Annotated in this window: 45 protein-coding genes and 1 riboswitch (1 of these 46 running past the window's edge); of the genes, 13 read left to right on the top strand and 32 right to left on the bottom strand. The window is 60.0% G+C overall.

Going from position 1 to position 57,671, the window contains the following annotated elements:
• A protein-coding gene (locus tag AAEZ10_RS18325) for an ABC transporter permease (RefSeq protein ID WP_350570387.1) crosses the window boundary here: on the top strand, window positions 1-264 show its 3' end. Its footprint begins 1,302 nt before the window's first position; only the last 264 of its 1,566 coding nucleotides appear in the window; its start codon lies off the left edge, out of view; its stop codon occupies window positions 262-264.
• A gap of 90 nt (window positions 265-354) precedes the next feature.
• Here the strand turns inward: AAEZ10_RS18325 and AAEZ10_RS18320 are convergent, their stop codons facing one another.
• From AAEZ10_RS18320 to AAEZ10_RS18310, 3 genes are all read right to left on the bottom strand, one after another.
• A complete protein-coding gene (locus AAEZ10_RS18320; RefSeq protein ID WP_350570385.1) occupies window positions 355-2,289 on the bottom strand; it encodes a methyl-accepting chemotaxis protein in 1,935 nt (644 codons plus the stop codon).
• Window positions 2,290-2,428: 139 nt separating this feature from the next.
• On the bottom strand, window positions 2,429-3,718 hold the full coding sequence (locus AAEZ10_RS18315) for an adenylosuccinate synthase (RefSeq protein ID WP_016771943.1): 1,290 nt from the start codon (window positions 3,716-3,718) through the stop codon (window positions 2,429-2,431).
• Window positions 3,719-3,772: 54 nt separating this feature from the next.
• Window positions 3,773-4,960, bottom strand: coding sequence for an ATP phosphoribosyltransferase regulatory subunit (locus tag AAEZ10_RS18310; protein ID WP_016771944.1), 1,188 nt, complete (start codon window positions 4,958-4,960; stop codon window positions 3,773-3,775).
• A gap of 88 nt (window positions 4,961-5,048) precedes the next feature.
• On the opposite strand from AAEZ10_RS18310, the gene AAEZ10_RS18305 reads away from it, so the two are divergent.
• Window positions 5,049-5,255 carry a hypothetical protein gene (locus tag AAEZ10_RS18305; protein WP_150638270.1) on the top strand — a complete coding sequence of 69 codons (207 nt, stop codon included), beginning with the start codon at window positions 5,049-5,051 and terminating at the stop codon, window positions 5,253-5,255.
• A 17-nt stretch (window positions 5,256-5,272) separates the two neighbouring features.
• On the opposite strand, the gene hflC is transcribed toward AAEZ10_RS18305, so the two are convergent.
• The 9 genes from hflC to AAEZ10_RS18260 all read right to left on the bottom strand — a co-directional run bounded on the left by hflC (window position 5,273) and on the right by AAEZ10_RS18260 (window position 15,344).
• A complete protein-coding gene (gene hflC, locus AAEZ10_RS18300) occupies window positions 5,273-6,142 on the bottom strand; it encodes a protease modulator HflC (protein WP_016771945.1) in 870 nt (289 codons plus the stop codon).
• Window positions 6,142-7,308 carry an FtsH protease activity modulator HflK gene (hflK, locus tag AAEZ10_RS18295; RefSeq protein WP_024011368.1) on the bottom strand — a complete coding sequence of 389 codons (1,167 nt, stop codon included), beginning with the start codon at window positions 7,306-7,308 and terminating at the stop codon, window positions 6,142-6,144. The genes hflC and hflK overlap by 1 nt, the downstream gene beginning before the upstream one ends.
• A 96-nt stretch (window positions 7,309-7,404) precedes the next feature.
• Window positions 7,405-8,706 carry a ribosome rescue GTPase HflX gene (gene hflX / locus AAEZ10_RS18290; RefSeq protein ID WP_041480728.1) on the bottom strand — a complete coding sequence of 434 codons (1,302 nt, stop codon included), beginning with the start codon at window positions 8,704-8,706 and terminating at the stop codon, window positions 7,405-7,407.
• A gap of 12 nt (window positions 8,707-8,718) precedes the next feature.
• Window positions 8,719-8,985, bottom strand: coding sequence for an RNA chaperone Hfq (hfq, locus tag AAEZ10_RS18285; RefSeq protein WP_016771947.1), 267 nt, complete (start codon window positions 8,983-8,985; stop codon window positions 8,719-8,721).
• 95 nt (window positions 8,986-9,080) lie between these two features.
• The gene (miaA, locus tag AAEZ10_RS18280; RefSeq protein ID WP_071174239.1) at window positions 9,081-10,052 is read right to left on the bottom strand and encodes a tRNA (adenosine(37)-N6)-dimethylallyltransferase MiaA; all 972 of its coding nucleotides are present in this window, start codon (window positions 10,050-10,052) and stop codon (window positions 9,081-9,083) included.
• On the bottom strand, window positions 10,052-11,959 hold the full coding sequence (mutL, locus tag AAEZ10_RS18275) for a DNA mismatch repair endonuclease MutL (protein WP_122881189.1): 1,908 nt from the start codon (window positions 11,957-11,959) through the stop codon (window positions 10,052-10,054). The genes miaA and mutL overlap by 1 nt, the downstream gene beginning before the upstream one ends.
• Window positions 11,956-13,335: an N-acetylmuramoyl-L-alanine amidase gene (locus tag AAEZ10_RS18270; RefSeq protein WP_370593506.1), complete on the bottom strand. Its 1,380-nt coding sequence runs from the start codon at window positions 13,333-13,335 to the stop codon at window positions 11,956-11,958. The genes mutL and AAEZ10_RS18270 overlap by 4 nt, the downstream gene beginning before the upstream one ends.
• A gap of 51 nt (window positions 13,336-13,386) precedes the next feature.
• Window positions 13,387-13,857 (bottom strand): tRNA (adenosine(37)-N6)-threonylcarbamoyltransferase complex ATPase subunit type 1 TsaE, encoded by a 471-nt coding sequence (tsaE, locus tag AAEZ10_RS18265; RefSeq protein ID WP_016771950.1) that lies wholly within the window; start codon window positions 13,855-13,857, stop codon window positions 13,387-13,389.
• The gene (locus tag AAEZ10_RS18260) at window positions 13,845-15,344 is read right to left on the bottom strand and encodes an NAD(P)H-hydrate dehydratase (protein ID WP_273526414.1); all 1,500 of its coding nucleotides are present in this window, start codon (window positions 15,342-15,344) and stop codon (window positions 13,845-13,847) included. The genes tsaE and AAEZ10_RS18260 overlap by 13 nt, the downstream gene beginning before the upstream one ends.
• Window positions 15,345-15,407: 63 nt before the next feature.
• Here AAEZ10_RS18260 and queG point away from each other — a divergent pair, with 63 nt between their 5' ends.
• On the top strand, window positions 15,408-16,508 hold the full coding sequence (gene queG / locus AAEZ10_RS18255; protein ID WP_073471674.1) for a tRNA epoxyqueuosine(34) reductase QueG: 1,101 nt from the start codon (window positions 15,408-15,410) through the stop codon (window positions 16,506-16,508).
• 56 nt (window positions 16,509-16,564) lie between these two features.
• Here the strand turns inward: queG and AAEZ10_RS18250 are convergent, their stop codons facing one another.
• The 6 genes from AAEZ10_RS18250 to orn all read right to left on the bottom strand — a co-directional run bounded on the left by AAEZ10_RS18250 (window position 16,565) and on the right by orn (window position 27,890).
• A complete protein-coding gene (locus AAEZ10_RS18250) occupies window positions 16,565-21,313 on the bottom strand; it encodes an RHS repeat domain-containing protein (protein WP_350570379.1) in 4,749 nt (1,582 codons plus the stop codon).
• 80 nt (window positions 21,314-21,393) lie between these two features.
• Window positions 21,394-22,380, bottom strand: a complete 987-nt coding sequence (locus tag AAEZ10_RS18245) for a hypothetical protein (RefSeq protein ID WP_339100644.1) — start codon at window positions 22,378-22,380, stop codon at window positions 21,394-21,396.
• 340 nt (window positions 22,381-22,720) lie between these two features.
• On the bottom strand, window positions 22,721-25,243 hold the full coding sequence (locus AAEZ10_RS18240) for a hypothetical protein (protein WP_350570377.1): 2,523 nt from the start codon (window positions 25,241-25,243) through the stop codon (window positions 22,721-22,723).
• 177 nt (window positions 25,244-25,420) lie between these two features.
• Entirely contained in the window at window positions 25,421-26,455 is a 1,035-nt protein-coding gene (locus AAEZ10_RS18235) for a hypothetical protein (protein WP_350570375.1), read from the bottom strand.
• A 175-nt stretch (window positions 26,456-26,630) separates the two neighbouring features.
• The gene (locus AAEZ10_RS18230; RefSeq protein ID WP_122707720.1) at window positions 26,631-27,242 is read right to left on the bottom strand and encodes a trimeric intracellular cation channel family protein; all 612 of its coding nucleotides are present in this window, start codon (window positions 27,240-27,242) and stop codon (window positions 26,631-26,633) included.
• 105 nt (window positions 27,243-27,347) lie between these two features.
• A complete protein-coding gene (gene orn / locus AAEZ10_RS18225; RefSeq protein ID WP_016771957.1) occupies window positions 27,348-27,890 on the bottom strand; it encodes an oligoribonuclease in 543 nt (180 codons plus the stop codon).
• A gap of 107 nt (window positions 27,891-27,997) precedes the next feature.
• On the opposite strand from orn, the gene rsgA reads away from it, so the two are divergent.
• The 3 genes from rsgA (at window position 27,998) to AAEZ10_RS18210 (ending at window position 30,785) form a co-directional block, all read left to right on the top strand.
• Complete coding sequence (rsgA, locus tag AAEZ10_RS18220; protein ID WP_024011360.1) at window positions 27,998-29,029, top strand: small ribosomal subunit biogenesis GTPase RsgA; 1,032 nt, start codon at window positions 27,998-28,000, stop codon at window positions 29,027-29,029.
• 311 nt (window positions 29,030-29,340) lie between these two features.
• On the top strand, window positions 29,341-30,300 hold the full coding sequence (locus tag AAEZ10_RS18215; RefSeq protein WP_350570372.1) for a caspase family protein: 960 nt from the start codon (window positions 29,341-29,343) through the stop codon (window positions 30,298-30,300).
• A complete protein-coding gene (locus AAEZ10_RS18210; RefSeq protein WP_041480739.1) occupies window positions 30,300-30,785 on the top strand; it encodes a toll/interleukin-1 receptor domain-containing protein in 486 nt (161 codons plus the stop codon). Before AAEZ10_RS18215 ends, AAEZ10_RS18210 begins: the two co-directional genes overlap by 1 nt.
• A gap of 106 nt (window positions 30,786-30,891) precedes the next feature.
• Here the strand turns inward: AAEZ10_RS18210 and motB are convergent, their stop codons facing one another.
• On the bottom strand, window positions 30,892-31,932 hold the full coding sequence (gene motB, locus AAEZ10_RS18205) for a flagellar motor protein MotB (protein ID WP_350570369.1): 1,041 nt from the start codon (window positions 31,930-31,932) through the stop codon (window positions 30,892-30,894).
• A 3-nt stretch (window positions 31,933-31,935) separates the two neighbouring features.
• The gene (gene motA, locus AAEZ10_RS18200) at window positions 31,936-32,787 is read right to left on the bottom strand and encodes a flagellar motor stator protein MotA (RefSeq protein WP_024011357.1); all 852 of its coding nucleotides are present in this window, start codon (window positions 32,785-32,787) and stop codon (window positions 31,936-31,938) included.
• 166 nt (window positions 32,788-32,953) lie between these two features.
• Here motA and AAEZ10_RS18195 point away from each other — a divergent pair, with 166 nt between their 5' ends.
• The 4 genes from AAEZ10_RS18195 to AAEZ10_RS18180 all read left to right on the top strand — a co-directional run bounded on the left by AAEZ10_RS18195 (window position 32,954) and on the right by AAEZ10_RS18180 (window position 38,044).
• Window positions 32,954-34,492, top strand: a complete 1,539-nt coding sequence (locus AAEZ10_RS18195; RefSeq protein WP_350570367.1) for an HDOD domain-containing protein — start codon at window positions 32,954-32,956, stop codon at window positions 34,490-34,492.
• Window positions 34,493-34,534: 42 nt separating this feature from the next.
• Window positions 34,535-35,350 carry a thiosulfate sulfurtransferase gene (gene rhdA / locus AAEZ10_RS18190; protein WP_273526398.1) on the top strand — a complete coding sequence of 272 codons (816 nt, stop codon included), beginning with the start codon at window positions 34,535-34,537 and terminating at the stop codon, window positions 35,348-35,350.
• An 18-nt stretch (window positions 35,351-35,368) separates the two neighbouring features.
• Window positions 35,369-36,229, top strand: a complete 861-nt coding sequence (asd, locus tag AAEZ10_RS18185; protein ID WP_024011354.1) for an archaetidylserine decarboxylase — start codon at window positions 35,369-35,371, stop codon at window positions 36,227-36,229.
• Window positions 36,230-36,295: 66 nt separating this feature from the next.
• The gene (locus tag AAEZ10_RS18180; RefSeq protein ID WP_350570364.1) at window positions 36,296-38,044 is read left to right on the top strand and encodes a cyclic-di-GMP receptor FimW-related protein; all 1,749 of its coding nucleotides are present in this window, start codon (window positions 36,296-36,298) and stop codon (window positions 38,042-38,044) included.
• A gap of 91 nt (window positions 38,045-38,135) precedes the next feature.
• Here the strand turns inward: AAEZ10_RS18180 and serB are convergent, their stop codons facing one another.
• Window positions 38,136-39,350, bottom strand: coding sequence for a phosphoserine phosphatase SerB (serB, locus tag AAEZ10_RS18175; RefSeq protein ID WP_350570362.1), 1,215 nt, complete (start codon window positions 39,348-39,350; stop codon window positions 38,136-38,138).
• Between the two features lie 134 nt (window positions 39,351-39,484).
• Between serB and AAEZ10_RS18170 the strand changes: the two genes are divergently transcribed.
• The gene (locus tag AAEZ10_RS18170; RefSeq protein ID WP_130928088.1) at window positions 39,485-40,996 is read left to right on the top strand and encodes an AhpA/YtjB family protein; all 1,512 of its coding nucleotides are present in this window, start codon (window positions 39,485-39,487) and stop codon (window positions 40,994-40,996) included.
• Window positions 40,997-41,344: 348 nt separating this feature from the next.
• On the opposite strand, the gene AAEZ10_RS18165 is transcribed toward AAEZ10_RS18170, so the two are convergent.
• The 9 genes from AAEZ10_RS18165 to AAEZ10_RS18125 all read right to left on the bottom strand — a co-directional run bounded on the left by AAEZ10_RS18165 (window position 41,345) and on the right by AAEZ10_RS18125 (window position 50,844).
• Window positions 41,345-42,055: a PqiC family protein gene (locus AAEZ10_RS18165; RefSeq protein ID WP_024011350.1), complete on the bottom strand. Its 711-nt coding sequence runs from the start codon at window positions 42,053-42,055 to the stop codon at window positions 41,345-41,347.
• Between the two features lie 185 nt (window positions 42,056-42,240).
• Complete coding sequence (parC, locus tag AAEZ10_RS18160; protein WP_024011349.1) at window positions 42,241-44,505, bottom strand: DNA topoisomerase IV subunit A; 2,265 nt, start codon at window positions 44,503-44,505, stop codon at window positions 42,241-42,243.
• 7 nt (window positions 44,506-44,512) lie between these two features.
• Window positions 44,513-45,037 (bottom strand): retropepsin-like aspartic protease family protein, encoded by a 525-nt coding sequence (locus AAEZ10_RS18155; protein WP_130888435.1) that lies wholly within the window; start codon window positions 45,035-45,037, stop codon window positions 44,513-44,515.
• Window positions 45,034-46,023 (bottom strand): esterase-like activity of phytase family protein, encoded by a 990-nt coding sequence (locus AAEZ10_RS18150; RefSeq protein ID WP_350570359.1) that lies wholly within the window; start codon window positions 46,021-46,023, stop codon window positions 45,034-45,036. The genes AAEZ10_RS18155 and AAEZ10_RS18150 overlap by 4 nt, the downstream gene beginning before the upstream one ends.
• The gene (gene parE, locus AAEZ10_RS18145) at window positions 46,023-47,930 is read right to left on the bottom strand and encodes a DNA topoisomerase IV subunit B (protein WP_350570357.1); all 1,908 of its coding nucleotides are present in this window, start codon (window positions 47,928-47,930) and stop codon (window positions 46,023-46,025) included. Before parE ends, AAEZ10_RS18150 begins: the two co-directional genes overlap by 1 nt.
• A gap of 41 nt (window positions 47,931-47,971) precedes the next feature.
• Complete coding sequence (locus AAEZ10_RS18140; RefSeq protein WP_073471662.1) at window positions 47,972-48,580, bottom strand: YqiA/YcfP family alpha/beta fold hydrolase; 609 nt, start codon at window positions 48,578-48,580, stop codon at window positions 47,972-47,974.
• 290 nt (window positions 48,581-48,870) lie between these two features.
• Window positions 48,871-49,686, bottom strand: coding sequence for a 3',5'-cyclic-AMP phosphodiesterase (gene cpdA, locus AAEZ10_RS18135; protein WP_350570355.1), 816 nt, complete (start codon window positions 49,684-49,686; stop codon window positions 48,871-48,873).
• Between the two features lie 97 nt (window positions 49,687-49,783).
• Window positions 49,784-50,236: a DUF1249 domain-containing protein gene (locus AAEZ10_RS18130; RefSeq protein ID WP_016771972.1), complete on the bottom strand. Its 453-nt coding sequence runs from the start codon at window positions 50,234-50,236 to the stop codon at window positions 49,784-49,786.
• Window positions 50,227-50,844: an NUDIX domain-containing protein gene (locus tag AAEZ10_RS18125; RefSeq protein WP_024011344.1), complete on the bottom strand. Its 618-nt coding sequence runs from the start codon at window positions 50,842-50,844 to the stop codon at window positions 50,227-50,229. Before AAEZ10_RS18125 ends, AAEZ10_RS18130 begins: the two co-directional genes overlap by 10 nt.
• A gap of 227 nt (window positions 50,845-51,071) precedes the next feature.
• On the opposite strand from AAEZ10_RS18125, the gene AAEZ10_RS18120 reads away from it, so the two are divergent.
• Window positions 51,072-51,818, top strand: a complete 747-nt coding sequence (locus tag AAEZ10_RS18120) for an RsiV family protein (protein WP_016771974.1) — start codon at window positions 51,072-51,074, stop codon at window positions 51,816-51,818.
• Here AAEZ10_RS18120 and cytX read toward each other — a convergent pair.
• Both cytX and thiC read right to left on the bottom strand, forming a co-directional pair.
• The gene (gene cytX / locus AAEZ10_RS18115) at window positions 51,787-53,079 is read right to left on the bottom strand and encodes a putative hydroxymethylpyrimidine transporter CytX (RefSeq protein ID WP_350570352.1); all 1,293 of its coding nucleotides are present in this window, start codon (window positions 53,077-53,079) and stop codon (window positions 51,787-51,789) included. The genes AAEZ10_RS18120 and cytX overlap by 32 nt on opposite strands.
• Before the next feature lie 69 nt (window positions 53,080-53,148).
• Window positions 53,149-55,038 carry a phosphomethylpyrimidine synthase ThiC gene (gene thiC / locus AAEZ10_RS18110; protein ID WP_110644886.1) on the bottom strand — a complete coding sequence of 630 codons (1,890 nt, stop codon included), beginning with the start codon at window positions 55,036-55,038 and terminating at the stop codon, window positions 53,149-53,151.
• A gap of 144 nt (window positions 55,039-55,182) precedes the next feature.
• A riboswitch (TPP riboswitch) is annotated at window positions 55,183-55,288 on the bottom strand.
• 204 nt (window positions 55,289-55,492) lie between these two features.
• On the opposite strand from thiC, the gene AAEZ10_RS18105 reads away from it, so the two are divergent.
• On the top strand, window positions 55,493-56,926 hold the full coding sequence (locus AAEZ10_RS18105) for a TolC family outer membrane protein (protein ID WP_016771977.1): 1,434 nt from the start codon (window positions 55,493-55,495) through the stop codon (window positions 56,924-56,926).
• The last annotated feature ends 745 nt before the right edge of the window (window positions 56,927-57,671 follow it).

The raw sequence follows: 57,671 nt of genomic DNA, 5'->3' as shown, positions 1-57,671 counted from the left end.
TTCACCGCGTTTTGCCGGGTGACCTTGCCGATCATTTTCCCGGCACTGGGCGCGGCGTTTGCGCTGGTGTTTCTTGATGCGATGAAGGAACTGACGGCAACGTTGCTGCTCAGCCCAACCGGACTCAATACATTGGCGACCGAAGTCTGGGCGCACACGGCGAATGTCGAGTTTGCGGCGGCGGCGCCTTATGCGGCGTTGTTGATTGTGGTCTCGGGGTTGCCGGTTTATCTGCTGACGACGCGGATGTATCTGAGCCGCTGATACCGTATTCGCGAGCAGGCTCGCTCTCACAATGGGTTGAGTTTCCCTGTGGGAGCGAGCCTGCTCGCGAAGAGGCCAGCCCGGATAACACTAAGCGCGGAACTGCCCCAGGCTGGCTTTCAATTGCGCAGCCAGACCATCCAGCACCTTGCCACTGGCCGTGGTTTCCACCACTGCCTGCGCCGCTTTCTCGGCCTGCGCATGAATCGTTTCGACGCGCCCACGCACTGCCTGTGCACCCTGCGCCTGATGCGCTGCTGCTTGAGTCGCCAGACCGATCGCCGCGTGCACCTGCTCAACCGAAGCCTGCACCGACTGCTGCAACCGCGCACTGTCGCGCAAGACCAGCAAACCTTCGCTGGCCTGCCGTCCGGCCTGACCAATCGCCTCAACCGCCTCACGTGCGCCCTGCTGCAAAGCGACGATGTGCGCTTGAATATCGCCCGTCGAGCTCTGCGTTTTGCTCGCCAGTGCACGCACTTCATCCGCCACCACGGCAAACCCACGCCCGGTCTCACCGGCCCGCGCCGCCTCGATCGCAGCGTTCAATGCCAGCAGGTTGGTCTGTTCGGCGATGCCGTGAATCACCGTCAGCACCACCTCAATCTGCTCGCTCTGCTGCGCCAGTCGCTCGATGACCTTCGCCCCGGTATCGACCTGCCCGGCCAGCGCTTCGATCAGGCTGCCGACCTTGGCGGAAGTACGAGTGTTCTCATCGGTGGCCTGACGAATATCGACAACCTGCTTCAGCGCCGCCTGCATCGCCTGACTTTCCGACTGCGCCTCGTCTGCCATTTGCGACAGCGCGCGCAGGCTTTCCGCCACTTCATCGCGCTGCATTCCGGCAGCCGCATCGGCGCCAGCGTTGCGCAAAGTCATCGCGCCGATTTCCACGCCAGTGCGCTGAGCGACATCACCCGCCTCGCGTACGATCGGCTGCAGCTTGTCGACGAAGCGATTGACCGCCGAGGCCATGTCGCCGATTTCATCCTTGCTGTTGATCTGCACACGCTTGGTCAGGTCGCCCTCGCCCGCCGCCAGATCGTCCATTGCCGCATTGAGCATTTTCAGGCGATTGACCACGCGATGACCGAGCACCACGGCCAGCAACAGCAGCACGCCGCAACCGACCAGCGCCAGACCGACACCGATGCGCCAGCGCAACGTTGCGGCCGCCTCTTGAACGGTTTGCGCGGTGTTGGCTTTCATTTCGCCAGCGGTGCCCTGCGCCGATTGCAGACGCGCCTGCATTGCCTTGGCGCTGTCCGCCGCTGCGCCTTTGAGGCTGTCGCCGACCAGTTGATCGCTGCTGGCAATCAGCGCGAGGAAGCGCTTGTCGAGCTCGGCCAGATCGGTTTCCACCGAGGCCGTGGACACACCCATCAGCACTTTGCCGATCTCCACGCCATTGGGATTGATCGAGGCTTCGAGGTAATAGACTGAGGGATCGTTCTTCGCCGCATCCAGTACTTTATCCAGCGCGCGCTCGCCCTGACCTTTTTCCAGCAAGGCCTTGTTGATCGGATTTTCACGGTTGAGATAACGGGTCAGATGCTGGCCGGTGGCGTCGTCATACACCACGAACAGCACGTTGGGATTGCGCTGGGCGCGGCGGGCAAACTCCGACAGCGTCGGCACGTCGCTGTCCCACATCGCACGCGGCGCTACGGATGCAAGCAACTGCGCCATGTCGTTGGCCGAATCCTTCAGATCCTTCTCCAGCGTCGCCCGCAGTTGCGCCTGCTCTTCTTTGAGGCGTGCGGACAGGCCAGCCGTGAGGCGCTGACGAGTGCTGGCCGATAACGCATCAAGACTTGAAGTGACTTCACGCCCGGCCTGCTCCAGCTCACCGGAGAGCTTCTGGCTGTCGGCACCCAGGCGCACGGCCAGATCAGCTTCGAGCGCCGTGACCGTGCTCCGCGTCAGGGCAACCGCCACCAACACCTGCACCAAAAGGGCGATACCAAGGGTAACGAACACCGGCCGCAACAAACGGCTTTGTAACAGTGAGAGAACGGCTGACACTTTAAATCCCTCTACTTCTGACGCCATTAATTTGATGGCACTCTTGTAGACAGATTCACAGCAAAGGTCATGCCGTCCAACAGGCATAAACGACAAAGGCCCCGATTAAGGGGCCTTTGTTTTTTACATCAACAACTTATCAAGCGAACGGATGACGCAGAACGATGGTTTCGTTGCGGTCCGGCCCCGTCGAAATAATGTCGATCGGCGCGCCGATCAACTCTTCAACGCGTTTGATGTAAGCACGAGCATTGGCCGGCAGCTCTTCCAGGGTCTTGGCGCCCACGGTCGATTCGCTCCAGCCCGGCACTTCTTCGTACACCGGCTGCAGGCCGACGTAGCTGTCAGCATCGGTCGGCGCAACGGCATTGCCCTGCGCGTCTTTGTAGCCGACGCAGATGTTGATGGTTTCCAGACCGTCGAGTACGTCCAGCTTGGTCAGGCAGATGCCCGAAATGCTGTTCACGTCGATAGCGCGACGCAGGATGACGGCGTCAAACCAGCCGCAACGACGGGCGCGGCCAGTGGTAGCGCCGAACTCGTGACCTTGCTTGGCCAGGTGCGCACCGACTTCGTCGAACAGCTCGGTCGGGAACGGGCCGGAACCGACGCGAGTGGTGTAGGCCTTGGTGATGCCCAGGATGTAGTCGAGGAACATCGGACCAACGCCCGAACCGGTCGCCACGCCACCCGCGGTGGTGTTGGAGCTGGTCACGTACGGGTAGGTGCCGTGGTCGATGTCGAGCAACGAACCTTGCGCGCCTTCGAACATGATGTCCTTGCCGGCACGACGCAGGTCGTGCAGCTCGGCGGTCACGTCGAGCATCAGCGGCTTGAGCAGCTCAGCGTATTCCTTGCACTCGGCCAGGGTCTTTTCGAATTCGATGGCTGGCTCTTTGTAGTAACCGACCAGCATGAAGTTGTGGTAATCCACCAGTTCACGCAGCTTGTCTTCGAAGCGCGGCATGTTCAGCAGATCGCCGACACGCAGGCCACGACGGGCAACCTTGTCTTCGTAAGCCGGGCCGATGCCGCGACCGGTGGTACCGATCTTCAGCTCGCCACGGGCCTTTTCACGGGCCTGGTCCAGCGCGACGTGGAAGGACAGGATCAGCGGGCAGGACGGGCTGATACGCAGGCGCTCGCGCACCGGTACGCCTTTCTCTTCCAGCTTGGTGATCTCGCGCAGCAGGGCGTCAGGTGCAACCACCACGCCGTTGCCGATCAGGCATTGCACGCCTTCGCGCAGCACGCCCGACGGAATCAGGTGCAAGACGGTTTTCTCGCCGTCGATCACCAGCGTGTGACCCGCGTTGTGGCCACCCTGGTAGCGCACTACGGCGGCAGCATGTTCGGTCAGCAGATCAACGATCTTGCCTTTGCCCTCATCACCCCACTGGGTGCCCAGGACTACGACATTCTTACCCATAACACTTGTCCTCATTCGCGCAAACTTGGTGCCGGCGATGGCCGGCAGGAAAACTCAAGAAGCCAGTGGCGATACTTGCCAAAGCCCGTTCTGCTGAATCAATTGCCGGTCGCAGTCCGCATCACGGGCGGCGGCCAAAGGTTGTCCAGGCAAGGCCTGAACGACACGCTGACCCTCACTGCGCAACTGGCAAACCTGCTGCCAGAGTGCCGCATCCGTACTGTCAGGCATCCAGATACCGCCAGACGGTAGCTCGATCTCAGCACGCCCCAGGGTCACCAGGGTTTTCAAATCGGTAGAGAAACCAGTCGCCGGACGGGCGCGACCGAAATCGGCGCCGATGTCATCGTATCGACCGCCCTGAGCGATGGACTGGCCAACGCCCGGCACGAACACCGCGAACACCACACCGGTGTGGTAGTGGTAGCCGCGCAACTCGCCGAGGTCGAAATACAGCGGCAGCTGCGGGAAGCGCACGGAAAGACGCTCGGCGATCGCCAGCAGATCTTCCAGCGCCGCCAGCACCGGCGCCGGCGCGTTGGCCAGACGCTCGCGGGCAGCGCTCAACACTTCCCGGCCGCCACACAGATCAACCAGTGCGCGCAGCATCCCCGACAGATCGGCTGGGAGACCTTCGGTCAGGGTAATCACTTCATCGATGGCCTTGCGCTGCAGGGCATCGAACAACTGCTGCTCGACTTCACCGGAAAGACCAGCGGCACGCGCCAGACCACGGTAGATGCCGACATGGCCGAGGTCCATGTGCACGTCCGGCACATCGGCCAGTTGCAGCATGGCCAGCATCAGGCTGATGACTTCGACATCACTGCTCGGGCTGGCGTCGCCGTACAGCTCGGCGCCCAGCTGGATCGGGCTGCGCGAGGACGACAATGCACGCGGCTGGGCATGCAGGACGCTGCCGGCGTAGCACAGACGGCTAGGGCCTTCGCGACGCAGGGTATGCGCATCGATGCGCGCCACTTGCGGCGTGATGTCGGCGCGGAAACCCATCTGCCGGCCCGATTGCGGGTCGATGACCTTGAAGGTACGCAGATCCAGGTCCTGGCCCGCGCCGGTCAGCAGGGATTCCAGGTACTCGATATGGGGAGTCACGACGAACTCGTAACCCCAGCTCTGGAACAGATCCAACACCTGACGACGCGCAACTTCAATGCGCGCCGCCTCCGGTGGCAGTACTTCTTCGATGCCATCTGGCAGCAGCCAGCGGTCTACCGTTGCCATTACGCCATTCCCCTTTGATCCGGGCGGCCAGCACTAGGCGAGCCTTGAGTGAAGCAGAAAATGACCGGAGCGTTCAAAACGCACGCGCATGAACGACGCAGCGAAAGGCCGGCTGGCGGCTTCGCCCATCACTTTCCTCGAAAAACGCTCGGGCTATTCAAACCCGATGCCTGCAACAAAAACAGCAATCAAACGTGCAGACGCAAAAAAGCCGGGAATTTCCCGGCTGCCGCATCATACACACGTTTTCCGAAAGGATCACCCCGCCCGAGGTTTTAGCCGCCGGGCGGACTGATTCAGGTCAACGTCGTATCAAGGTTTGGCTTTTTCCAGATAACGGAAGAAGTCGCTGCTTGGGTCGAGGACCAGGACGTCGGATTTGTTCGCGAAGCTTTCACGGTAGGCACGCAGGCTACGGTAGAAACCGTAGAACTCCTGGTCCTGGCCGTAGGCCTTGGAGTAGATCGCAGCAGCCTGGGCGTCACCGTCACCGCGAACCTCTTCGGATTCACGATAGGCTTCGGCCAGCAGCACGCGGCGTTGACGATCGGCGTCGGCACGGATGCCTTCGGCCAGCTCGTTACCCTTGGCGCGGTGCTCGCGAGCTTCACGCTCCCGCTCGGTGCTCATACGCTCGAACACGCTGCGGTTCACTTCCTTCGGCAGATCGATGGCCTTGACCCGGACATCGACCACTTCGATACCCAGCTCTTTTTCCGCCATCTTGTTCAGCGACGCAGTGATGTCAGCCATCAGCGCATCACGTTCACCCGACACCACTTCGTGCAGGGTGCGCTTGCCGAACTGGTCACGCAGGCCCGATTCGAGACGACGGGACAAACGCTCGTCGGCGATCTGCTTCAGACCCGAAGTCGCGGTATAGAAGCGCTCGGCATCTTTCACCCGCCACTTGGCGTAGGCATCGACCATCACGGCTTTCTTTTCCAGAGTCAGGAAGCGCTGCGTCGGTGCATCCAGCGTCAGCAGACGCGCATCGAATTTGCGCACCTGGTTGACGTAAGGCACTTTCACATGCAGACCCGGCTGGACATCGGCCTGAACCACACGACCGAATTGCAGCAGCACCGCGCGCTCGGTCTGAGCGACGATGTAGAAGCAATTCCAGCCCACCAGTACCACAACGACGCCAACGATCAGGGCGATCAGCGATTTATTGCTCATCAGCGGGTCTCCCTTGTACGCGTCTGCGGCACGTCAGTGACATGCGGCGTGACGTCCGTGTTATTGCTGGCGGCCGAACCGGTCACCGGTGCATTACCCGAACTGTTCTGGATCATCTTGTCCAACGGCAGGTAGAGCAGATTGCTCTGGCCGTTCTTGTTGCCGGTCACGAGGACCTTGCTGGTGTTGCTGAAGACTTCCTGCATGGTGTCCAGGTACAGACGCTCGCGGGTGACTTCAGGTGCCTTGCGATACTCGGCGACCAGTTTGGTGAAGCGATCGGCCTCACCCTTGGCGCGCGAGATGGTCTCGTCGCGATAACCGTTGGCATCTTCGATGATGCGCTGGGCCTGACCACGGGCTTCCGGCACCACGCCGTTGGCGTAGGTTTCAGCCTGGTTGCGCGAACGCTGCTCGTCTTCACGGGCGCGGATCACGTCATCGAAGGCTTCCTGCACTTCACGCGGTGCCGCTGCGCTCTGTACGTTGACCTGGGTGACGGTGATACCGGTGCGATAGGTATCGAGGAAACGTTGCAGACGCTCCTTGATCTCGCTGGCCATCAATTCACGACCTTCGGTCAGCACCTGGTCCATGGCGGTGGACCCGACCACGTGACGCAGTGCACTTTCGGTCGCGTGCTGCAGACTGATTTCCGGCTGATCGACGTTCAGCACGAAGTCCTGCAGGTTGCTGATCTTGTACTGCACGGTCAGCGGCACTTCGACGATGTTCTCGTCTTCAGTCAGCATCTGGCCCTGCTTGGTGTACGCACGCTCACGCGTCACGTTCTCCATGTACTTCTTGTCGATCGGCGGGAAGTAGATGTTCAGGCCCGGGCCGACAGTCTCGTAGTACTTGCCGAAGCGCAGCACCACGGCTTGCTCCTGCTCGTCCACCACGTAGACCGCGCTGTACAGCCAGACAGCCGCCAGCACGACCAGGCCGATGCCGAGCAGACCGCCGAAGCCGCCACTGCTGCGCCCCGATCCGCCGCCGTCATCACCGCGTTTCTTACCACCACCGAACAACCCGTTCAGGCTTTCCTGCAGCTTTCGGAAGGCCTCGTCGAGATCCGGTGGTCCCTTGCGGTCGCCGTTATTGCGGCGCTTGCCACCCCAGGGATCCTGATTATTCGAGTTGCCACCCGGCTCATTCCAAGCCATAGCGCTCTCCATCTGATAAAGCAAAGACGCACCCACGGCGCGCCGACCAATGCTACAGAATGCCTGCCGTTGCGGCACAACCGCTTTGTCAGGCTTTTATTGCAAAGTGTGTTGCTCGATGAATTCCATCGGCTGCAATCCTTCGCGGCTTACCAATCGATTCAGCTCGATCCGGGGCAAACGAACGGCCAGCAGGCTGACACCTTCATCATCGTATTCTTCTTTCTGCACCGCCCCGAGTTCGAAGAACTGCGCACGCAGCCGAGCGAAGCGTTGCGGCAAGCGCAAGGTACCGACGAACAGATCACTGCCGAGCAACTCGGCGATGGCCTGTTCAAGCAGTTCCAGACCGCTGCCATCCCTCGCCGAGAGCCAGACCCGTTGCGGCTTGCCATCGGCATCGCGCTGGATCTGAGGCTCGACGCCTTCAAGCAAATCGAGTTTGTTATAGACCTCGAGGATCGGCAAGTCCTGGGCACCAATCTCGCCCAGCACCACCATCACCTGCTCGATCTGCAACATGCGATCCGGTTCGGCCGCATCGATCACGTGCAGCAGCAGGTCGGAATTGCTCGACTCTTCGAGCGTAGACCGAAATGCCTCGACCAGCTTGTGTGGCAGGTGACGAATGAAACCCACGGTGTCGGCGAGGACGATCGGACCGAGGTCGTCAAGCTCCAGCCGGCGCAGGGTCGGGTCGAGCGTGGCGAACAGTTGATCGGCCGCGTACACCTCGGACTTCGTCACGTTGTTGAAGAGTGTCGATTTGCCGGCGTTGGTGTAGCCCACCAGCGAAACGGTAGGAATGTCCGCACGGGATCGGCCACGGCGTGACTGCTCGCGCTGACTGCGCACCTTCTCCAGCCGCCCCTTGATCTGACGCAGGCGAACCCGCAGCAGACGGCGGTCGGTTTCCAGCTGGGTTTCACCCGGGCCGCGCATACCGATACCGCCACCCTGACGTTCAAGGTGAGTCCAGCCGCGAACCAGCCGCGTGCTCATGTGGTCAAGCTGGGCCAGTTCGACCTGCAGCTTGCCCTCATGGGTGCGTGCGCGTTGGGCGAAAATATCGAGAATCAGCCCGGTACGGTCGATCACGCGACACTCGAAAACACGTTCGAGGTTGCGTTCCTGACTGGGCGTGAGGATGTGATTGAAAATCACCAGATCGGCTTCTTCAGCCTTGACCAGGTCGCGCAGTTCCTCGACCTTGCCGCTGCCGATCAGATATTTGGCGGTTGGCCGATGACGCGGCACGTTGAAAAACGCGACGGTCTCGGCGCCAGCCGAATTTGCCAACTCCTGAAACTCCTGCGGATCTTCGCGCGCCTCAGGGTCCTGTCCATCCAAGTGAACGAGGATGACTCGTTCACCACCACCGTGGCGCTCAAAGAACAAAGGAGACTCCTATCAGGCGTTACCCGGCGCTGCATCGGCATCGCCCTGTTCGTTTTCGGTTGCGCTAGGCAGACGAATTGGACGAACCGGCACGACGGTCGAGATAGCGTGTTTGTAGACCATCTGGCTTACGGTGTTTTTCAGCAGGATCACGAACTGGTCGAATGACTCGATCGTCCCTTGCAGCTTGATACCGTTGACCAGGTAGATGGAAACCCCGACTTTCTCTTTACGTAAAGTGTTCAGGTAAGGGTCTTGTAGCGAATGCCCTTTTGACATGTGCCGCACTCCTTTAAGGATTCAATAATAAAAACAGGTAAATTCAGATGGCTTCGGCCGTCACACCCCCAAGGATAGACGGCAATTGCAAGGACTCAGCTCAATATGGAGATGGTCCCAAGGTATTTCAAGGCGCGTGGCAGATTGTCGCAATCAAGACTGTCCAGCCAATGCAAATCGTCCCAGCTGCGCAGCCAGGTAAACTGGCGTTTGGCCAATTGGCGCGTGGCGATGATGCCCCGCTCCTGCATCTGGGCCAATGTCAGCTTGCCGTCCAGGTAATCCCAGACTTGGCGGTAGCCTACCGCACGTATAGACGGCAACCCGGAATGCAGGTCACTTCTTTTACGCAGGGCTACGACCTCGTCGATGAATCCCTGTTCCAACATATTTGTGAATCTTTGTTCAATTCGCTGGTGCAGAACCTGACGATTCGCCGGAGCAATGGCCAGGTTCGCGACAGTATAGGGCAATTGTTGGCGTCCCGAAGCGGCTGCTTCAGTACTTTGCGCAGATTGTTGCTCGCGCAGGGCGGTCATGCTCTGCCCGCTGACTCGATACACTTCCAGCGCCCGACTCAAGCGCTGCGGATCATTGGGATGAATGCGCGCCGCCGACACCGGATCGATTTGCGCCAGTTGATCGTGCAGGGCTTGCCAGCCGAGGCGTGCAGCTTCTTCCTCGATCTGCGCACGGACCTCAGGATCGGCCGCCGGCATGTCTGCCAGACCTTCGATCAAAGCCTTGTAATAGAGCATGGTGCCGCCGACCAGCAGCGGGATCTTTCCTCGCCCAGTGATTTCGGCCATGGCCTGCAACGCGTCGCGACGGAAATCGGCGGCTGAATACGCTTCAGCGGGGTCGAGGATGTCGATCAGCCGGTGCGGGTATTCGGCCAACAACTCTTTCGAAGGTTTGGCCGTGCCGATGTCCATGCCGCGGTAGACCAGCGCCGAATCGACACTGATCAACTCGCACGGCAGCACTTTGGTCAGCTCGATGGCCAGATCGGTCTTGCCCGCAGCGGTCGGGCCCATCAGGAAAATCGCTGGAGGAAGCTGGCTCATCAACGACCGCGCAGGAACAGTTTGTCCAGATCGTCCAGGCCCAATTGGGTCCAGGTCGGTCGGCCATGGTTGCATTGACCGCTGCGCTCGGTGTTTTCCATATCGCGCAGCAGGCCGTTCATTTCCGGCAGGGCCAGACGCCGGTTGGCGCGGATCGCGCCGTGGCAGGCCATGGTGCCGAGCAGTTCGTTGAGGTGCGCCTGGATACGGTCGCTGGTGCCGTACTCCATCAAATCCGAAAGCACGTCGCCGACCAGTCGATTGGCTTCGGCCTGCTTGAGCAATGCGGGAATCTGCCGGATCGCCAGGGTTTCCGGACCCAGGCGCTGCAATTCAAAACCAAGGCGCTGGAACCACGCGGCGTGTTCTTCAGCGCAATCGGCCTCGCGCTGACTCACGGCCAGCGACTCCGGCACCAGCAACGGCTGGCCACTGAGACCTTCGCTGGCCATGGCGATTTTCAGGCGCTCGTACATGATCCGCTCGTGGGCGGCATGCATGTCCACCAGCACCAGACCATGGGCGTTCTCGGACAAAATATAGATGCCCTTGAGCTGCGCCAGTGCATAGCCGAGCGGCGGGATATCTTCCTGACCGGTCGGCAGTGCGCTGGCATTGGCTTCAGGCAGCGGCGCGAAAAACTCTTTGTAAGCGGCTTGAGCCTCGGCAGCGGGCAGCGCCGATTGCGGACGCGGCGTGTATTGATACTGATAAGCGCCGCCAGCGCTGGCCCCGGATGATGTATTGAACGCCGGCTGCGCCTGCGGCTGCTCCAGCAGCGCATTGGCGGCCAGACGCATCTCGCCTTGTGGGCCGAATTCGCCCGCCTCGATCCCGCTCGGCCGAACGATCGCCGTGGTGACCGAGCCGGCCAGTTGATCTTCCGGACGCACATCGCCCAGCGCACGGTGCAGCGTGCCATACAGGAAGTCGTGGACCATGCGCCCGTCACGGAAGCGTACTTCGTGCTTGGTCGGGTGCACGTTGACGTCTACTGCTGCCGGATCGACCTCGAAAAACAACGCGAAGGTCGGATGCCGACCGTTGAACAGTACGTCGCGATAAGCTTGGCGTACCGCGTGGGCCACCAGTTTGTCGCGCACCGCCCGCCCGTTCACAAAGAAATACTGCAAGTCAGCCTGGCTACGGTTGAAGGTCGGCAAACCGACCCAGCCCCACAGGTGCAAGCCATTGCGTTCGATCTCGATCGGCAGCGCCTGTTCAAGGAAACCCGAACCGCAGATCGCCGCCACACGCCGTGCGCGGGCCGCATCATCGTGGGCCTCGTGCAGGCTGAGGATGGTTTTGCCGTTGTGGCGCAGATGAAAAGCCACGTCGAAGCGCGCCAGCGCCAGACGCTTGATCACTTCTTGCAGGTGATCGAACTCGGTTTTTTCGGTCTTGAGGAATTTGCGCCGGGCCGGGGTGTTGAAGAACAGGTCGCGGACTTCCACCGAAGTGCCGACCGGATGCGCCGCCGGCTGCACGCGCGGCGCCATGTCCCGGCCTTCAGTCTCGACCTGCCAGGCCTGGTCGGCATCGCGGGTGCGCGAGGTCAGGGTCAGACGCGCCACGGAGCTGATCGACGCCAGCGCCTCGCCACGGAAACCGAGACTCATCACCTGCTCAAGGTCTTCGAGGTTGCGAATTTTGCTGGTGGCGTGACGGGCCAGGGCGAGCGGCAGGTCATCGGCGGAAATACCGCTGCCGTCATCGCGCACGCGCAGCAACTTGACGCCGCCCTGCTCGACATCGACGTCGATACGCTTGGCGCCGGAGTCGAGGCTGTTTTCCAGCAACTCCTTGATCACCGAAGCCGGGCGCTCAACCACCTCACCGGCGGCAATCTGGTTCGCCAGCCGGGGGCTGAGCAGCTCGATGCGCGCGGTGTTCAATACCTGGTTCATTCTTTCGACGCCAGTTCGGTGCCAGGAATGGTCAGGTGCTGACCGACTTTCAGCTCATCGCTTTTCAGATTGTTGGCGGCGCGCAAGGTGGCCGGCGAAACCTGATAGCGCACGCCGATCATCGCCAGGGTTTCCCCCGGGCCGACACGGTGGTCGCGCGGGCCTTGGGCAATCTTGCCGGAATCACGCAGCCAGGCGATGTAGGTGCCCGGTGGCGGATTCTGCTGGAAGAACTGGCGCACGCCGCTGCTGATCGAACGGGCCAGCGCTTGCTGGTGGCTCGATGCGGACAGTTTGTTCGCTTCGTTGGCGTTGGAGATGAAGCCGGTTTCGACCAGGATCGACGGAATGTCCGGCGACTTCAGCACCATGAACCCGGCTTGCTCCACACGCTGTTTGTGCAGCGGCGTAACGCGACCGATGTTGGTCAACACCTTTTGCCCGACGTTGAGGCTGGAAGTCAGCGACGCGGTCATCGATAGATCGAGCAACACACCCGCCAGCATACGATCCTTGTCGTCGAGGCTGACGTTGCCGGCACCGCCGATCAGGTCGGAACGGTTTTCACTGTCGGCCAGCCAACGGGCGGTCTCGGACGTAGCGCCACGATCAGAGAGGGCGAACACCGACGCACCGAACGCGGCTGCGGACGGCGCGGCGTCGGCGTGGATCGAGACGAACAGGTCGGCGCCCTTCTTGCGGGCGATTTCGGTACGCCCGCGCAATGGAATGAAGTAGTCGCCGGTACGGGTCAGCTCGGCGCGGAAGCCTTTCATGCCGTTGACCTGACGCTGCAGCTCGCGAGCGATCTGCAGTACCACGTCTTTTTCACGCTGGCCGCGCGAGCCGGACGCGCCCGGGTCTTCGCCACCGTGGCCGGCGTCGATTACCACGATAATGTCGCGTTTGCCGGCCGGGGCTGGCGGCAGCTTGATCGCCGGTTCGGTCGGGGTCACGGGCACTGCCGGCACGGTCGCCACCGATGGCGTCGGGGCCGGCGGCGGCGCGGCATCGGCCGGGTTGTCGAACAGATCGACCACCAGACGGTTGCCGTATTGCGCGTTCGGCGCCAGCGAGAAGCTTTTCGGGGTGACAGCTTTTTTCAGGTCGATGACCACCCGCAGGTCGGTCGGCGTGCGCTGGGCCGAGCGCATCGCGGTGATCGGCGTGTTCGCGGTCTGCACGTTCAACGGCGCGCCGAGGGTGGCGCCGTTTATGTCGATCACTAGCCGGTCCGGCGCGGTCAGGGTGAAAACGCTGTGCTGCACCGGGCCGCTGAGGTCAAAGACCAGTCGCGTGTTGTCCGGCGCCCGCCACAGGCGCACGCTGTTGACCTTTGAATCGGCCACAGCGTTGACGGTTACTGCCATCAACATCAGTCCAGCGGCAGCCACCAACGCGCGAAAGCGCATACCAAACCCCATCATTTAATTGGATTCCAATGCCAAAGCGGCACACCAGGCCTCGCCACGCGAGCCCTGGGCTAAAATTTTCAGCGAACGCCCGCTGTCTTGCGGGCTAATGGTAATGGTCAGGTCAGGCTTTGGCAAAAAGCCTGCACCTTTATCGGGCCATTCGATCAGGCACAGAGCATCGTCTTCGAAGTAGTCGCGGATGCCGAGAAACTCCAGCTCCTCGGGATCGACCAGGCGATACAGGTCGAAGTGGAAGGCACGAATGTCACCGATCTCGTAGGGCTCGACCAATGTGAAGGTCGGACTTTTTACCGCACCAACATGCCCCAAACCGCGAATGATGCCCCGCGACAGGGTGGTTTTGCCCATACCCAGATTGCCTTCGAGAAAAATCAGGCCATGGCCCTGGGTGACGCGGGCGATCCGTGCGCCAAAGTCGCTCATCGCCTGTTCATCGGCCAGGTACAGGGTTACTTCAGACACGGTGCTTGCTCCTCCAACAACTGACGAATGGCTGGAATCAGATCACTGGCCGCCAGCCCACGGCCGAATTTGCCTTGTTGCATACCCGCGTTGGCGTGCAGCCAGACAGCCAGGCATGCCGCATCGAACGCGTCCATGCCTTGGGCCAGCAATGCGCCGGTCAGACCGGCCAGCACATCACCCAACCCGCCTGTGGCCATCGCCGGATGGCCCTGATGACAGAGGGCCAGACGCCCATCTGGATGGGCGATCAGACTGCCGGCACCTTTCAGAACCACTACCGCTGAATACTTTTTGCTCAACGCCAGAGCAGCGGCCGGGCGATCGGCCTGCACTTCGGCGGTACTGATGCCAAGCAAGCGCGCCGCCTCACCCGGATGCGGGGTGATCACGCAATCCTTGGGCAACTGGACAAAATCGCTGGCCAGCAGGTTCAACGCGTCGGCGTCCCACACTTGCGGCAACGCAGCATTGGCGGCCGCCGACAACAGGGCACGGCCCCAACTGGCCTGACCGAGTCCCGGCCCGACCACCAATACCGAAACCTTTTCCAGCAGACCCATCAGTTGATTGGCTGACGAGGTGCCGAGCGCCATCGCCTCCGGCACCCGAGTCAGCGCCGCCGGCACATGCTCTGGGCGAGTTGCCAGCGAAACCATGCCCGCGCCGCCGCGCAAGGCCATTTCCGTGCTGAGCAGAATCGCCCCGCCGAAACCGTGATCGCCGCCGATCAGCAACACGTGGCCAAAGCGGCCCTTGTGCGAGGTCGGCGCACGCGGCGCAAGTGCTGGAAGATTAGCGGCGCTCAGTCGCTGAGCGCAGACAGGAATGTCACTGAAAATTTCGTCGGTGGCTTGCAGGTCGCTGAAGACCAGCTCACCGATATGATCCGCAGCATCACCGGTCAACAGCCCGACCTTCATAGCAATGAAGGTCACCGTTAGATCGGCGCGGACCGCGACGCCCAGTTCACGCCCGGTATCGGCACATAGCCCGGACGGGATATCGACCGCCGCTACCGGCAAGCCGCAGGCGTTGATCGCCCTGATCGCCGATGCATAGGGCTCACGCACTTCGCCGCTCAGGCCAGTGCCGAGCAACGCATCGAGGACGACACCGCGCAGCTCGCTTTGTGCCTGCCAGCCTTGCACCACAACACCAGCAGCCACCGATTCGGCATGGGCCAGTGCGGCATCGCCCTGCAAACGCTGCGGATCGCCGACGGCGAGAACGCGCACCGTCCAACCGGCCCGCAGCGCCAACCCGGCCACCAAATAACCGTCGCCGGCGTTGTTGCCGTGCCCGGCGAGCACCGTCAGTTCGTTCGCTGCCGGCCACTTGCGCACCAGTGCGCGCCATGTCGCGCGGGCGGCGCGCTGCATCAATTCGAAGCCCGGCGTGCCGGCGGCGATCAGCCGCGCGTCGAGTTCTCGCACCTGCGCGGCGCGGTACAGCGCGTCGGGTAATTCATCTTTCGTCTGCGGCATGCGTCTTCGGGCTCCGATGTCTGGCAGAATTATACGCACCTCAGCTCCGGTTTCTCTCGCCTCATGTCCGCCATCACCACAGACCTGCCCGCCCTCGCCCAATCGATCAAGGATTGGGGCCGCGAGCTGGGCTTCCAGCAAGTCGGCATCAGCGGTCTGGACCTGGCCGAGCACGAGCAGCATCTGCAACGCTGGCTCGACGCCGGCTATCACGGCGAAATGGACTACATGGGCGCCCATGGCAGCAAACGCTCGCACCCCGACGAGCTGGTGCCGGGCACGTTGCGCGTGGTTTCCCTGCGCATGGACTACTTGCCGGGCGATACCGAAATGGCCAAACGCCTGGCTGAACCGGAAAAGGCTTACGTGTCGCGTTATGCCTTGGGCCGCGATTACCACAAATTGATCCGTAAACGTGTTCAACAATTGGCCGACAGGATCCAGGCAGAGATCGGCCCGTTCGGTTTTCGTGCCTTTGTCGACAGTGCGCCAGTGCTGGAAAAAGCCATCGCCGAACAGGCTGGACTGGGCTGGATCGGTAAAAATACCTTGGTGTTGAACCGCAAGGCCGGGAGTTATTTTTTCTTGAGCGAACTGTTCGTCGACCTGCCGCTACCGGTGGACGAACCGCACAGCAGCGAACATTGCGGGCGTTGCACCGCGTGCCTGGATATCTGCCCGACCAACGCCTTCGTCGGCCCCTATGTGCTGGACGCGCGGCGCTGCATTTCCTATCTGACCATCGAGCTGAAAACCGCGATTCCCGAAGAGTTGCGGCCGTTGATTGGCAATCGCGTGTTTGGCTGCGACGATTGCCAGATCGTCTGCCCGTGGAACCGTTTTGCCCGGCCGACTGGGGAAAACGATTTCAAGCCACGGCACAATCTGGATAACGCACAGTTGGCCGAGTTGTTTTTGTGGGATGAAGAGAAGTTTCTAAGCAGCACCGAAGGTTCGCCATTGCGGCGTGCCGGGTACGAGCGCTGGTTACGCAATCTGGCGGTGGGACTGGGTAATGCGCCTTCAACGATTCCGGTGCTGGAAGCATTGAAGGCGCGACGGGATTATCCGTCAGAGTTGGTCAGGGAACATGTCGAGTGGGCACTGGAACGGCACGCCCGCCGCGAGCTTGCGAAACCGGCGAGCGCGATGTTCAAGTCGTAGCCGGACCTTGAGTGTTCCTGCTTTCGCTTTGTATCGTTTCGCTGCGTGTTCCAGGCTTACCCTTTCTTTTTTTCCTTTAAATGACCACCCAGCTGGTTGATGACCGCGATCCTCTCCTTGGCGTTTTCGGTCATATATATTCGGTCTCCTTGCGACAGATAGAGATGCATCGACTTAGATGCTGAGCCGGATGGACCATACATTGGCGTGTATTCGGCATGAATCAGCGCTGCAGAAGACGTTGGGGAGTTACCCGCCTCAATGTGCTGCATGAAGGTTTCGGCCTTTTCAAGCAAGCCCGTAAGCCCCCTTTTCTCAAGCATGTTATTTTTGGGATTGACCCTGACGAGTGACCATGGTTTTTCGGCCTCTTCCTGAACGGCCGCGCTGGCCTTCGCCTTAGCCTTGGCCGCCGCCTTGTTTCCCTTGCCCTTGATCATACCTCGGGCCATCTCTCGACCCGCTGCTTTGGAGCCTTTACTACTCAGGCCTTGCTTGAAGGCGCCAGCCAGTTTCCTGCCAGCATTGATGCCCGCTTTGGCACCAGCTGCCAGCCCTGCCCCCACCGAAGCCAGCCCGAGACCAAAACTGATCCAGCCCAATATCTCGCCCGCTTGAGAACCCGGTGCGAGTTCATTGACCACCTCGCTGGCAATACCCGCCAGGCCTGAAGCAACCGCCAGCCCCAGTGCCGTCACTGCCCATGGCGTCGCCGCGCCCATCGTCACCACGCTGGCAACAATCCCTAGAATACTGAGACCGATGCCCAGGATCGATTGCCAGGAGACATGCCCGGTAGGGTCAACCCGATTGACCGGGTCCCCCAGGCAATAACTGTAGGCATTCAATCCGCCCGCACCGAACGGACTCATGCTATCGGGGCAAAGAAAACGCATCAGTGTCGGGCTATAGGCCCGGTAACCGTTGCCGAGCAGATACAGCCCGGTAACCGGATCCAGCTGTTCGCCGTTGAACCCCGCCAGGCTGAACAATCCGCCGTCGGCAGGACGGTGCCCATAAGGACTGTAGGCGCAATCGGTGAGGTGCTCCTTACCCAGTGTTGCCAGCACGCTTTGCTGCTGATCGGTGCCAAACAGCTGCGCGCTGCCGTTCAGACCGAGTTGCCGCTGTCCCACAAGCGCGCCACCGTGACGCACGACACTGGATGAATTTTCACCACTGACCTCATTGGCGACCCGGCCTGCGTGGTAGTAACGCTGCACAGTCGCCTTATCGGGTTGCGACAGTTCAACCAGATCGTCGAAACCGTCGTAATGGTAGCCACGGAACACTGATCCCCCCGCGTCGGACAATTGCTCAAGACGTCCGAACGCGTCATAGGCCAGCGTTCGCGCCTGGTCGTCCTTGATCATCCTGCCGTTGGCGTCGTATTCCAGCGTCGCTGCTGGTGGATAGTCGACATGGGAATGTTTGACTGCGCTGAGCTGTACCGGATCGGGATTGTCATAACTGAATGTGGTCAGATTCACGCCCAGCGGGAACTTCGTCTGCACGGTAAGAATGTTGTCCAGCGCATCGAAGGTGAACGTCTGCTGGATAATTTCCTTGCCATACGGGTCACGGGGCTTTTGGGTGCCAGCACAGTCGTACTGGATCAAGCGCCCGCGCACGTCGTAGGTGAACTGTTCATCACGTAAGAGTTGAGTGCCACGTCTGGACACTTTCTGCGCCAGTTTGCCAGCCAGCGTGTAAGCCGATTCGAGGGTCTGGTCAGGCTGACCCTGAATCTCGAATGTACGCCTGGTTTCACGACCGATATCGTCATAGGCGAACCGGGTGATCATCTGACGCTTGATCGAGGTGTCTTCGGTTTTCGTCCACTCCAGCATCCCCGTCCGGGCGTTGTAGTGGAACTCGGTTGTCAGCAAGCCTTGCGAGGCGGATAGAAGGCGGCCGAACTCATCGTATTCGGATCTGTTGTCGGTACCGAGCACATCAACGTGGCTGATCGGTCGCCCCTGCAGGGACCAGGTACTGGACGTTGCTTTCGTGACAGCGCCGAAGGTCGTCGTTTCGGATTTCAGGCGCCCGGAAGGGTGATAGGCAAAGCTGCGGCTCCTGCCGCTTTCGGTACAGGTCAAGGGTTTGCCACTGACGGGGTCATAGGTCATGGTTGTGACCAGGTCCTCTGCCTTGCGCTCAGTCAGCAAACCGCCCAGTTCCCGCAAATAAGTGAATTCGGTTTTTTTGCCATCAGCACTCTTGTACCACTGTGGCTGAGTGAAGCCCGCTTCATAGCCAGCCTCGGACTTTCGCCCGCCCACAGTACTCTGGATCAACCGCCCCAAACCGTCATACGTTTGCTGGCCCAGCACTTTGTCACCGACCTTGATGTCGATCGCCAGCCCTTCATCACTATGCTCGGCGTACTCGGTCACGACCTTACTGCCGTCGGGCAGTACATTGCGGGTCATTCGGTCAAAAACGTCGTACTCATATCGGCTGGTGTTGCCGACAGGGTCTGTCTGGCTGGCTGTGCGCCCATAACCGTCATAGGTGTAAACGGTTTTGCCCAGACTCTTGTTCTTCAGATTGAAGCTCTCGACACTCAGCGGTTTACCGAAATCATTGACGAGGGTGATCGTCTTGCCCATGCCCTGGAGCCAATTGGTTTGCTGGCGAAGCACCGGATCCGCTTCGCTGTGTTCGATACGCCCATCATCGTGCAGCGTCTTGCTGACCTGGCCCCAGGAATCGAATTCGTAGCGGGTACTGACCGGACAAGGCTTGCCATCACGCCAATCAGTCAGCGTCACTTTCACCTTGTGACCGACCGAATCATGCAGGGCAGAATAAAGCGTGCGTGTCTGAATGAGACCGTCCTTGTCGGGATGGTCGCAGTCCTTTTCCTGAACGGTGATCACCCGCTCCAGTCCGTCATAGGCGACTTTTTGCTCGCCGCCAGCCGGATCCGTGGTCACCATTGTCGCCGGCTGCTGTTTGCTGGCGGCCAGATAGGCCCACCGGGTAGCGGCCGCATAGGGGGTGCCGGCAGCAACCGTTTTGCCCACGGCCCGGCCGATTGCATCGTATTCATATTCGATGTGCTCGCCATCGACACCGACTTCAGAGACCTGTAATCCGGTCAGCGTCGACAGCACCTTCTCACTGGTCTGCAGCACGCCGTCGAATCCGCGCGTGCTGGACCTGACTCGCAGCCTGTCACCCTCAAGCTCATAGGAAAATTCGATAGCGGTTTTTTTATCATTCAGGGTGACACTTTGCTCTTTTGTGGCTCCATGCTTGAGTGGATCCTGGGGCGTATTCAGATAGCTGCGTGCGGTTTTCGAACGCAACACCTCTACACCCTCCACCACTTCGAAAAAACGCTCCTCGATCGGTAACACAGAGGCCAGTTCGGCACCCTCCAGCGCCGGATGCAAAGCGTAGTCGTAGTAGGTGACTGTCGAAGCACCTTCCGATGCGGCAGCAATCACCGTCCTCTTTTTCGGGAACCTGGAAAAGCCCAGCGGATCCTCCGGGCAGTTATCCCCGCCACTGGCCGGATAGTATTCCGTCGTAGTCGTCACCCCCGTGGGCTCCACCTGCTTGAGCAAGTTACCTTCGCCATCGAACTCAGTGATCGTGGTTTCCACACGCTGCTGTTGGGTGCGCCGATCGAGGTACGTCACCGTATGGACTTTAGGCATGCGGAACTGGGCCACCTGCTCACTGAACGGCTTGGTAACGGAACAGTGATACTCCGTGGCAGTGGCGATCTGCGCGTCGCCACAGCTCGTAACCTCAGCCACCAACAGATGGAATTTGTTGTAGGTGCGTTTAATGCGGGTATGTACTTTGCCGCTGACCAGCAAGTGCTCGTCCGAGGTGTAGACGTAGTTGCTGGGCGCCAGATAGAGCGGATCCAGGTCACTATCCTTGGCTGGAAGGAGGCGCTGCCCAAGGAAGTTATGGTCGGAGTACGTGTATGTCTTGCACACTCTGGGCTGGCCGCGCCCTGGGTAGACATCGTGAGCGATAACAAACGGCAGTGTCTGTTCCACACCGCTGATGAAGCGGTGGCCGTGCCGCTTGTAGCGAACGATTTCGACCCCGCGCAGCGGGTTGACGATGCGATGAACATAGCTGGCCCCAGCGATGACTTCATACTCGAGTTCCCAACCTTTACCCACCGGAAGCTCGATGGCCGTTACCCGACTGTTTTTCAGAATCAGCCTGAAGTTGGAGCTCGAAGTAATGTCGGGATATCGCGACAACGTCACCTGACCTGCCGTACGAGAAATTTTCAAAAGGCAGCGCGTGGCATCACGGACTTCGGCCAAACGGGGAGACTGGTTGAACAACTCATGTTTCAGCGTAATGCTCACGCCGTTCGCCGCGATTATTTTTTCCGCGACAGCGACCTGAGTACCGGCCAACACTTTGAGCAGTTCCCGCCGACCATCCTTGTATCGAACTTCATAGCGCCCTGCTCCAGTGACTGACACCTTCGCCGTTTGCAGTTTCATTTCCTTGAACTTCAGGCCGCCAGACGTCTCGACAGCCTTGTAGCGCTCACCGTTGGACAAGGTCATGACTTTGCTGCGCAAGTCATAATTGGTCAGGGTCAAAGACCAGCCAACGCCGAAACCACTATCGGCCTGATTGAGCGGATTGAAACTCACTGAAAGTGCAAGCTCCGGACCATTGAGATCTGCCGAGTGCAACTTGCCAAGCGAAAATGCACACGTATACATACCCGTACGGGGATCAACGCCTCCCGAAACAAACTCACCGAAGTTGAAAGCGTTCGAATGAACAGAGGGAGAGAAATTACTTTCCATTAATGAATCGTCCTTTTATTTCCAGACTCAGATTTTGGCAGGCAACACTGGCCAGCGAAGTACGCTGACCAGACAAGAAGTCAGACAAGTCGCTTCATTGACCGCTTGGATTGATCCAGAATAAAAGTGAGCTGCTTTTTATCACCATCGACACTTAGCCGGTGCTCCGAACCGAATTCATCAATCACGGCAAATTCGAAGGCGCTATCACTTTCCCGCGCCGCTTGCGGGTCAGCGGAAACATACTGAACGAGCGTCAACTGTCCAGGCACTTTGTTGATAGGTACGGTGACGTAGCCATGGGGACTGCGAAATGTTGCCTGCAGGCCATATATAGGCGCCATATATCCATAAAAAGTTTTGCGACTACCTTGTTCACCGGGAATATTCCCGGACACATAAACCTGCACCGCATCTTCGGAATCATAAGGATCAAGTTTCACTTCACTGCTGTACCAGTCAAGAAGGTGAACCTGCCTGCCATCCGCTCGCAGGCCAATATGATAGTGCTGAACCCACTCATACAGGCCCCGATTCTGCTTCTTGTCATACTTGCTCAACGAAAAGTCGCTCAGCGAGTACTCTTTCGGCGGAATCGCCTCCAGCGTGACACTGCTGTCGAAACCAACCCCATTACTTCGCAATACCGCGCCGTTCAAGGAAATCTCGGCAGCCACTTCCATGATTCCAGGTCGGGAAGCCGAAACCCAGAATTGTAAAATCTGTACCGGATCTGCGGCGCTGCTGATCCGGTTGTCAATGACCCGCGGGACTTCTGTCAGTCGCGTTGCGCCGCCCGACATTTCGTGAGCGTAACGATTTTCCTGAATCGATACATTCCATTCTCCCTCCAATGGGCGAGCACCGTTATAGGCAATAAGCCGCAGTGACTGCAATGCGGGATGTCCGTGCAGCGATACGCCGTCGCCATTGTTATCGATCCCGTGTAGTAGCACCAACACACGCACCTGCATGCGACCGTTGGCATAAAGCACTTTGTGCTGACCATGATTCGTGGTGTCGAGTTTTACCTCGATACGGGATATACCTACTTCCTCGTAAAACATTTGATAACACCTCAGCTGATTAATATATTTCACCCCTTAAGGGCTCAGCAGAGTATTAACATCGAACCTGAATATAAGAAGTCGCGACATTTGACATTTTGTGAAGAAGTAATCTTTCAACATCATCATGAATAATTCACACAGATGCTAACAACTTCAAAAAATGCGATCTGAATGTAACGCACTTCAACACTAAACCTTCGACCCCTTTGATTCTGCCCAAGATGGCCTGTTACCCCTTCCGAATTCAATCAAACCGAATCAGAAGGGGAGTTAGCGAGTAGTTTATGTTTGCCAAATCATGTTAGCAGCGTGATCGACCCGTTACTTTCGACAACACTCAGTCGCTATCTGAACCTGTTGAAAATCCGCTCTCCGACGAATCACTTTCGGAATCAACGTCTGAAACTGCTTCGACCGTTTGGATTTCTACCTTTCGGTCCATACTGGAATTTTCAAGATATTGATTAATCCGCCGCATCGACTCGTTACTCAGCGGATTATTCAACAAACCAATGTATAGGTCTTGCGTATCCGGAATATCGAACAGATCGTCTCCTACGTGCGAAATATTATTACCCTGTAACGCCATGACACGAAGGTCTCCAAGCCTGTCTATACCGGAGGGCAGGCTGGAAAGATTTGCGTTATATAGCATCAACTCGGTCAAACCTGTCATGAAGCCTACATGCGGAGCAACAGTGAGAGGGTTGTTGGCAAGATTCAACAAAGTGAGCGTCTCGATCCTGGACAAACCTTCAGCCGTGGCTTCAGATAATTCAAGCGAGCAATCGTTCAGCACAAGCTGACGCAGCTGGCGCATTTGGAGTACTCCTGACGGGAAGTCCTCCATCTTTATACCAGTGACCATCAAATATTGAACATTGGGAAAACTGTCAAAAAAAGCGCCGATGCGTGCGCCTGGTTTTTCCACAGTCAGTATCAACTCTGTTACGTAGTCGAACCTGGCGGATAGTTTTGGTAACTCAGCGGAAAAATCGACATGATGGGAAAAATGATAGTCACCGTACCCCCACCTCGAAACCGACTTGCGTTGCCAGATATCTTGCAGCTTTGCGCTGAACCGCTCGCGAGCCTGGCGTTGTTCTGCGAATTGCGCTGGGTCCTGCGATGCATCCGCTTGAGTCGATAATTCTTCAGCACTCCAGATCGCCAACTCACTACGCAGTGTTGCCAATTCTGTCTCCAGGCGAGCCAAGACCCTGACTGGGTCCGACTTCAGACGCTCGGAAATGAACATGGCCAGTTCTTGTTCGGCAAGCTGCGGATAAAGATCACGGACACGCTCTTCAACGGATTTTGTCGACGTCGGGTTGACATCGCCGCCCCCTCGCAGCCCCGCTTGCACGTATTGGGCGCTGGCCGGAATCGCCGTCACCTGCACCGGTGCCAGTCCCAGCAATTCGCTCACATGTTGGCGCGACGGCAATGGCTGTGCACGTACCAGCTGCCGCAGAGCCGCACCACCGCCCTGCGCTACACCGAGCAACTGGCGCTGCCCGGGCAGTAAAAGGAGCCAGACGGCGGCAAATAGATCCGTCCGACCTTGGGGTGACGGGACGCCGCTGAGTTGGATAACGTAGCCTTCATGCTGACGAATAAATGTGTGACGCACTGGCGATCGAGCATCGCCAATAGCACATAACAACTCACCCTCTGACGCTTGCCGACGAATCTCGATACGAATGTGTCGCGGCCACAGTTCAAGCTGGCCGATCATCTGCAAAGCCAGCAGATCACTGTCCAGAGTGGCTACCGAATCCAGATAGATTCCTGCGCACGCCCTGGCGAGACGCACCTCGCGTAGCGCCACCAGCGTCTTTTCTGCCATGTGCCTCGGCATTCCCGGCCGCAGGCGCAAATGCATATGGTCGGCGGCACTGGCCTCTCGCCACAACGCCTGAGCGATTGTCTTGGGCAGGTCAGGAAAAATCTGCCGCATCTTCAATGTGTTGTCATCGCAATCGAGTTCGAACGCCCGCTCACTCTGCTCAAAAAGCAAGGCGCTGGATTGTTCGATAACGCGCTCGCTCAGATCATCTGCCCGTGGCGGCAACAAAGCCTGCAGTCGTGAATCGGCCTGCGCCCGCACGGCGGGGTCGGAATGTTGCACCTGGGTGATGCACAGCTGGATCTTTTGATCGAGGGCAAAACGCCTCGCTGTGTCCTGCAGCAATGCCAGCGAGGTGGGATGAATCCCGGACCTGTGCAGCATCGTTGTGCTTACGCCGCTCACTGCGAGCAAGCGTTTGATCATCAATGGAGAAAAATCTTCTATTGAATATTCCGCGCCGGTAAGCAGCTCTGCCGCGCGTTTGTGTTCGGAATAGACAGTTGCAAGCGGATTGGTCGACTCAGGGTCGTCCAGCGGGTGCCACAACCGGCCCTCGCTGTCAGGCCTCAACAGCGGACCGGAAGGATGCAGTTCTCTGGCATGCGTGGCGCGAAGCAGACCGCTCTCAGCGTCTCGGACCACTTGCACGATGTGGTTATCAGCCACGGCAACATACTGGCGATGCTTCAAGGTTTTGATACCCAGAGCAACGGACTCATCGAGACCCTCTTGCGAGGGTATCCAGTAGCTTTCCAGGGAATCGTTCACGGAAAACCTTGGGAATTCGTCGAATGTGGAATACGTCGTGGTCGTGCTCACATTGACGCCAGGCGTTATCGCCAGCGGATCTGATGAAGATGGCGAACGCAGCGGTTCCTGATGATGTGCAACAGTCAAATGCGCCACTGTCGAAGACGAAGACAACGGTCGGTGGGAGACATCGATGCTGGAATCGGAGGGTTTGGTTGGGACAGATACAGGTTTGATCTTCGGCGGTTTGCCAGTCATGATCGCTCATCCTTGAGAGGGGGTGCGCTGGCCACACAGAGTGCAGGGCCAACGCGAGTCATCAGAAAAGCACTTTCGTGCATATGCCTGATCATCGACATGGCAGCTTATCTGCAGTCGAAATGCCAAACGCATATACATCTACTACATTCACCGACATTGCATCAGTGAACGAACTCAGCCTCGTTGAAGATATAAATTACGCTCGTGAAAATTCACGCGGATTGCCAATTTATGCTCGGTACCATATTCATCGATGGCGATGAAGTGGAGGACGCCGCCATATTTTTGTGGCCCGGTGCTTTTCGAGTATTCGGATAGAGCCTGGACGATGGTCAACTCTCCGTCGCTTTGAGTATTAACGTGATAATGCTTCGAATTCCATGTTTGCGCATCACTGGTAAAAGTGTATGCAAACGTATCACCCCTGTCAGGCAAAGAGACGACGACACTGGATTGCTCGGGACGCACGAAAATGCATTCCATGTAATTTGTTTTTATTTCGTTAAGCCGGTTACCACCCGCAAAATCGTAATCCTTGCCCTCTTCTGCCCCCTCTGCAATCCAGTCGACCAGCCGGATCTGCTTCCCACCCGGGTACAGTCCCAAATGGTACTTCCAGATACGGTTGCCGGGCGACTCATTACCAATCCTGGTCTGGTACAACCGAAATACTCCGTCTACACCATATGTCGAAGGCGTTTCCGCTTCTACAGTCACGCTGCTGTAATGAACACTGGCAGGCGTGGTTCCGTTACTGAGGATTGTTTCCCCGTTCACGGACAGGCGCGCACCGATCTCAGTCGTTCCGGCGCTCGATGAGGAAACCCAGAACGTACGAACCTGTGGATGAACGCTGTCATTCTCAAGATCATCGTCGTGCCTGTCTTCGGCGTCAGGTGCAGGACGTGCCTCACGCGTAAACCGCCCTTGGACTGCGCTCGCGACCCAGCCATCGCGCAAGGTCTTGCCGGTCGCGTAATGAATAAGCTGGATGCTTTCCATTACATCTGCGGGTACATGCATTGCGTTGCCGTCGGCGTCTACTCCGGCAACGAGTACTTGAACTTTGACCTGCATTCGGCCATTAGCGACAAGTGCCCTGCTTTGAGTATTATTACCCGCGTCAAACTTGACTTTTAAACTGGACAGCCCCGCCAGAGTGGGCGGATTGTCATTTTGATTATCTGTAACATCCATGCTTTCACTCACAATGCAGCTCCTTTGTAAGAATGTAATTTGCTACTGACATCGAAAATATGTCAGCGAAAAAACTACATACCCATCAAGCGAAGATCAAAGTGAAAAGTGTAAGAAATATGCGCGCCCCAGTCACAAACAACATATTTGCCATTAATCAACTTCAATGACAAGGACGCACGATCAATCATTGTTCGTCGTTATAAACGAACTTCGGCATTTCCCAATGAAAACGAATGGCCAGCAGACGCAACAGGAATCCGCCAAACAAAGTGATCAGAATGGCTTGTTCACCTGGCACATTGAGATAAAGACACAGCATGTAGCACCACGCCGCAGCAAATGAGACGCTGGCGTAAAGTTCGCGGCGAAAGATCAAGGGAATATCGTTGCAGAAGATATCGCGAAGAATACCGCCAAAGACGCCGGTGATGACTCCGCTGACGGAAGCCACCAACATGCCGTGACCCATTTCCAGCGCGGTCATGCAACCGATCAAGGTAAATGCCACCAGTCCAACTGCATCGAGCACCAGAAACAGCGAGCGCAGGTGGCGCATCCAGCGCGCAGCGAATACGGTGAACATCGCTGCCACCGAGGTCAGCACCAGATATTCCGGATGTTTGACCCAGGTCAGCGGGTAGTGCCCGAGCAGCACGTCGCGCACCGAACCGCCACCGAGCGCGGTGATGCAGGCGATCAGCACCACGCCGAACCAGTCCATGCCTCGTCGTCCGGCGGACAGCGCGCCAGTCATGGCTTCGGCGGTAATGGCGATCAGATAGAGCATCAGCAACATGGTGGCAGTCCAGGCAGGAAGGCGCGCAGTCTAGCCATTTCAGCGCCGCACCAGAAGAGGGCGCGCCTTTCGCGAGCAGGCTCGCGAAGGCGGAAAGCCGCTCCCTCAGAACTTGATGAAGTGCTTGCGGTAATGCTGCAACTCGGCGATCGATTCGCGAATGTCGTCCAGCGCCAGATGCGTGCTGCCCTTCTTGAAGCTGTCGCGCACGTCCGGAGCCCAGCGTGCGGCCAGTTCCTTGAGCGTCGAGACGTCGAGGTTGCGGTAGTGGAAGTAGCTTTCCAGCGCCTTCATGTGGGTATAAAGGAAGCGACGGTCCTGGCAGATGCTGTTGCCGCAGATCGGCGATTTGCCCTTCGGCACCCACTTTTCCAGGAAGGCGATGGTCTCAGCTTCTGCCTCAGCCATGCTGATGCGGCTGTCGCGTACACGCTGGGTCAGGCCGGAATTGCCGTGGGTGCGGGTGTTCCATTCGTCCATGCGCGCGAGCACTTCGTCGCTGTGATGGATGGCGATCACCGGGCCTTCGGCCAATGTATTCAGCTCACTGTCGGTGACGATGGTGGCCATTTCGATGATGACATCGTTGTCGGGGTCCAGACCGGTCATTTCCAGGTCGATCCAGATCAGGTTCTGCGGGTTTTGCATATTCGGGCTCCTAGGCAATGCTGCGCAGTTTAGCCTAGGCCGGTGGCCGGGCGTGCTAAACTCGCGGCCGTTTTACCTAATCGCTGCATTCTTCAGACGGAACACCCATGGCCAAACGCCAACTCAATCGTCGTCAAAACTGGCGCATCGAAAAGATTCAGGGCGAGCGCGCCGCACGCGCCGCCAAACGCGAGTCCTCGGCGGTCGAGGCCCTCGAGGGCGGCGACCTTGGCCCTGAGCAGCACGGCCTGGTGATCGCCCACTTCGGCGTGCAGGTCGAAGTCGAAGCCGTTGACGGCGAACTCGCCGGCCAAGTGTTCCGCTGCCACTTGCGCGCCAACCTGCCAGCGCTGGTCACCGGCGACAAAGTCGTCTGGCGCGCCGGCAACCAAGGCATTGGCGTGATCGTCGCGCAACTGCCGCGCAGCACCGAACTGTGCCGCCCCGACAGCCGTGGCCAGCTCAAGCCGGTTGCTGCCAACGTCGACATGATCGTCATCGTGTTCGCGCCGCTGCCCGAGCCTCACGCCAACCTGATCGACCGCTATCTGGTCGCCGCTGAACATGCCGGCATCCGCCCGCTTTTGCTGCTGAACAAATTCGACCTGATCGACGAGCAGAACGCCCCGGCGCTGAACGCGTTGCTGGCGGTGTATCGCACGCTGGGTTATCCGGTGCTGGAAGTCTCGGCGCACCACGGCGATGGCATGGAGCAGCTGCAAAAGCAGCTCGACGGACGCATCAGCGTGTTCGTCGGCCAGTCCGGCGTCGGCAAGTCGTCGCTGGTCAACAGCCTGCTGCCGGAAGTCGAAACCCGCGTCGGACCATTGTCCGAGCTGTCCGGTCAGGGCACGCACACCACCACCACTGCGCGGCTGTTCCACTTCCCCGGTGGCGGTGAACTGATCGACTCCCCGGGCATCCGCGAATTCGGTCTGGGGCATGTCAGCCGCGCCGACGTCGAAGCCGGTTTCATCGAGTTCGACGACCTGCTTGGCACTTGCCGCTTCCGCGACTGCAAGCACGATCGCGAACCGGGTTGTGCACTGCTCAAGGCGCTGGAAGATGGCCGCATCCAGCAGCAACGGATGAACAGCTATCGCTCGATCATCGCCAGCCTGCCTGAAAACGGCTATTAAACAGCCACGCCGGCAGTCCTACGCGATGGGCTGCCGGTTGTCGGACTGCGTCTGACTCACCCTCTTCTCTTAAACGTCAGCTTCTTCTGTAGGCACTTGCGCGACTGCTTGCAGGACCTTTCTGTTTTGCCGCGCAGACCTTGTAGGCCTGAGCCAGCGGCCTACATTTCTTTCCTCCTTCGCTCACAGCGACCATCGAGGAAAGCCATGAAAAAACATCTTGTGTTCATCAGCCATTTGTCTCGCTGCGCCCGCCCGAGCAATACCCACAGAACCCCCGGCGCGATCCGCCTGCACAAGGCGGTGTGACCATGCGCAAAGGATTGTTCATCGGTATCAACGATTACACGCATATCGGCGGGCTCAGCGGCTGTTGCAACGACGCCATGGCTATGGCTTCGGTATTGAAAAGCAACGCCAACGGCGACCCCAACTTCAAAAATGTCGTACTGACGTCCGCCGAGGATTACCTGAGCCGGGAAAAACTCGAAGACCAGATCCGCGAGTTGTTTTCCGGTGACTGCAACGTCGCCCTGCTGTATTTCGCCGGTCATGGCGGTTTCGATGCCGACACAAACGAAGGCATGTTGATCCCGCAGGACTACCGCAACGCCCAGAACGGCATCCGCATCAGCGACATTATCAACTGGGCGGACAAAGCCACGCGGATCAAAAACAAAATGATCATCCTCGACTGCTGCGAAAGCGGTTCAGCCGGAGAAGTGCGCGCCCTGCGCAGCGAGAGCAGCATGGTCAGCGAGGGTATGACCATCCTCACCGCCTGCAAAAAAGCCGAGCCGGCAATGGAGGGCGCGCAGCACGGCGTGTTCACCGGCCTGCTCCTGCAAGCGCTGCATGGCGGCGCGGCGAATATCCTCGGCAAAATCACCCCCGGCAGTCTGTATTCCTTCGTCGACAACGCCCTCGGTGCCTGGGAACAGCGTCCGGTGTTCAAGACCAATGTGTCGCAGTTCATTTCCCTGCGCGAAGTCTCGCCGCTGATTCCCAAGGAGATCCTGCGCAAATTGCCCGACTGGTTTGCCGAAGCCGAATCGGTCTTGCCGCTCGACCCCAGCTACGAACCCACCGAGAAGGCGTTCGTGCCTGAGCACGGCGAGATCTTCGCCCAGTTGCAGAAGTGCAACCGCCACAGCCTGATCGAACCGGTCGACGCCGAGCACATGTACTACGCCGCCATTCACTCGACCGGCTGCCGCCTGACGGCACTCGGCGCCTATTACCGCGAACTCGCCCTCAAAGGATATTTCTGATGCCAGTCTTTATCAGCTATCGCCACATGGATCGCGCCCATGCGATCGCCATCAACACCCGCCTGACCCAGGCGAAGATCAGGACATATCTCGATGTCCTCGATCCGGAATCGCAGACCACGGACGACATCACCGGGGTCATCACTCGCAACATCACCGAATGCACGCATTTGCTGGCAGTGGTGTCGGAGACAACAGCACTGTCGTGGTGGGTGCCTTTCGAAATTGGCGAGGCGACGATCAGCAATCGGCGGATCTGTACGTTCAAGACCGGACCTGCGCAACTGCCGATCTATCTGGACAAGTGGCCGAAGCTGAGCACGGCCAGCGACCTGGATTTCTTCATCGATGCGTATCGTGATGAGGTGTCGAACAAGCGGTCGATGGCACTGGATTCGATCAGCGAATCGGTGAAAGGGGCTTACAAGCGCGATGCGGAGATGTTTCATGAACAGTTGAAGAACCGGATTCGTCGGGGATTCTGAGACTGTACCGGCCTGTCCCCGATTATTTTAGTAACGCGAAGAAAATGGTCGGGGGCATGAAGCGATAGCCACAAAAAAGCCGACATCACTGTCGGCTTTTTTTCACTTACTGCTTCGGCGCAGGCGCTGCACTCCCCGGCTCGGCCGGTTTCGGCGCCGCATCGTCAAACAGATTCAACCGCTCGCGCAACTCGTGAGCCGGCACTGGCTGTTTGTCCGCCGGCAGCGCATTCGGATCAACCGGGGCTGCCGGAGCAGCACCGTTCTGACCCTGATCCGCCGGTTTCGCTGCATCAGGCCCTTGCGCACCTTCGATGGCAGCCTGGGCTTTCTTGGTCAGCACGACAATATCGATGCGGCGGTTGACCGGGTTGAACGGATTTTCCCGATCAAACAATGCCGACGAGGCATAACCGACCACCCGCGCCACCTGCGCATCCGGATAGCTGCCCGCGACCAAGGCACGGCGAGCCGCGTTGGCGCGGTTGGCCGAGAGCTCCCAGTTGCCGTAGTCGCCAGTGCCGATGAACGGCTTGGCGTCGGTGTGGCCGCTGATGCTGATCTTGTTCGGCACCGCTTTGATGGTGTCGGCCATGGCCAGCAGGATGTCTTCGAAGTACGGTTTCAGGCGTGCGGAACCGGAGTCGAACATCGGCCGATTCTCGGCGTCCATGATCTGGATGCGCAAGCCGTTCGGCGTGATCTCGAAAAGGATCTGATCCTTGAATTTCTGCAGTTGCGGGTTCTCGTCGACCTTGTTCTGCAGTTCTTGCAGGAGCAGTTCGAGACGCTCCTTCTCGACCTGCTCGGCCATGCCTTCAACCTGATCGGTGTCGACCGTGACCTTGTCCGGTTGCGGCTGCGACTTCACTTCCGGGTTGAGGGTGTTTTCCGGCGCCAGGGTCGGTGTACCGCCGAGGTCGATGATGTACGGCGTGCCGCTTTCGGAGAAGCCGACCGGGTCCTTGAAATAACCGGCGATGGCGATCTTCTGTTCCGGCGTAGCGGTGGACAGCAGCCACAGCACCAGGAAGAACGCCATCATCGCCGTAGCAAAGTCGGCGAAGGCGATTTTCCACGCCCCGCCGTGGTGCCCGGCGGCAATGCGCTTGACGCGCTTGACGATGATCGGCTGATTATTTTCCATGACTTAGCGACCGCGAACCGCTTGTTCCAGCTCGGCGAAGCTTGGACGGTGCGCCGGGTACAGAACCTTGCGCCCGAACTCGACCGCCAGCGACGGCGGCATGCCGGACGCCGAAGCCACCAGCGAGGCCTTGATGGCTTCGTAGACGTTGAGCTCTTCCTTGGCATCGTGGGCCAGGGAATGCGCCAGCGGACCGAAGAAACCGTAGGCCGCGAGAATACCGAAGAAGGTACCGACCAGTGCCGCACCCACGTGCAGACCGATCGACGCCTGGTCGCCCTCGCCCAGCGAGGCCATGGTCACCACGATACCGAGTACCGCCGCAACAATACCGAAACCGGGCATGCCGTCGGCGATGCCGTTGACCGCGTGCGATGGGTGCTCGAGGTCTTCCTTGAGGCTGTACAGTTCCATGTCGAACAGGCCTTCCAGTTCGTGCGGAGCCATGTTGCCGGAGGACATGATGCGCAGGTAATCGCAGACGAACGCGGTCATGCGTTCATCCTTGAGCACCGCCGGGTACTTGGCGAAGATCGGGCTCGCGGCGGCATCTTCGATGTCGCCTTCGATGGCCATCATGCCTTCGCGGCGGCTCTTGTTGAGGATCTCGTAGATCAGCCCGAGCACTTCCAGATAGAAAGTGTGAGTGAAGCGCGAACCGAACATGCTCAGGGATTTCTTGAGCACGTGCATCGTCATGTAACCGGGGTTGGCCTGGAGGAATGCGCCGAGGGCCGCACCGCCGATGATCATCACCTCGAAGGGCTGGATCAGGGCGGCAATCTTGCCGTGGGAGAGCACGTATCCGCCGAGCACGCTCGCGAATACGACGATGATGCCGATAATTTTAGCCATAGGTAGAAGGTACTTGTTTAAGTCGGGTTCAAGGTCATATTCGGAAGTTAAAAAATCTCTTCTTCTACTTATCGGCAAAACTGCGCCAGACTATAGCCAGTTCAGGCGAAAAGCCAATTTAGCCCATGCCGGGCGCGTCTACAGTCAGTGAAGATCTCGTCCAGACATGGCTAATGAAACGAACATTCCATCGGTAAAACCGAGCACCCTCCAGGCTTGGGTCAAGCTGCTCGACAGCGTCCGCCTGCCCGTACCACAAGAGGCTCACGACAAAGTCTGCCGGGCGATCCGCGATAATCGCAGCTCGCTGCGCGACATCGCCGATCTGATGCAGGACAGCCCGGCGCTGGCCTTGAGCATCATCCGTGAGGCGAATCGTCACACCCACGGCACCATGGCCGCGCCAGCGGAAAATCTCGAGGTGGCAATCAATCGCCTGGGCCTTGCCCGCACCGAAGAATTGCTCGCGCGCCTGCCGGCCGAACCGCACCGGCAGATTCCCAAGGCTTTGCGCCAATTGCAGTTGATCAGCCAACACGCGACACAGCAGGCCAATGGTTTTTTTGCTAGTCGCCTGGCGCGGCTGTGGCAGGACATCCACTGGGGCAGTCTGCTGTTTTTGTCGCCGCTGTGGCCGTTGGCGCTGACCTATCCGCAGTTGCTTGAAGAGTGGGAACTGCGGGTGATCCACAAGGGCGAGTCGGCACGGGTGGTCGAAAAGCAATTGTTCGGCGTGCGCCTGTTGAAGATTGCCGAGGCACTGGTCCAGGCCTGGCATCTGCCGATCTGGGTCGAGCAAGGCTACAAATTGCTGCTCAGCGAACAACGCGAACTGGTCAAAGTGCTGCGCATCGCCCGCGACAGCGAGCACCCGCTGCGCCAGCAGAATCGCCTCGACGAAGACCCGACGCTACGCCGCTGGCTCAATCAACCCGCCAATACCGTGCTGCTGGCCAACGGCCTGGCGCTGTCGGCGCAACAGGCCTGGGACAGTCCGCACAGCAAGCGCTGGCAGTACCTGACCAGCCTGTATCTGCAGATTTCCATGGACGAAGTGCAGCAACAGCTGCACCAGCAAGCGGCGAACAGCGCGCGTCAGCATGCGATGCCTGATCTGTGGCACCCGGCGGTTTCGCTGATCTGGCCTTGGGGCACTCGTCGCTTGCCGGCCGGCATGCTCCCGGCAGCAGCGCCGAATGCGGATGATCTGGGCCAGTGGCGTCGGCAATGCGCCGAACTCCTCGCCGAGCCCAGCCGCTTCACCAATGCCATGAGCCTGACCGTCGCAGCCCGCGAGGCACTGGTGGCCAGCGGCATGCGCCGGGTGATGATTCTGATGGCCGACCGCACGCACTCGACCCTGCGCGTACACCAGACCGCCGGTTTGCCGAAGGATGCGGCGGCGCTGAGTTTTGTCGTCAGCCAAAGCAAAGTCCTGCAGCGCCTGCTCGCTCAGCAGGCGCAGGTGCGGATCACGCCGGAGAACAACGCACAATTCTCGGCCTTATTGCCAGCGAGCCTGCGCACGCTGTTTCGCGGCGAGCACTTATTCTTGCGCTCACTGGTGAATAACGGCCGGGTAATCATGATCGTCGTTGCCGATCAGGGCGGCGGGCCGTTCGCCGACATCACCGTACAAGCCTTCGGCAAAACCGCGCAGTGCATCGAAAAAGCCCTGCACAGCTTTAGCAGCCGTGGCCAATGAGCCTGCGCTACAATCCTCCCCTTTGTGCTCTGGAGACCTCACATGTCTGACTTCTCTGGCTTGCCGCTTGTCATCGAGCCGAACGACCTGCTGCCGCGTCTGGAGTCCCCGGAACTGATTCTGGTGGACCTGACCAGCCCTGCCCGGTATGCCGAAGGTCACTTGCCCGGCGCACGTTTTGTCGACCCGAAACGCACCCAGCTCGGCCAGCCACCGGCGCCCGGGCTGATGCCGGCGAAGGCCGATCTGGAAGCGTTGTTTGGTGAGCTCGGTCATCGCAAAGACGCGGTCTACGTGGTGTATGACGATGAGGGCGGTGGCTGGGCCGGACGCTTTATCTGGCTGCTCGATGTCATTGGCCACGACAAGTACCACTATATAGACGGTGGTCTGCCGGCCTGGCTGGCGGACGGTATGCCGATGTCGATTCAGGTGCCGGCCGCCGTCGGCGGCCCGGTCTCGCTGACCCTGCACGACGAACCGACCGCCACCCGCGAATACCTGCAAAGCCGTCTCGGCGCCGCCGATCTGGCGATCTGGGATGCGCGCGGGCCGCTGGAGTATTCCGGCGAGAAAGTCCTCGCTGCCAAGGGTGGACACATCCCCGGCGCGGTCAATTTCGAATGGACCGCCGGCATGGACCAGGCCCGCCAGCTGCGTATCCGCAGCGACATGCCGCAGATCCTCGAAAACCTCGGGATCACCAAGGACAAGGAAATCATTACCCACTGCCAGACCCATCACCGGTCGGGCTTCACTTATCTGGTGGCCAAAGCCCTCGGTTATCCGCGGGTCAAGGGCTACGCCGGTTCCTGGGGCGAATGGGGCAACCACCCTGACACGCCAGTCGAGATTTAAGGTTTTTAAGGACAACTAATGAAAGAGCGTCTGTTTATCCTCAGCCAGTACCTGCTGCCGCATCACCTGCTGTCGCGCCTGGCCGGCTGCATCGCCGAATGCCGTGTGCGCTGGTTCAAGAATGCCTTCACCCAATGGTTCGCCAAGCGTTATCAAGTGGACATGTCGCAAGCGCTGGTCGAAGACCTGACCGCTTACGAGCACTTCAACGCATTCTTCACGCGTGCGTTGAAAGACGGCGCGCGTCCACTGGACGAAACTCCGGGCGCGATCCTCAGCCCGGCCGACGGTGCGGTGAGTCAGCTCGGCCCGATCGAGCACGGTCGCGTGTTCCAGGCCAAGGGCCACAGTTTCAGCGTGCTCGAATTGCTCGGCGGTGATGCGGCCAACGCAGCGCCGTTCATGGGCGGCGACTTCGCCACCATTTACCTGTCGCCGAAGGACTACCACCGCGTGCACATGCCGCTGGCCGGCACCCTGCGCGAAATGGTCTACATCCCGGGCCGCATTTTCTCGGTGAACCAGACTACTGCCGAAAACGTCCCGGAGCTGTTCGCCCGCAACGAGCGCGTGGCGTGCATTTTCGACACCGAACGCGGGCCGATGGCCGTGGTGCTGGTTGGCGCGATGATTGTCGCTTCGATTGAAACCGTGTGGGCCGGTCTGGTCACCCCACCGAAGCGCGAGCTGAAAACCTTCCGCTACGACGAAGCCGCACGCGCACCGATTCATCTGGAAAAAGGCGCGGAACTGGGGCGCTTCAAGCTCGGTTCGACGGCAATCGTGCTGTTTGGCCCGGATCAGGTGAAGTGGGCTGAAGAGCTGGTCGCCGGCTCGCCAGTGCAGATGGGCCAAGGCCTGGCACTGCCAAAAGCGTGACCCAATTTGCGGAAGCAGCCGAGGCTGCTTCCGCAAACCGCGGCATTTGCTGCTATGGTTTTGCTCATGAGCCAGACCAACTTTTCTCCCAAGCTGCGCGCTCCGACTCCCACGCAAACGCGCCTGTCGTTCTGCGACGCCAGCCCGCGTGATCTCAAGCGCTGGATCGCCGGCCTGCCCAAGGCCAACATCGGCGAAACCGCCCGCCTGCTCTATCAAGGCCTCGGCGAACTGAACCTGTTGCTCACTCCCAGCGACAATCGCCTGCAACTCCTGGAACTGCTGCGGCCCGAGGTGTATTTCGTCTGCCAGCATCTGGAACGGCACTTTCTGCATCAGGCGATCATGCTCGACGAGCGCTCGCGCAAGGTCAGCAACCTGTGTCAGGCGCTGCAAGGTCAGCTGGCCATCGGCTATAAACAGATCGTTCTGCGCATCCTGCCTAAATACAGCAAGGACCGCGCGACGTTGGTCAGCACCGCCTTGCAACGCGCCGCGCATGCCCTCAAGGCGCAACTGGTGCGCGCCACGCAGTTGTACAGTTCACCGCCGGAACACGTGTGGTTGGAATTGCATCAGCTGTATCGCAGCGCTGCGCAAATGCAGCTGCAACAACGGCGGCTGCGCGATGATCTGGCGTTTTTGACCAGCGAACTGAGCGTCGAACAGACCTACATCGCCGCACTGCTATTGGGCAGTGCCCGTTGCAATCAACTGCGTCAAAGCCAGATTGCCCGGCTGGCCGAGGTGATCGAGCCGTGGAGCGCCCTGCTCAAACTGCATCCCGGCAGCGCCGAGGTCGGTTTGTTCGCCATCAGCCCGGAACTCGATGTCGGCCCGCGCTACCGCAAGATGTTTCGCAGCGAACAACAGAACGGGCTGCTGGGCTTCGATCCGCAACCGCTGGTCAAACAGCTCGAAACGCACCTGCTGCACCAGTCCACCTCGACCCCACTGCCCGTTTCCGCCGGCCTCAGCGTCGACACCCTGCAACATCTGCACGCTACTTGGGGCCAAGCGGCGGAACGCAGCTTTCAACGCATCGCCGGCCAAGGCTCATTAACCGTGTGCGTCGGCATGAGCGCCCTGCACTTTTACCTCGGCGGCGAGCGCACCTTCAGCGAATTGCTCAAACATCCCGGTGCCCGCGCGGCAAATTTCAGCAGCGTCGTGGCCAGCGGCGAAAAGGACAGCTGGAGTCAGGCGTTCGACGCTGCCCCGCAAAGTAACGATGAGCTGTTGCCGTACGAGGAAATCCAGTACGACCAGTTGACCGAGGACGACGGCCCCGGCACCGCGCCGAATTATCCGACTTACGCCTTGCCGGTGATCAACCATAGTCCTGGCGGTTATTGCCTGGCCTGGCCCAGCGAAGTACCGCCGGAGTTGCAGGCCGGGGAAATGCTCGGCATTCAGGACAGCGAGGGCAAAGGCTGGAGCATTGCGGTGATTCGCTGGATCCGCCAAGTGCGCGGCAGCGGCACGCAGATGGGCATTGAACTGGTCGCGCCACACGCGCAGCCGTGCGGTCTGCAACTGGTGCGTTCGAAGGACGATCACAGCCATTATCTGCGCGGTTTACTGCTGCCGGAAATCAGCGCAATCGATTTGCCGGCAACCGTGCTTGCGCCGCGCCTGCCGTTTCAGGAAGGCAACAAGGTGTTGATCAACACCCAGGGCGAGGAACACCGCGCCGGACTGGATCGGCGGGTGGCGAGTACGCACAGCTTCAACCAGTTCGCCTATCGCTCGCTGGATCCTGCGCAGAATGGCGGAGGTGAGGAGGATTTTGATTCGTTGTGGAATTCGCTTTAAAGCAAAAGATCGCAGCCTTCGGCAGCTCCTACAGGGAAATGCATTCCAAATGTAGGAGCTGCCGAAGGCTGCGATCTTTGTGCTTTGTCAGTTACAACTGCCCGTCGCGATCGCGGAAACCCAGCAGATACAACACACCATCCAGCCCCAGCGTTGAGATCGCCTGCTTCGCCGACTGCTTGACCAGTGGTTTGGCGCGGAATGCCACGCCCAGCCCGGCAATCGCCAGCATCGGCAAGTCGTTGGCGCCGTCGCCGACGGCAATGGTCTGCTCCAGACGCAGACCTTCCTTGTGCGCCAGTTCCTTGAGCAAGTCAGCCTTGCGCTGCGCATCGACAATCGGCTCGATCGCCACGCCGGTGCACTTGCCGTCGACCACTTCCAGCTCGTTGGCAAACACGTAATCGATGCCAAGCCTGGCTTGCAACTGCTTGGCGAAATAAGTGAAGCCGCCGGACAGGATGGCGGTTTTGTAGCCGAGGCGCTTGAGTTCGGCGAACAGGGTTTCGGCGCCTTCGGTCAGGCGCAGCGAGGCGCCGATCGAGTCGAGCACGCTGACGTCGAGGCCCTTGAGCAGCGCCAGACGCTCCTTGAAGCTGGCGCGGAAATCCAGTTCGCCGGCCATCGCGCGCTCGGTGATTTCCGAGACCCGTTCACCCACGCCGGCCGCCTTGGCAAGCTCATCGATGACTTCCTCTTCGATCAGCGTCGAGTCCATGTCGAACACGGCCAGACGTCGGTTGCGACGGAACAGCGAGTCTTCCTGAAAGGCGATATCGACGTTCAGTTCCTGGGCAACGCTGAGGAATTCGGCGCGCAGGGCCTGCGGATCGGCAGCTTCGCCGCGCACGGAAAATTCGATGCAGCCCTTGCCCTTGTCGGCCGGTGTGTCCAGCGGCATGCGCCCCGACAGACGGTCGATATGGTCGATGTTCAGGCCGTATTTGGCGGTGATTGCGCTGACCGCCTGCAATTGGCCGGCGGTGACTTTGCGCGTCAGCAGGGTAACGATATGGCGCTTCTTGCCCTGATTGCCCACCCACTGCTGGTAATCCTCTTCGGATACCGGGGTGAAGCGCACTTGCTGATCCAGTTCGTAGCCCTTGAACAGGATGTCCTTGAGCACTGACTTGCCCTGTTCGGAATCGGGAATTTCAACCAGGATGCCGAACGACAGGGTGTCGTGGATCACCGCCTGACCGATGTCGAGAATGTTCACACCACCCTGTGCCAGAACACCGGTGATGGCCGCTGTCAGACCGGGACGGTCGACTCCCGTGATGTTAATCAGGACGATTTCGCGCAACGCGCACCCCCGCAACTGGAAAAAAACCGCATTCTACCCACTTTCAGTGACCATCGGGCACCGCGAGCGCTTTGCCGGTCTGGGGCCTGTCGCTATACTGCGCGTCAACTTCACGGACAAAGAGCCGAGCTCAAGTGAACCGGCCCACGCCAGTCAAAACCGATAACTTCTTCCTGCTGATCTTCCGTGCACTGCGCCATCGCCGTGTACCGATTGCATTGCGCATTGCCAGCCACAACGTGATCCTGGTCGCTCTGGCCCTGGTGATCTATGCCGGGGTGATGGGGCTGCAATTCAAGCAGGCCATGCACGAGCAGGCCGATGCGCTGGGCGAAAGCCTGACCACGCAGACTGCCACGTCGGCCACCGAGCTGCTGGTGTCCAACGACATCCTCAGCCTCAACGTGCTGCTCAACAACCTGACCAAGAACAAACTGGTCGCCCACGCGGCGATCTACAGCGTGGACAACCGCATCCTCGCCGAGTCCGGTCAGCGTCCCAAGCACAGCCTGCTGGGCGAAGCCGAGGGCATGTACGAGAGCAAGATCACTTTCCAGGACGTGACGGCCGGGCAACTGCGCATCAGCCTGGACATGGATCAGTTCCAGCAGCCAATGACCATCAGCCTGCAAAGCATGGGCATTCTGAGTGCGATTCTGCTGGCACTGTCGCTGGCTCTGAGCCTGCGCATGGGCCGTTATCTGTCGACGCCACTGCTGCAATTGCGCGTGTGGCTGCGCCGCATCGACGCGCATACACCGGGCATCGATCGCCAGGATGAAATCGGCGATCTGGCGCGCCAGCTGCACGCCAGCTACGCCCCGGAACCCGAGCCCGAACCCGAACCCGAGCCGGAATTCGCCGAGGAAGAAGACGAGCCTGAATTCGAGGTGCGTAACCTGCGCGATCCGAGCTTCGACGAAAGCCGCCCGCTGGCCGCGAAGAAACCGGCGCCGCGTCACTTGGTCAGCACGGTCGAAGACGATGATGACGATGACGCCTTCGCCGACCTGCGCGACGAATCGCTCAACGGCGCCGTACAACCGCTCACGCGCAAACCGAGCCCTGACGTGCCACAGCACACCGCCGTATTGGCTGTGCAGCTGGGTTCGCAGGAGCAACTGCGTCGTTTGCCTCGCGCACGTCTGGAAGAATTGCAGGATCGCTATCGCGACTGCCTCGAGCAGGCCGCGTCGCTGTATCAGGGCGAAATCGAAACCCTCAACGATGGCAGCACGCTGTTGCTGTTCCACACCGAAGATTGCGGCGACGATTACCTGACCAATGCCATCTGCTGCGGCGAACTGCTGCGTGCTCTGGGTCATCAGTTGCAGATCGAGGTCGCAGACAGCGGCATCACCCTGCAATTGCAGCTGGGCCTGACCCTGGGCGATGAGTTGTTCGGTCTGAGCCAGATTGATCTGCTGCTGACCGATTCGGCCCAGGATGCACTGGCCTTGTCGCAACACAGCCGCAATCTGCTACTGGTTGAACGCAAGATCAGCGATGACGCGTTGATCCGCCAACGTGCGAGGATCCGGCCGATCGCCAGCCCTGAGGGCGCTTGCTGTGTGGAGCGGTTGATGGAGCCGTATCCGTCGATGCTGGAGCGGCAACTGGCGCGGATGCATGAGCGCCGGGCGTAAGGCTTAGGCCCGATACGCAAAAGCCCGCAGACGAGTGATTGTCTGCGGGCTTTTTTGTGCGCGGCGTTATTGGATTCGAGAGCATTCCTGAAAAGCCCCTCACCCTAGCCCTCTCCCAGAGGGAGAGGGAACCGACCGAGGTGTCTGGCGCCATATATCGACCTGACAGATCTTGGCGATTATGGATTCACCTCCGCGCGTTCACGTCGGTGTAGCTATCGAATATCCCCCAATCGGTCCCCTCTCCCTCCGGGAGAGGGTTAGGGTGAGGGGCTTTTGATCTTCCACCCCACCTCCAGACACAACAAAGCCCGCACAAGGCGGGCTCTGTTCTGACTCGTTCCAGCCTCAGAAGCGAAACACTTCCATATCCGTACGAATCGGCGAGGCCATTGGAATCTTCGGCTGCTTCTCGGCATCCGCCGCTGGCGCTGCGGGTTTCGGCGCGGCTTTACGCGGTGCCTCGGCCACGGGCGGCTGGTTGGCCAGTGGCTTGAGCGCCACCGACAACTGCTCGGCCAGACGCTGCAACAGAACCCCTTGTGCCTGCACCTGGGACGCGGTGCTGCCAGCGTGCGTCTCCTGCAGGTGAATGATGCGGTTATCACGCACCTTGCCGCGACGATCGATCAAACGCCACTGCGCATCGAGAATCGCCGGTTGTTTCGCTCCGGAATCCAGACGGGTGATGGTCAGCAACACCTGCACATCCGGTGTGAACCCGGCGGTAGCAGGCGCCAGCACCACACGCTGGCTGTCCAGGTGACCGGCGACCTGACGCATCAGCAACTGATCGATATCCGACGAAAGGCTGCCAGCCCAACGACCGTCGGTCGCCGCTTGCAGGCTGCCGTCGGGTTGACGTTGCAGCAGGGTTTCGCGTTGCAGGTAATCGGCTACAACCACCGGCCCCAGCAAAACCGCCATGCCCGCGCTTTGCGCAGGCTGAACCGGACTTCCGCTGTCCAGTTGGTACAGCGACACCGGCTGGTGAACGCTGCAACCCGCCAGGCCAAGAACGCCGGCGAGCAACAAAATAAGGGGGCGTAGAGCAGTCATCATCCCGTCCAGGTGGCCGCCACAAGGCTGACCACAGTGAAAATACTCAATAAATATGAAGAACGCTCGGCCACGCCGGCGCTTGAAAGGCCATATCATCCGTGAATATGCGTTCCGACTCCAGCGCCAAAGCGTCGATCTACGCGTTTAATCGCAGATCGAACGCTCTAGGAAGGCGTTCTCGCCTAATTGAGGTTTTCGACGAGCAGCGCATCGACCCGTTGGAAGCCCCGCGGAAGTTTGTTTCCGCGCCGTCCACGCTCACCTTTGTAGTGCTCGAGGTCGTCGGCTTTCAGTGACAGGGTCCGTTTGCCGGCCTGCAACACCAGGGTGGCGCCTTCCGGCAGTACGGCGATGTCCGTGACATATTCTTCGCGACTGGCCACGCGCTCACCGGAAATACCGATGATCTTGTTGCCTTTGCCCTTACCCAATTGTGGCAGATCACTGATTTTGAAGATCAGCAGGCGACCTTCGGTCGTGACCGAGGCCAGCCAGTTCTGCTCACGATCGGCCACAGGGCGCGGCGCGATGACCTTGGCGTTGTTCGGCAAGCTCAACAGCGCCTTGCCGGCCTTGTTCTTCGCTTGCAGGTCTTCGCCTTTGACCACGAAGCCGTAACCGGCATCGGAGGCAATCACGTACAGCGCATCGTCTTCGGGCATCAGCACGCATTCGAACGAGGCGCCCGGTGGCGGCGTCAGGCGGCCGGTCAACGGTTCGCCCTGACCACGGGCCGACGGCAAGGTATGCGCAGCAACCGAATAGCTGCGGCCGGTGGAGTCGATGAACACGGCAAACTGGTTGGAGCGCCCCGCCGCCGAGGTCTTGAAGCCATCGCCAGCCTTGTACGACAGACCGGTGGCGTCGATGTCATGGCCCTTGGCCGAACGCACCCAGCCTTTTTCCGACAGCACGACAGTGACTTTCTCGTTCGGCAGCAGATCGTGTTCGCTCAACGCCTTGGCTTCGGCGCGCTCGACGATTGGCGAGCGGCGGTCGTCGCCGTAGGTTTCGGCGTCTTTGAGCAGCTCGGTGCGCACCAGCTTCTTCAGCTTCGCTTCGCTGCCCAGCAGGGCTTGCAGCTTGGCTTGTTCCTTGAGCAGTTCGTCCTGCTCGTCGCGCAGCTTCATCTCTTCCAGTCGCGCCAACTGACGCAAGCGGGTGTCGAGGATGTAGTCGGCCTGAATCTCGCTGAGGGCGAAACGCTCGATCAGCTTGGCTTTCGGGTGTTCCTCGGTGCGGATGATGTGGATCACTTCATCCAGGTTGAGGTAGGCGATCAGCAAACCGTCCAACAGGTGCAGACGACGCTCGACCTTGTCGAGGCGGAATTGCAGGCGGCGACGCACGGTGAGCACGCGGAATTCCAGCCATTCGACCAGCAAGGCGCGGAGGTTTTTCAGCTGCGGCTTGCCGTCCAGACCGATGATGTTGACGTTGACCCGGTAGGTCGATTCCAGCTCGGTGCTGGCGAACAGGTGCTGCATCAGCGCTTCGTGATCGACGCGGCTATTGACCGGAATGATCACGATGCGGCACGGGTTTTCGTGGTCGGATTCGTCACGCAGATCGGCGATCTGCGGCGCTTTCGACGGTTTGGCCTGCATCAGCGCGGCGATCTGCTCAAGCACCTTGGCGCCGGAGACCTGATGCGGCAACGCGGTGACGATGATGTCGCCATCCTCGACGTGGTACACGGCGCGCATGCGCACCGAGCCCTTGCCGGTTTCGTACATCTTCAGCAGGTCGGCACGCGGTGTGATGATTTCCGCTTCGGTCGGATAGTCCGGACCCTGAATGTGTTCGCAGAGCTGTTCGACCGTGGCTTTCGGCTCATCGAGCAAGCGTACGCAGGCGGTGGCGACTTCGCGCAGGTTGTGCGGCGGTACGTCGGTGGCCATGCCCACGGCAATACCCGTGGTGCCGTTGAGCAGAATATTCGGCAGGCGCGCCGGCAACACCAGCGGTTCCTGCAGGGTGCCGTCGAAGTTAGGCCCCCAGTCAGCGGTGCCCTGGCCCAGTTCGCTGAGCAGCACTTCGGAATAGCGCGACAGCCGCGCTTCGGTGTAACGCATGGCGGCGAAGGACTTGGGATCGTCCGGCGCACCCCAGTTGCCCTGGCCGTCGACCAGCGTGTAGCGATAGCTGAACGGCTGCGCCATCAGCACCATCGCTTCGTAGCACGCCGAATCGCCGTGGGGGTGGAACTTGCCGAGCACGTCACCGACGGTACGCGCCGATTTCTTGTGCTTGGAATCAGCGTCCAGCCCCAGTTCGCTCATGGCGTAGACGATACGCCGCTGTACCGGCTTCAGGCCGTCGCCGATATGCGGCAAGGCGCGGTCCATGATCACGTACATGGAGTAGTTGAGGTAGGCATTTTCGGTGAAGTCAGCCAGCGATCGGCGTTCTACACCGTCCAGGCTGAGATCAAGGGAGTCGCTCATGCGGGCCTCATCGGTTCGTTGTCTGGCGCAGCAGCATGGTGCCACCGCGCTGGGTAAATTCAAGTCTGTTCAGGGCGCTCATGCCGAGCAGCACCTGATCGCCATGCAGTCCCGGCGCCACCAGTGCGCGGACATCGCGCAGGATGATGTCGCCCAATTGCAGGCGGGCAATCTTCGTTCGATAGCCCTGGCTCAGGCCGTTGGCCGTGCTCAGGGTCACGCCGAAACCTTCTTGCAGCTTCAAACGCTTGGCCAGATCCGCCGGGATCGCCACATCGGTCGCGCCGGTATCGAGCATGAACTCGACCGGCTCGCCGTTGATCTGGCCGCTGGCGACAAAATGCCCTTGGGCATTGCTCGCCAGTTTCACTTCGATAAAACCTTCGCCCTGCTCCGACGTGACCACGATGTTCGGATTCTGCTGGCGCTGTTCCCACTGACCGAAAAACCGCGTCGCGAGAAACAGCGCCGCGCACCAGGCGAGGATCATCAACACCCGACCGGCACGCTTGCCCGGCGGTTGCTGGCTCATGGCCTGGCACTCCAGCCACCGTCCGGCGCGGCAAAGCGCCAGACCACCGGGCGGACTTCGCCATCAGCACGCGGGCCAAAATTGTTGTCGACGCCGATCCACGCACCTTCGGCATCAATGATCAGCGCTTCCTCCAGTCCGTAGTTCTGCGAATACCGACGTTGTTCCTGCAACAGTTCGCCGGCATACGACCAGCACTGCTCGACCTTGGCCGTCTGCGCATCGCGACGGCAGATCTCGAAAGCGTTGCGTTCAAGGGTAAACAGCTTGCCGTTGAACAAGGAAATGTCGGAAAAGTCGCGGTGAACCGCTTTGGCTTTCGGAAACTGTGGCGGCTGCATCTCCTTGCCGCCCTCACTGAGCAGCACGCAGCGACCGTCACAATCCCACACCGTCTGCTGGCGCTTGATCAGCAGCAGGCCGCGCTTTTGCCGTTCGGCGGCCAGCCATATCTGATCACCGGCCGGGTTGATCGCCAGGCCTTCGAAGATCGAATTGAACTTGAGCAGCAGGCCGCTCGCCCGCGCTTCGCGAACCAGCAGCGGCGAGATTTTCAGCCAGTTGGCCGGGCCACTGACCGGCACCTGCAACACCGCCGCATGGGCCTCACTGACGATGTAGCGATTGCCTACGCTGTCGCAACTGATGCCCTCGAAATCCAGATCGCCACCGCGAATGAACGACGCCGCCCAGGTGCGCGAACTCAAGCCCCACGGCAAGCCGCTCTCCGGCACGGGCGGCACATCGATGTGCACGGTTTGCGCCTGCCAGACCGGATCGCGGGTATCGAGCCGATAGATCAGCTCGTCATCGCGATCGGAAACCGTCCACAGCTCATTGCCGCACATGGCCAGCCCCGACAGGTTACCGCCGCGCATGCCTTCGACCGGGTGTTCGGAAAGCAGCCGCAATTGTTGCAGCGGCTCGGCCGACACGCTCAGCGCACTCAGCAGCAACGCACCCGCCAAGGCCCAGCCAAACTGCATCAGGCAAGCACCTCGGCGAGGTTGCCTTTGGATTCCAGCCAGGATTTGCGGTCACCGGCGCGTTTCTTCGCCAGCAGCATGTCCATCATTTCCGAGGTTTCGGCGAAGTCTTCGCCCAGCGTCAACTGCACCAGACGCCGGGTGTTCGGGTCCATGGTGGTTTCACGCAGTTGCGGCGGATTCATTTCGCCCAGACCCTTGAATCGGGTGACCTGCGGCTTGCCGCGTTTCTTCTCGGCCACCAGGCGATCGAGAATACCGTCGCGCTCGGCCTCGTCGAGGGCGTAGTAGATCTCTTTGCCGAGGTCGATGCGGTACAGCGGCGGCATCGCCACATAGACGTGACCGGCGTCCACCAACGGGCGGAAGTGCTGGACGAACAGCGCGCACAGCAAGGTCGCAATGTGCAGACCGTCGGAGTCAGCGTCGGCGAGGATGCAGATCTTGCCGTAGCGCAGCTGGCTCATGTCCGCCGCGCCCGGATCGACGCCGATGGCCACGGCGATGTTGTGCACTTCCTGGCTGGCGAGCACTTCGCTGCCGTCGACTTCCCAGGTGTTGAGGATCTTGCCGCGCAACGGCAGGATCGCCTGGAACTCCTTGTCCCGCGCTTGCTTGGCCGAACCGCCGGCGGAGTCACCCTCGACCAGGAACAGCTCGGAACGCATCGGGTCCTGCCCGGCGCAGTCAGCCAGTTTGCCCGGCAGCGCCGGACCTTGGGTGACGCGTTTGCGCTCGACTTTCTTGCTCGCCTTGAGGCGACGGCCGGCGTTGTTGATCGCCAGTTCGGCCAGGGCCAGACCGGTTTCCGGGTTGGCGTTGAGCCACAGGCTGAAAGCGTCTTTCACCACTCCGGAGACGAACGCCGCCGCTTCACGGGAAGACAGACGCTCTTTGGTCTGGCCGGAGAATTGCGGCTCCTGCATTTTCATCGACAGGACGAAAGCGATGCGCTCCCAGACGTCTTCCGGCGCCAGTTTCACGCCGCGCGGCAGCAGGCTGCGGAATTCGCAGAACTCGCGCATCGCATCGAGCAGGCCCTGACGCAGACCGTTGACGTGCGTGCCGCCCTGCGCAGTCGGGATCAGGTTGACGTAGCTTTCCTGCACCGCGTCGCCACCTTCTGGCAGCCACAGCAGCGCCCAGTCGACCGCTTCCTTATTACCGGCGAAAGCGCCGCAGAACGGCTCGTTCGGCAGACGTTCGAACTCGCTGACCGCATCGACCAGATAAGAGCGCAGGCCGTCTTCGTAATGCCACTCGACTTTCTCGCCGGTGCCTTTGTCTTCGAAGCTGACCAGCAGCCCCGGGCACAACACAGCCTTGGCCTTGAGCACGTGCTTGAGGCGGCTGATGGAAAATTTCGGTGAGTCGAAGTATTTCGGGTCCGGCGCGAAGTACACGCTGGTGCCGGTGTTGCGCTTGCCGACGGTGCCGACGATTTCCAGCTCGGAGGCTTTGAAGCCGTCCTTGAAGTTCATCTGGTATTCGTTGCCGTCACGTTTGACCCGCACGCGCACTTCGGTCGACAGCGCGTTGACCACGGAAATACCCACGCCGTGCAAGCCGCCGGAGAACTGGTAGTTCTTGTTGGAAAACTTGCCGCCCGCATGCAGCTTGGTGAGGATCAGTTCGACGCCGGACACACCCTCTTCCGGGTGAATGTCGACCGGCATGCCACGGCCGTCGTCGCTGACTTCCAGCGAATGGTCGGCGTGCAGGATGACCTGCACCGATTTGGCGTGGCCGGCCAGGGCTTCGTCGACGCTGTTGTCGATGACTTCCTGGGCGAGGTGGTTCGGCCGACTGGTGTCGGTGTACATGCCGGGGCGTTTGCGCACCGGGTCGAGGCCCGAGAGGACTTCGATGGCGTCGGCGTTATAAGAACTAGCGCTGGGAGTGGCCATAAGGTCTCGTCGTCAGTCATTCATGAAAGAGGGGCAAGACTTCACAGCTTGGTGAAATCGATTGCCTGATACATATCGGCAGCCATGCCGGCAAAACTCAGCAACGCCGGCAATTGCCCGGCAAAGCCCTGGAAACTGTGGTCGCCGCCAGCCTGGATGCGCAAGGCACAGGCGCGGTAATACTGTTGGGCGAGGCGATAATCCAGCGTTTCGTCGCCGGTTTGCAACCAGACCTGATAACGCTGCGGATCCTGCGGTGGCGGCACTTCCAGTTCGGCCAGCGCCGTGACGTGGTCGTGGGTCAGTTCCCAGGTTTCATCGGTGTAGAGGTTCTTCTGCGTGCCCAGATAACCATCGAACATCCGGTGCGGGCTGACCGCCGGGTTGACCAGCAGGGCTTTCAGGCCATGGCGCTCGGCCAGGTGAGTCGCATAGTAGCCGCCGAGCGAACTTCCCACCAGCAACGGCCGGCCCAGCTCGGCGATTGCCTGCTCGAGCTGACCGATGGCTTCGCGCGGATGGTGATGCAGCGCCGGCACGCGCAATTGCCCGCTCAATCCCAGCCGCTCCATGACCGCGACCAGCTGACAGGCCTTCTTCGAGGCCGGCGCGCTGTTGAAACCGTGGATATAGAGGATCGAACCGGACATTTGAGCTCCCTGGCTGTCGGCGAAAGATAGCGGAGTTTACAGGGAGAAGGACCGGGATTGGGGGTGGGTTCAATAAATTGGTGTGACAGCACAAGCTGCCCTCACCCTAGCCCTCTCCCGGAGGGAGAGGGAACCGACTGGGGGATATTCGAGAGCTACACCGACCTGAACGTTTTGCTGCGAATCCATAATCGATATCGCTGTTTCAGGTCGATGCACAGCCAAAGACACCGCGGTCGGCCCCCTCTCCCTCTGGGAGAGGGCTGGGGTGAGGGTCTTTGATTGTCAGTTCAGTAACCGTTGGAGCCGTAATCGACGGTGAACTCGAAGTCGGTGACTCGTTCGACGCCGGTTTCCAGTTGGCCATCCGACAACAACCGCAGCCAGCGATACCCCGGCGCCTGCTCGCCCACCTTGAAATCCGCACTGCCCGGCTCGAACTGGATGCACGTCGAAGGCGAAGCCATCAAGCGCACGCCATTGCGCTCGCGATCGATTTCCTGATGCACATGCCCCCATAACACCGCGCGAACCTGTGGGAAGCGATCCAGCACTTCAAAGAACGCTTCCGGGTTGCGCAGGCCGATCGGCTCCATCCATGCGCAGCCGATCGACACCGGATGATGATGCAGGCACACCAGATGATGACGCTCCGGCGCCTCGCTCAGCGCGCGGGCCAGCAGCTGCAACTGATCATCCTGCAGATAACCCGGCACCGAACCCGGCACCGCAGAATCCAGCATCGTCACCCGCCAATTGCCGATATCGACTACCGATTCGAGCAAGGTGCTCTGCACCGCCGCCTCGGCCATGACCATCGGCTCGTCGTGATTGCCGGGAATCCAGCGCGCCGGGGCATTGATCTGCGCGCTCATCTGGCGGAAGGCCTGATACGACTCCAGCGTGCCGTCCTGGGAAATATCGCCGGTGGCCAGCAGCAGGTCGATCTGCGCCTGTTGCGCCAACACCAGGTCGATGACCTGTTGCAGGCTCTCGCGGGTCTTCATGCCCAGCAGCTTGCTGTGCGCTTCAGCGAACAGGTGGCTGTCGGACAACTGCACCAGCAGCGCCGGGTCGGCGCTGGTCAATGTCGATACGCTGGGCAAGGCGCTCTCCCGGGGCTAAGCACGCAATGGATGGGTGCGGCAATTATGCTGGGGGATGACACAAAGGGGAAACCGCCGAAGCGGACGCAGTTCACAACTAGCGAACGACTTCGTACTCGTGCCCCAACGCCAGGCAATGACTCAGCCATTCGCCCAGAAACACATTGAGCTGGGCCTTTTCATCGGGCTGGTGCATGGCGGCGTTCGGATAAGGATAGATGCCGCGAAAGCGTCGTGCATGCTCGGCGCTGACCACTTCAGCCATGCGCGCGTCGTGGTAGACCTGCACTTCCAGTTGCGGCACCGGCAACCATGGCAGGCTGTGCTCCTGGCGTACCTGCAAGGTCGTGGTGTACGGGCAGGTCTGCAGCACTTCGAGGGCGAGCACGCCGAGCATCTGTTCGCCCTGAGTCACGGCGATGCGCCGCGCCTCGGGTTCGTTGCGCATGTCCGGCAGCAGTCGCATCAGGCGCGCGTAGTTGGCCTCGCAGGCGGCTTGCAGCCCCACGAGGTCAACCCGATAACGATCGCGCAGCTTGTTTACGACCATAGCCCCCTCACTTCGGCGCGGTTGAGCGCCAGCCACTGCAAGGCGATGATGCTCGCCGCGTTGGCAATACGTCCGTCACGCACGGCCTGCAAGGCATCTTCAAAGGCCCAGACCGTTACGCGAATGTCTTCGGCCTCTTCTTCCAGCCCGTGCAGACCGCCGACACCGTCGGTGCTGCAACGCCCCAGATACAAATGCACGAATTCGTTGCTGCCACCCGGCGATGGAAAGTACTTGGTCATCGGCCACAACGCCTTGATGTCCAGCCCAGCTTCCTCCTGCGCCTCGCGGTGAGCAACTTCTTCCGGTTGCTCATCCTTGTCGATCAGACCGGCGACCAGTTCGACCAGCCACGGGTTGTCGGCCTTGCCCATGGCGCCGACACGAAACTGCTCGATCAGCACCACTTCATCGCGTTGCGGATCGTAAGGGAGGACGCACACGGCATCGTGGCGCACGAAGATTTCCCGGTTGATCTCGCGGCTCATGCCCCCGGCGAACAGCTCATGGCGCAAGTGCACACGGTCGAGCTTGTAGAAGCCCTCGTAGCATTTTTCGCGCCGCACGATATCCACGGCGGTCGGAATGGCGTTGGCAAAGTCAGTCATGATCATCCTCTTTACTGCATATCCTTTACGGGGTTTCCGCGTACAACCGGCAACCTCGACTTCGCGCCATCCTAACGCGCCCGCACCGTTTGATGCAGCCCCTTTACCGTCAGCGGGATGGACGGTGAAGCTGAAACACACTCTAATCAGCTTAGTGGCGAACTGACTGCTCCGTTGAGAGTCGAAGCGGTATCTTTTTGCCTTCCCCTGCTTTCGAAAGGACGCCCATGTCGCTTTTCAAAATTGCCTCTGTGGCCGCTATTGCCCTGACTCTGGGCGCTTGTGCCAGCCTGTTCCAGCCCAACTATCGCACGCCGCTGGAAACCACCCGCGACGCCTCGGAACAACTCAAACCCGGTTGTTCCAACCCCGATTGCCCGTTGGTGAACATCGACACCCTGCGTTTCCCGGATGAGCCGGCACTGGACGGCATCATCGAAAAACGTCTGCTGCAAATGACCCGCACCGAGAAGAACGCACCGGTAGCGCCAACCCTGGCCGCCTACCGCGAGCAGTTCCTCGCCAGCGCCGGCCCGCGCAACAGCAGCTATCTGCAAGCGAAAGTACGCGAGCAGCATGACGGACTGGTGATCATCGAGCTGTCGAGCTACCTCGACACCGGCGGCGCCCACGGCACGCCGGGTCGCGGTTTCATCAACTATTCGCGCCAGCAGCACAAGGTGCTGAACCTGTCCGACATGTTGCTGCCGGGGCAGGAAGAGGCGTTCTGGAAAGCCGCGCAAGTGGCGCACAACAGTTGGCTGATCAGTACCAAGCTCGATCAGGAGGCGGAATTCGTCGCGAACTGGCCGTTCGTGAAAACCCCGCACGTGGCACTGACCTACGGTGGCGTGATTCTCAAGTACGACGTGACCACCATCGCGCCCTATGCGCTGGGCCACGTCGAACTGAAGATTCCTTACCCGCGCCTGAACGGCATTCTCAAGCCTGAGCTGTTTCCCGGCCGTAACTGAAGGCCCGGCCCAGCACCAGTTGCAGCAACCCTGCCAGCACCAGCGCCGGCAGGGTTGCGCCGACATCCGGATACAGATTCGCCAGCAAGTGGTAGGTGCTCACGCCACCCAGCCACGCCAGTAACGCCGGCCAGCGCAATGCGGCTGACGCGACCTGAGCACTGCGCTTGCGCAGGATGAAGTGATCCACCAGCACCACGCCGAACAACGGCGCAAACACCGAGCCGATCAACAGCAGGAAATTCTGGTACTGCGCCAACGGCGCCAGCAGTGCGATCAGCGTGCAGATCACGCCGATGGCCAAAGCCAGGTGCTCGACTTTCAGACGCAACAGGATCCCGCTCGAGACCGCTGCCGAATGTATATCGGCAAAAGCGTTTTCCGACTCGTCGAGCAGAATCAGCAACAGCGGAATGCCCAGACCGGCACCTGCCAAGGCCAGCAGCAGCGCGTTGACTTCACCGCTCGGCGCAAACGCCAGGGTGTAGGCCACACCAAGGCTCATCAGCCAGAAGTTGCCGAAGAAGAAACCCACAGCCGTGCCACCGAAAACATTCTTCGCGCGTTTGCCGAAACGCGAATAGTCGGCAATCAACGGCAGCCACGACAGCGGCATGGCGATGGCAATGTCGAAGCCCACCGCGAACGGCATCGAGCCGTCACCGGCGCGCGCCCACAGCGACACGAGGTCGGCTTTGGCGAACAGGTTCCAGGTCAGCCAAAGGCACGCTGCGAGCAACAGCCAGATGCCCCACTTGCGCAGAATCTGCCGCACGAACGTCAACGGCCCGCTCACCGCGAGCAAGGTCGCCAGCGCACCGAAGAACAGCGTCCACAGCATCGGATTGGCCCACAGCGAACCTTCGCTGAAGGCGCGGGTGCCGAGCAGGCTGGCGGCGTCGCGCATGACGATGATTTCGAACGAGCCCCAGCCGATCAGTTGCAGCAGATTGAGCAGCGCCGGCAGGCTCGCGCCTTTGCTCCCGAGGCTGAGCTTCAGCGCCGCCATCGATGACAGGCCGGTGTCGCTGCCGATCACGCCGACTGCAGCGAGCAACAGCACGCCCACCAGCGTGCCAAGGAAGATCGCCAGCAAAGAACCGGACAGACCCAGACCCGGCGCGAGCAATGCGCCGGTCTGCAAAACCATCAGGCCGATGCCGAGGGAGAACCACAGGGAAAACAGATCGCGCCCGCCGAACACACGCTTTGCAGCGGGGACGGCGTGATCGGGAGAATAGGTGCCGGGTTGAATGCTCAAGGGTGTTATCTCAAAGGGACATTTGTTGTGATCGTTCCCACGCTCTGCGTGGGAACGATCAGTACGGGGTCAAACTTTCTTGTACAGCTGACTGCCTTCCTGCCTGAACCGCTCGGCCTGTTCCGCCAGACCTTTGGCGACGTCCACGTCAACCGCGTCGATGCGTTGGTTGGCCGCGTATTCACGGACTTCCTGGGTGATCTTCATCGAGCAGAATTTCGGCCCGCACATCGAGCAGAAATGCGCGACCTTGGCCGAGTCCTTCGGCAGGGTTTCGTCGTGATAGGAACGTGCGGTGTCCGGGTCCAGGCCGAGGTTGAACTGGTCTTCCCAGCGGAATTCGAAACGCGCCTTGCTCAGTGCGTTGTCACGGATCTGCGCGCCCGGGTGTCCCTTGGCCAGGTCCGCCGCATGTGCGGCGATCTTGTAAGTGATGATCCCGGTTTTCACGTCATCCTTGTTCGGCAGGCCCAAGTGCTCCTTCGGCGTCACGTAGCAGAGCATCGCGCAACCGAACCAGCCGATCATCGCCGCGCCGATACCGGAAGTGATGTGATCGTAGCCCGGCGCAATGTCGGTAGTCAGCGGGCCGAGGGTGTAGAACGGCGCCTCGTCGCAGCATTCGAGCTGCTTGTCCATGTTTTCTTTGATCAACTGCATCGGCACGTGGCCCGGGCCTTCGATCATGCATTGCACGTCGTGCTTCCAGGCAATCTTGGTCAGCTCGCCGAGGGTTTCCAGTTCGCCGAATTGCGCTTCGTCGTTGGCGTCGGCAATCGAGCCCGGACGCAGGCCATCGCCCAGCGAGAAGCTGACGTCGTAGGCCTTCATGATTTCGCAGATTTCGTCGAAGTGGGTGTAGAGGAAGTTCTCTTTGTGGTGCGCCAGGCACCACTTGGCCATGATCGAGCCGCCACGGGAGACGATGCCGGTCACGCGTTTGGCGGTCAGCGGCACGTAGCGCAGGAGCACGCCGGCGTGAATGGTGAAGTAGTCGACGCCCTGCTCGGCCTGTTCGATCAGGGTGTCGCGGAACAACTCCCAGGTCAGGTCTTCAGCGACGCCGTTGACCTTCTCCAGCGCCTGATAGATCGGCACGGTACCGATCGGCACCGGCGAGTTGCGGATGATCCACTCGCGGGTTTCGTGAATGTGTTTGCCGGTGGACAGGTCCATCACCGTGTCCGAGCCCCAGCGAATGCCCCAGGTCAGTTTCGCCACTTCTTCTTCGATCGAAGAACCCAGGGCGCTGTTGCCGATGTTGCCGTTGATCTTCACCAGAAAGTTACGGCCGATGATCATCGGTTCCAGTTCGACGTGGTTGATGTTGGCGGGAATGATCGCGCGGCCACGGGCGATTTCTTCGCGGACGAATTCAGGGGTGATTTCTTGCGGAATGCTTGCGCCGAAGCTGTGGCCGGCATGTTGCTGCTTGAGCAGGCCGGCCGCGCGCGCTTCTTGCAACTTCATGTTTTCGCGGATGGCGACGTATTCCATCTCGGCAGTGATGATGCCTTTGCGCGCATAGTGCATCTGGCTGACGTTGGCCCCGGCCTTGGCCCGGCGCGGATTGTTGACGTGGGCAAAGCGCAATTTGGTCAGCTCGGCATCGGCCAGACGCTGCTGACCGAAGTTCGAACTCAGGCCCGGCAGGCGCTCGGTATCGCCACGGTCATCGATCCACGCTGAACGCACATCGGCCAGACCTTTGCGCACGTCGATGACCACGTTCGGATCGGTGTACGGGCCGGAGGTGTCGTAGACGGTGACCGGGGCGTTGATCTCGCCGCCGAAATCGGTCGGGGTTACATCGAGGCTGATTTCGCGCATCGGCACGCGGATGTCCGGGCGCGAGCCCTGAACGTAGACTTTTTGCGAACGGGTGAACGGCTTGACCGATTGCTCGTCGACCTTGGCCGAGTCACTCAGGTTGATCGCGTTTTTTTCTTTTGTTGTCATCACAGGCTCTCCAGACGGCATCCAGCAGTGGATTGTCGGAGCAGAACCTGAAAGGCACGGACGCACCAGGACCGGTGCTGTGCATTCGTCATGGCGTTCGATTGTCGAACAATATCCCGGACGAAGCACAAGAGGACTCGCCGGGTGACGAGAAATCTTGTTCCCTACGCAGGCGCTAACCTGATCAGGTTCAACGGGATCCGAAATTATTCGATCTCAGCCTCATAGCAAGGCACCCCGACAAGAACCCGGCCAGTCTAGACACAACCATCAAGGAACGCCAACACCGCAGCGAACGCCATGATGAATGGCGTAAATACCCAGGCTGGCCGATTGTTGCCGGAGCAATGCGCAACTACACTCGCTTGGCCTGCTCAGCCTTGACGCTGTGCGGGCTGCGCCTTACCTTTGGCGCCCGGATTACTTCCATAATATTCATGCTAGGGATCGCCTCATGCTGCGCAAACTTTCATTGGCTGTTGCCGTGTCCTGTGCGTCCAACACAATGGCCTGGGCAGCGGAAGCACCCTTGTCGACCAAAACCGATCTGGTCAGCGTCTATCAGGAAGCGGTCGACAACAACGCCGACCTCGCGGCGGCCCGCGCCCAGTATGGCGCGCAGAAAGAAGTGGTGCCGCAGGCCCGCGCCGGTCTGCTGCCGAACCTGTCCGGTGGCGCCGAAGTTGCTGACGTGCGCACCTCGATCGACCAGCCTTCGGCCATCGCCAACCGCAGCGCGCATTCCTATCAGGCGACCCTCGCGCAGCCGCTGTTCCGCGCCGATCGCTGGTTCCAGTATCAAGCGGCGAAGGACGTCAACGAGCAGGCCGCTCTGCAGCTGTCGGCCACCGAGCAGAACCTGATCCTGCAGAGCGCTGAAAGCTACTTCAACGTGCTGCGCAGCCAGGACAACCTGGCCTCGACCAAGGCTGAAGAAGCCGCGTTCAAACGTCAGCTCGATCAGTCCAACGAGCGCTTCGATGTCGGCCTCTCGGACAAGACCGACGTGCTGCAATCGCAAGCCAGTTACGACACCGCGCGAGCCAACCGCATCGTCGCCCAGCGTCAGGTCGATGATGCGTTCCAGGCGTTGATCACCCTGACCAACCGTCAGTACAACTCGATTCAGGGCATCGTCCACACGCTGCCGATCCTGCCACCGGCGCCCAACGATGCGAAATCCTGGGTCGACACGGCGGCGCGGCAGAACCTCAATCTGCTCGCCAGCAACTACGCGGTCAGCTCTGCCGAACAGACACTCAAGCAGCGCAAGGCCGGCCACTTGCCGACCCTCGACGCCGTGGCGAAATACGAGAAAGGCGACAACGACGCCCTCGGCTTCGCCAACCCCAACTCGTTCGGCGCGCCTTATGGCGGCAACGTCGAGCAGAGCACCCTGGGCCTGCAACTGAACATCCCGATCTACAGCGGCGGGCTGACCAGTTCGCAAGTGCGTCAGTCCTATGCGCAACTGGATCAGAGCGAACAGCAGCGCGAATCGCTGCGCCGGCAAGTGGTGGAAAACACCCGCAATCTGCACCGCGCGGTGAACACCGACGTCGAGCAGGTGCAGGCGCGCCGCCAGTCGATCATCTCCAACCAGAGTGCGGTGGAAGCCACGGAAATCGGTTATCAGGTCGGCACGCGCAACATCGTCGACGTGCTCGACGCGCAGCGCCAGCTGTACACCTCGGTGCGCAACTACAACAACACCCGCTACGACTACATCCTCGACAACCTGCGCCTGAAGCAGGCGGCGGGGACGCTGAACCCGGGTGACCTGGAAGACCTGCGGCGCTATCTGAAAGCCGACTACAACCCGGACAAGGATTTCCTGCCACCGGATCTGGCGTCGGCGGCTGAAGCGCAGCTCAAGGCCCGGCCATAAGCAATCTGGAATGAATCCCCTGTGGTGAGGGGATTTATCCCCGATCGGCTGCGCAGCAGTCGTAGATGCTGCTTGTCAGATCTGACTGAATCACCGCGTCGAATGGTTTTGGGGCTGCTTCGCAACCCAGCGGGGATGAATCCCCTCACCACAGTAATATTCCAGGCGACTATTGGATCAGCCGCGCCAGACCATCCAGCCAAAGGCGCGGCCATGAAAAATCTGGAATGAATCCCCTGTGGCGAGGGGATTTATCCCCGTCCGGCTGCGCAGCAGTCGTAGATCCTGCTTGCCAGATCTGACTGAATCACCGCGCTGAATGGTTTCGGGGCTGCTTCGCAACCCAGCGGGGATGAATCCCCTCGCCACAGTAATATTCCAGGCGACTATTGGATCAGCCGCGCCAGACCATCCAGCCAAAGGCACGGCCATAAAAAATCTGGAATGAATCCCCTGTGGTGAGGGGATTTATCCCCGTCCGGCTGCGCAGCAGTCGTAAACCCTGCTTGCCAGATCTGACTGAATCACCGCGCTGAGTGGTTTCGGGGCTGCTTCGCAACCCAGCGGGGATGAATCCCCTCGCCACAGTAAGTCCCGGCCATAAACAATCTGAATGAATCCCCTGTGGCGAGGGGATTTATCCCCGTCCGGCTGCGCAGCAGTCGTAAATCCTGCTTGCCAGATCTGACTGAATCACCGCGCTGAATGGTTTCGGGGCTGCTTCGCAACCCAGCGGGGATGAATC

Origin of the sequence: Pseudomonas sp. H26/SER47-MNA-CIBAN-0231 (genome assembly GCF_040310465.1) — a bacterium.
GTDB lineage: Bacteria > Pseudomonadota > Gammaproteobacteria > Pseudomonadales > Pseudomonadaceae > Aquipseudomonas > Aquipseudomonas atacamensis.
Note: the sequence above shows the minus strand (reverse complement) of the source record. Positions and strands in the feature narration are given on the sequence as shown.

Coding starts and splice junctions, on each gene's coding strand:
- AAEZ10_RS18240 (WP_350570377.1), bottom strand. CDS start 25,243: ATGACTGGCAAACCGCCGAAGATCAAACCTGTATCTGTCCCAACCAAA.
- AAEZ10_RS18215 (WP_350570372.1), top strand. CDS start 29,341: ATGCGCAAAGGATTGTTCATCGGTATCAACGATTACACGCATATCGGC.
- AAEZ10_RS18105 (WP_016771977.1), top strand. CDS start 55,493: ATGCTGCGCAAACTTTCATTGGCTGTTGCCGTGTCCTGTGCGTCCAAC.
- AAEZ10_RS18260 (WP_273526414.1), bottom strand. CDS start 15,344: ATGCCGCAGACGAAAGATGAATTACCCGACGCGCTGTACCGCGCCGCG.
- asd (WP_024011354.1), top strand. CDS start 35,369: ATGAAAGAGCGTCTGTTTATCCTCAGCCAGTACCTGCTGCCGCATCAC.
- hflK (WP_024011368.1), bottom strand. CDS start 7,308: ATGGCTTGGAATGAGCCGGGTGGCAACTCGAATAATCAGGATCCCTGG.
- mutL (WP_122881189.1), bottom strand. CDS start 11,959: ATGAACCAGGTATTGAACACCGCGCGCATCGAGCTGCTCAGCCCCCGG.
- AAEZ10_RS18270 (WP_370593506.1), bottom strand. CDS start 13,335: ATGTTGATGGCAGTAACCGTCAACGCTGTGGCCGATTCAAAGGTCAAC.
- AAEZ10_RS18125 (WP_024011344.1), bottom strand. CDS start 50,844: ATGACTGACTTTGCCAACGCCATTCCGACCGCCGTGGATATCGTGCGG.
- AAEZ10_RS18120 (WP_016771974.1), top strand. CDS start 51,072: ATGTCGCTTTTCAAAATTGCCTCTGTGGCCGCTATTGCCCTGACTCTG.
- miaA (WP_071174239.1), bottom strand. CDS start 10,052: ATGAGCCAGCTTCCTCCAGCGATTTTCCTGATGGGCCCGACCGCTGCG.
- AAEZ10_RS18210 (WP_041480739.1), top strand. CDS start 30,300: ATGCCAGTCTTTATCAGCTATCGCCACATGGATCGCGCCCATGCGATC.
- AAEZ10_RS18315 (WP_016771943.1), bottom strand. CDS start 3,718: ATGGGTAAGAATGTCGTAGTCCTGGGCACCCAGTGGGGTGATGAGGGC.
- hflC (WP_016771945.1), bottom strand. CDS start 6,142: ATGAGCAATAAATCGCTGATCGCCCTGATCGTTGGCGTCGTTGTGGTA.
- AAEZ10_RS18245 (WP_339100644.1), bottom strand. CDS start 22,380: ATGTTTTACGAGGAAGTAGGTATATCCCGTATCGAGGTAAAACTCGAC.
- rhdA (WP_273526398.1), top strand. CDS start 34,535: ATGTCTGACTTCTCTGGCTTGCCGCTTGTCATCGAGCCGAACGACCTG.
- rsgA (WP_024011360.1), top strand. CDS start 27,998: ATGGCCAAACGCCAACTCAATCGTCGTCAAAACTGGCGCATCGAAAAG.
- motA (WP_024011357.1), bottom strand. CDS start 32,787: ATGGCTAAAATTATCGGCATCATCGTCGTATTCGCGAGCGTGCTCGGC.
- parC (WP_024011349.1), bottom strand. CDS start 44,505: ATGAGCGACTCCCTTGATCTCAGCCTGGACGGTGTAGAACGCCGATCG.
- AAEZ10_RS18155 (WP_130888435.1), bottom strand. CDS start 45,037: ATGAGCCAGCAACCGCCGGGCAAGCGTGCCGGTCGGGTGTTGATGATC.
- AAEZ10_RS18305 (WP_150638270.1), top strand. CDS start 5,049: ATGAACGACGCAGCGAAAGGCCGGCTGGCGGCTTCGCCCATCACTTTC.
- AAEZ10_RS18230 (WP_122707720.1), bottom strand. CDS start 27,242: ATGTTGCTGATGCTCTATCTGATCGCCATTACCGCCGAAGCCATGACT.
- thiC (WP_110644886.1), bottom strand. CDS start 55,038: ATGACAACAAAAGAAAAAAACGCGATCAACCTGAGTGACTCGGCCAAG.
- orn (WP_016771957.1), bottom strand. CDS start 27,890: ATGCAAAACCCGCAGAACCTGATCTGGATCGACCTGGAAATGACCGGT.
- motB (WP_350570369.1), bottom strand. CDS start 31,932: ATGGAAAATAATCAGCCGATCATCGTCAAGCGCGTCAAGCGCATTGCC.
- AAEZ10_RS18150 (WP_350570359.1), bottom strand. CDS start 46,023: ATGCAGTTTGGCTGGGCCTTGGCGGGTGCGTTGCTGCTGAGTGCGCTG.
- hfq (WP_016771947.1), bottom strand. CDS start 8,985: ATGTCAAAAGGGCATTCGCTACAAGACCCTTACCTGAACACTTTACGT.
- AAEZ10_RS18180 (WP_350570364.1), top strand. CDS start 36,296: ATGAGCCAGACCAACTTTTCTCCCAAGCTGCGCGCTCCGACTCCCACG.
- AAEZ10_RS18310 (WP_016771944.1), bottom strand. CDS start 4,960: ATGGCAACGGTAGACCGCTGGCTGCTGCCAGATGGCATCGAAGAAGTA.
- AAEZ10_RS18165 (WP_024011350.1), bottom strand. CDS start 42,055: ATGACTGCTCTACGCCCCCTTATTTTGTTGCTCGCCGGCGTTCTTGGC.
- AAEZ10_RS18195 (WP_350570367.1), top strand. CDS start 32,954: ATGGCTAATGAAACGAACATTCCATCGGTAAAACCGAGCACCCTCCAG.
- queG (WP_073471674.1), top strand. CDS start 15,408: ATGTCCGCCATCACCACAGACCTGCCCGCCCTCGCCCAATCGATCAAG.
- AAEZ10_RS18250 (WP_350570379.1), bottom strand. CDS start 21,313: ATGGAAAGTAATTTCTCTCCCTCTGTTCATTCGAACGCTTTCAACTTC.
- AAEZ10_RS18140 (WP_073471662.1), bottom strand. CDS start 48,580: ATGTCCGGTTCGATCCTCTATATCCACGGTTTCAACAGCGCGCCGGCC.
- parE (WP_350570357.1), bottom strand. CDS start 47,930: ATGGCCACTCCCAGCGCTAGTTCTTATAACGCCGACGCCATCGAAGTC.
- AAEZ10_RS18130 (WP_016771972.1), bottom strand. CDS start 50,236: ATGGTCGTAAACAAGCTGCGCGATCGTTATCGGGTTGACCTCGTGGGG.